Source organism: Microbacterium sp. NPDC058269, assembly GCF_042881445.1.
Taxonomy (GTDB): domain Bacteria; phylum Actinomycetota; class Actinomycetes; order Actinomycetales; family Microbacteriaceae; genus Microbacterium.
On sequence record NZ_JBHVXT010000001.1, the window covers coordinates 726,034 to 781,673 of the forward strand.

55 protein-coding genes and 1 tRNA gene (2 of these 56 only partly in view) are annotated in these 55,640 nt (G+C 68.3%); 24 read left to right on the forward strand and 32 right to left on the reverse strand.

What is annotated here, in order from left to right; genetic code table 11:
- The 5 genes from ACFVWL_RS03630 to ACFVWL_RS03650 all read left to right on the forward strand — a co-directional run.
- A protein-coding gene (locus tag ACFVWL_RS03630) for an NADPH-dependent F420 reductase (RefSeq protein WP_387178590.1) crosses the window boundary here: on the forward strand, window positions 1–82 show its final stretch. 578 nt of this gene lie to the left of the window's left edge; only the last 82 of its 660 coding nucleotides appear in the window; its start codon lies beyond the left edge, outside the window; its stop codon occupies window positions 80–82.
- A gap of 88 nt (window positions 83–170) precedes the next feature.
- A complete protein-coding gene (locus ACFVWL_RS03635) occupies window positions 171–731 on the forward strand; it encodes a hypothetical protein (RefSeq protein ID WP_387178593.1) in 561 nt (186 codons plus the stop codon).
- Between the two features lie 76 nt (window positions 732–807).
- Window positions 808–3,693: a YhgE/Pip family protein gene (locus ACFVWL_RS03640; RefSeq protein ID WP_387178596.1), complete on the forward strand. Its 2,886-nt coding sequence runs from the start codon at window positions 808–810 to the stop codon at window positions 3,691–3,693.
- A complete protein-coding gene (locus ACFVWL_RS03645) occupies window positions 3,690–5,870 on the forward strand; it encodes a YhgE/Pip family protein (RefSeq protein ID WP_387178599.1) in 2,181 nt (726 codons plus the stop codon). The genes ACFVWL_RS03640 and ACFVWL_RS03645 overlap by 4 nt, the downstream gene beginning before the upstream one ends.
- 29 nt (window positions 5,871–5,899) lie before the next feature.
- Entirely contained in the window at window positions 5,900–6,517 is a 618-nt protein-coding gene (locus tag ACFVWL_RS03650; protein ID WP_387178601.1) for a TetR/AcrR family transcriptional regulator, read from the forward strand.
- Between the two features lie 11 nt (window positions 6,518–6,528).
- On the opposite strand, the gene ACFVWL_RS03655 is transcribed toward ACFVWL_RS03650, so the two are convergent.
- From ACFVWL_RS03655 to ACFVWL_RS03665, 3 genes are all read right to left on the reverse strand, one after another.
- Complete coding sequence (locus ACFVWL_RS03655; RefSeq protein WP_387178604.1) at window positions 6,529–7,029, reverse strand: BLUF domain-containing protein; 501 nt, start codon at window positions 7,027–7,029, stop codon at window positions 6,529–6,531.
- A complete protein-coding gene (locus tag ACFVWL_RS03660; protein ID WP_387178607.1) occupies window positions 7,026–7,280 on the reverse strand; it encodes a hypothetical protein in 255 nt (84 codons plus the stop codon). The genes ACFVWL_RS03655 and ACFVWL_RS03660 overlap by 4 nt, the downstream gene beginning before the upstream one ends.
- A 63-nt stretch (window positions 7,281–7,343) precedes the next feature.
- The gene (locus ACFVWL_RS03665) at window positions 7,344–7,694 is read right to left on the reverse strand and encodes a hypothetical protein (protein ID WP_387178610.1); all 351 of its coding nucleotides are present in this window, start codon (window positions 7,692–7,694) and stop codon (window positions 7,344–7,346) included.
- 140 nt (window positions 7,695–7,834) lie between these two features.
- On the opposite strand from ACFVWL_RS03665, the gene ACFVWL_RS03670 reads away from it, so the two are divergent.
- The 3 genes from ACFVWL_RS03670 (at window position 7,835) to ACFVWL_RS03680 (ending at window position 10,050) form a co-directional block, all read left to right on the forward strand.
- Window positions 7,835–9,235 carry a threonine/serine exporter ThrE family protein gene (locus tag ACFVWL_RS03670; RefSeq protein WP_387178613.1) on the forward strand — a complete coding sequence of 467 codons (1,401 nt, stop codon included), beginning with the start codon at window positions 7,835–7,837 and terminating at the stop codon, window positions 9,233–9,235.
- Window positions 9,236–9,442: 207 nt separating this feature from the next.
- Window positions 9,443–9,718: a hypothetical protein gene (locus tag ACFVWL_RS03675; RefSeq protein WP_387178616.1), complete on the forward strand. Its 276-nt coding sequence runs from the start codon at window positions 9,443–9,445 to the stop codon at window positions 9,716–9,718.
- Window positions 9,719–9,843: 125 nt separating this feature from the next.
- Window positions 9,844–10,050, forward strand: a complete 207-nt coding sequence (locus ACFVWL_RS03680) for a hypothetical protein (protein WP_387178619.1) — start codon at window positions 9,844–9,846, stop codon at window positions 10,048–10,050.
- 61 nt (window positions 10,051–10,111) lie between these two features.
- Here ACFVWL_RS03680 and ACFVWL_RS03685 read toward each other — a convergent pair whose 3' ends face one another.
- The 4 genes from ACFVWL_RS03685 to ACFVWL_RS03700 all read right to left on the reverse strand — a co-directional run bounded on the left by ACFVWL_RS03685 (window position 10,112) and on the right by ACFVWL_RS03700 (window position 13,518).
- Window positions 10,112–10,684, reverse strand: coding sequence for a hypothetical protein (locus tag ACFVWL_RS03685; RefSeq protein ID WP_387178622.1), 573 nt, complete (start codon window positions 10,682–10,684; stop codon window positions 10,112–10,114).
- A gap of 9 nt (window positions 10,685–10,693) precedes the next feature.
- Window positions 10,694–12,358, reverse strand: coding sequence for a hypothetical protein (locus tag ACFVWL_RS03690; RefSeq protein ID WP_387178625.1), 1,665 nt, complete (start codon window positions 12,356–12,358; stop codon window positions 10,694–10,696).
- A 32-nt stretch (window positions 12,359–12,390) separates the two neighbouring features.
- Window positions 12,391–12,687, reverse strand: coding sequence for a hypothetical protein (locus tag ACFVWL_RS03695; protein WP_387178628.1), 297 nt, complete (start codon window positions 12,685–12,687; stop codon window positions 12,391–12,393).
- 69 nt (window positions 12,688–12,756) lie between these two features.
- The gene (locus ACFVWL_RS03700; RefSeq protein WP_387178630.1) at window positions 12,757–13,518 is read right to left on the reverse strand and encodes an AraC family transcriptional regulator; all 762 of its coding nucleotides are present in this window, start codon (window positions 13,516–13,518) and stop codon (window positions 12,757–12,759) included.
- A gap of 83 nt (window positions 13,519–13,601) precedes the next feature.
- Here ACFVWL_RS03700 and ACFVWL_RS03705 point away from each other — a divergent pair, with 83 nt between their 5' ends.
- Entirely contained in the window at window positions 13,602–14,402 is an 801-nt protein-coding gene (locus ACFVWL_RS03705; RefSeq protein WP_387178633.1) for a sulfite exporter TauE/SafE family protein, read from the forward strand.
- Between the two features lie 83 nt (window positions 14,403–14,485).
- The gene (locus ACFVWL_RS03710; RefSeq protein WP_387178635.1) at window positions 14,486–15,529 is read left to right on the forward strand and encodes a hypothetical protein; all 1,044 of its coding nucleotides are present in this window, start codon (window positions 14,486–14,488) and stop codon (window positions 15,527–15,529) included.
- A gap of 31 nt (window positions 15,530–15,560) precedes the next feature.
- Here ACFVWL_RS03710 and ACFVWL_RS03715 read toward each other — a convergent pair whose 3' ends face one another.
- Entirely contained in the window at window positions 15,561–16,205 is a 645-nt protein-coding gene (locus ACFVWL_RS03715; protein WP_387178638.1) for a TetR family transcriptional regulator, read from the reverse strand.
- An 89-nt stretch (window positions 16,206–16,294) separates the two neighbouring features.
- Between ACFVWL_RS03715 and ACFVWL_RS03720 the strand changes: the two genes are divergently transcribed.
- Entirely contained in the window at window positions 16,295–17,737 is a 1,443-nt protein-coding gene (locus ACFVWL_RS03720) for a purine-cytosine permease family protein (RefSeq protein WP_387178640.1), read from the forward strand.
- The gene (locus tag ACFVWL_RS03725; protein WP_387178643.1) at window positions 17,734–19,365 is read left to right on the forward strand and encodes an amidohydrolase; all 1,632 of its coding nucleotides are present in this window, start codon (window positions 17,734–17,736) and stop codon (window positions 19,363–19,365) included. Before ACFVWL_RS03720 ends, ACFVWL_RS03725 begins: the two co-directional genes overlap by 4 nt.
- A 36-nt stretch (window positions 19,366–19,401) precedes the next feature.
- Here ACFVWL_RS03725 and ACFVWL_RS03730 read toward each other — a convergent pair whose 3' ends face one another.
- From ACFVWL_RS03730 to ACFVWL_RS03745, 4 genes are read right to left on the reverse strand one after another with little or no spacing between them, the layout of a single operon-like run.
- Window positions 19,402–20,412 carry an alpha/beta fold hydrolase gene (locus tag ACFVWL_RS03730; protein ID WP_387178645.1) on the reverse strand — a complete coding sequence of 337 codons (1,011 nt, stop codon included), beginning with the start codon at window positions 20,410–20,412 and terminating at the stop codon, window positions 19,402–19,404.
- A 49-nt stretch (window positions 20,413–20,461) separates the two neighbouring features.
- Entirely contained in the window at window positions 20,462–20,794 is a 333-nt protein-coding gene (locus ACFVWL_RS03735; protein WP_387178647.1) for a hypothetical protein, read from the reverse strand.
- Window positions 20,791–21,630 (reverse strand): sulfite exporter TauE/SafE family protein, encoded by an 840-nt coding sequence (locus ACFVWL_RS03740; protein WP_387178649.1) that lies wholly within the window; start codon window positions 21,628–21,630, stop codon window positions 20,791–20,793. Before ACFVWL_RS03740 ends, ACFVWL_RS03735 begins: the two co-directional genes overlap by 4 nt.
- Window positions 21,627–22,364, reverse strand: coding sequence for a GntR family transcriptional regulator (locus ACFVWL_RS03745; protein WP_387178652.1), 738 nt, complete (start codon window positions 22,362–22,364; stop codon window positions 21,627–21,629). Before ACFVWL_RS03745 ends, ACFVWL_RS03740 begins: the two co-directional genes overlap by 4 nt.
- Window positions 22,365–22,536: 172 nt before the next feature.
- Here ACFVWL_RS03745 and ACFVWL_RS03750 point away from each other — a divergent pair, with 172 nt between their 5' ends.
- Window positions 22,537–22,707, forward strand: a complete 171-nt coding sequence (locus ACFVWL_RS03750) for a hypothetical protein (protein ID WP_387178654.1) — start codon at window positions 22,537–22,539, stop codon at window positions 22,705–22,707.
- Between the two features lie 57 nt (window positions 22,708–22,764).
- On the opposite strand, the gene ACFVWL_RS03755 is transcribed toward ACFVWL_RS03750, so the two are convergent.
- Both ACFVWL_RS03755 and ACFVWL_RS03760 read right to left on the reverse strand, forming a co-directional pair.
- Window positions 22,765–23,802, reverse strand: coding sequence for a methionine synthase (locus ACFVWL_RS03755; RefSeq protein WP_387178656.1), 1,038 nt, complete (start codon window positions 23,800–23,802; stop codon window positions 22,765–22,767).
- 20 nt (window positions 23,803–23,822) lie between these two features.
- Window positions 23,823–24,827 carry a DUF1852 domain-containing protein gene (locus ACFVWL_RS03760; protein ID WP_387178659.1) on the reverse strand — a complete coding sequence of 335 codons (1,005 nt, stop codon included), beginning with the start codon at window positions 24,825–24,827 and terminating at the stop codon, window positions 23,823–23,825.
- A gap of 125 nt (window positions 24,828–24,952) precedes the next feature.
- Here ACFVWL_RS03760 and ACFVWL_RS03765 point away from each other — a divergent pair, with 125 nt between their 5' ends.
- Window positions 24,953–25,894 (forward strand): LysR family transcriptional regulator, encoded by a 942-nt coding sequence (locus ACFVWL_RS03765; protein ID WP_387178662.1) that lies wholly within the window; start codon window positions 24,953–24,955, stop codon window positions 25,892–25,894.
- Between the two features lie 39 nt (window positions 25,895–25,933).
- Here the strand turns inward: ACFVWL_RS03765 and ACFVWL_RS03770 are convergent, their stop codons facing one another.
- From ACFVWL_RS03770 to ACFVWL_RS03795, 6 genes are all read right to left on the reverse strand, one after another.
- The gene (locus ACFVWL_RS03770) at window positions 25,934–27,028 is read right to left on the reverse strand and encodes an ABC transporter permease (RefSeq protein WP_387178665.1); all 1,095 of its coding nucleotides are present in this window, start codon (window positions 27,026–27,028) and stop codon (window positions 25,934–25,936) included.
- Window positions 27,025–27,675 carry an ABC transporter ATP-binding protein gene (locus ACFVWL_RS03775; RefSeq protein WP_141387741.1) on the reverse strand — a complete coding sequence of 217 codons (651 nt, stop codon included), beginning with the start codon at window positions 27,673–27,675 and terminating at the stop codon, window positions 27,025–27,027. Before ACFVWL_RS03775 ends, ACFVWL_RS03770 begins: the two co-directional genes overlap by 4 nt.
- A 21-nt stretch (window positions 27,676–27,696) precedes the next feature.
- Window positions 27,697–28,758: a peptidoglycan-binding protein gene (locus ACFVWL_RS03780; protein WP_387178669.1), complete on the reverse strand. Its 1,062-nt coding sequence runs from the start codon at window positions 28,756–28,758 to the stop codon at window positions 27,697–27,699.
- A gap of 131 nt (window positions 28,759–28,889) precedes the next feature.
- Complete coding sequence (locus tag ACFVWL_RS03785; protein WP_387178672.1) at window positions 28,890–29,432, reverse strand: hypothetical protein; 543 nt, start codon at window positions 29,430–29,432, stop codon at window positions 28,890–28,892.
- 786 nt (window positions 29,433–30,218) lie between these two features.
- Window positions 30,219–30,309: transfer RNA gene (locus ACFVWL_RS03790), tRNA-Ser, on the reverse strand.
- Window positions 30,310–30,360: 51 nt separating this feature from the next.
- A complete protein-coding gene (locus ACFVWL_RS03795) occupies window positions 30,361–31,407 on the reverse strand; it encodes a hypothetical protein (protein ID WP_387178676.1) in 1,047 nt (348 codons plus the stop codon).
- 132 nt (window positions 31,408–31,539) lie between these two features.
- Between ACFVWL_RS03795 and ACFVWL_RS03800 the strand changes: the two genes are divergently transcribed.
- Complete coding sequence (locus tag ACFVWL_RS03800; RefSeq protein ID WP_387178678.1) at window positions 31,540–32,316, forward strand: hypothetical protein; 777 nt, start codon at window positions 31,540–31,542, stop codon at window positions 32,314–32,316.
- A gap of 18 nt (window positions 32,317–32,334) precedes the next feature.
- Here the strand turns inward: ACFVWL_RS03800 and cydC are convergent, their stop codons facing one another.
- Genes cydC through ACFVWL_RS03825 form a run of 5 tightly spaced genes read right to left on the reverse strand, consistent with a single transcriptional unit; the run spans window position 32,335 to window position 38,848 of the window.
- Window positions 32,335–34,026 (reverse strand): thiol reductant ABC exporter subunit CydC, encoded by a 1,692-nt coding sequence (gene cydC, locus ACFVWL_RS03805; protein ID WP_387178681.1) that lies wholly within the window; start codon window positions 34,024–34,026, stop codon window positions 32,335–32,337.
- Entirely contained in the window at window positions 34,023–35,690 is a 1,668-nt protein-coding gene (gene cydD, locus ACFVWL_RS03810) for a thiol reductant ABC exporter subunit CydD (protein WP_387178684.1), read from the reverse strand. Before cydD ends, cydC begins: the two co-directional genes overlap by 4 nt.
- The gene (gene cydB, locus ACFVWL_RS03815; protein WP_387178687.1) at window positions 35,687–36,715 is read right to left on the reverse strand and encodes a cytochrome d ubiquinol oxidase subunit II; all 1,029 of its coding nucleotides are present in this window, start codon (window positions 36,713–36,715) and stop codon (window positions 35,687–35,689) included. The genes cydD and cydB overlap by 4 nt, the downstream gene beginning before the upstream one ends.
- A gap of 14 nt (window positions 36,716–36,729) precedes the next feature.
- The gene (locus tag ACFVWL_RS03820; RefSeq protein WP_021201308.1) at window positions 36,730–38,145 is read right to left on the reverse strand and encodes a cytochrome ubiquinol oxidase subunit I; all 1,416 of its coding nucleotides are present in this window, start codon (window positions 38,143–38,145) and stop codon (window positions 36,730–36,732) included.
- On the reverse strand, window positions 38,132–38,848 hold the full coding sequence (locus ACFVWL_RS03825; RefSeq protein WP_387178691.1) for a helix-turn-helix transcriptional regulator: 717 nt from the start codon (window positions 38,846–38,848) through the stop codon (window positions 38,132–38,134). Before ACFVWL_RS03825 ends, ACFVWL_RS03820 begins: the two co-directional genes overlap by 14 nt.
- 100 nt (window positions 38,849–38,948) lie before the next feature.
- Here ACFVWL_RS03825 and radA point away from each other — a divergent pair, with 100 nt between their 5' ends.
- On the forward strand, window positions 38,949–40,316 hold the full coding sequence (radA, locus tag ACFVWL_RS03830; protein ID WP_017829416.1) for a DNA repair protein RadA: 1,368 nt from the start codon (window positions 38,949–38,951) through the stop codon (window positions 40,314–40,316).
- Between the two features lie 40 nt (window positions 40,317–40,356).
- Here radA and ACFVWL_RS03835 read toward each other — a convergent pair whose 3' ends face one another.
- The 4 genes from ACFVWL_RS03835 to ACFVWL_RS03850 all read right to left on the reverse strand — a co-directional run bounded on the left by ACFVWL_RS03835 (window position 40,357) and on the right by ACFVWL_RS03850 (window position 44,969).
- Window positions 40,357–40,767, reverse strand: coding sequence for a dehydrogenase (locus tag ACFVWL_RS03835; protein ID WP_387178694.1), 411 nt, complete (start codon window positions 40,765–40,767; stop codon window positions 40,357–40,359).
- A gap of 353 nt (window positions 40,768–41,120) precedes the next feature.
- Window positions 41,121–41,771 (reverse strand): hypothetical protein, encoded by a 651-nt coding sequence (locus ACFVWL_RS03840; RefSeq protein WP_387178697.1) that lies wholly within the window; start codon window positions 41,769–41,771, stop codon window positions 41,121–41,123.
- Window positions 41,772–41,835: 64 nt separating this feature from the next.
- Window positions 41,836–42,336: an amino-acid N-acetyltransferase gene (locus tag ACFVWL_RS03845; RefSeq protein WP_387178699.1), complete on the reverse strand. Its 501-nt coding sequence runs from the start codon at window positions 42,334–42,336 to the stop codon at window positions 41,836–41,838.
- A 98-nt stretch (window positions 42,337–42,434) separates the two neighbouring features.
- Window positions 42,435–44,969: an ATP-dependent Clp protease ATP-binding subunit gene (locus tag ACFVWL_RS03850; RefSeq protein ID WP_387178702.1), complete on the reverse strand. Its 2,535-nt coding sequence runs from the start codon at window positions 44,967–44,969 to the stop codon at window positions 42,435–42,437.
- 190 nt (window positions 44,970–45,159) lie between these two features.
- On the opposite strand from ACFVWL_RS03850, the gene ACFVWL_RS03855 reads away from it, so the two are divergent.
- The 5 genes from ACFVWL_RS03855 to ACFVWL_RS03875 all read left to right on the forward strand — a co-directional run bounded on the left by ACFVWL_RS03855 (window position 45,160) and on the right by ACFVWL_RS03875 (window position 48,958).
- Window positions 45,160–45,789: a hypothetical protein gene (locus ACFVWL_RS03855; RefSeq protein ID WP_387178705.1), complete on the forward strand. Its 630-nt coding sequence runs from the start codon at window positions 45,160–45,162 to the stop codon at window positions 45,787–45,789.
- Complete coding sequence (locus tag ACFVWL_RS03860; RefSeq protein ID WP_387178708.1) at window positions 45,789–46,430, forward strand: hypothetical protein; 642 nt, start codon at window positions 45,789–45,791, stop codon at window positions 46,428–46,430. Before ACFVWL_RS03855 ends, ACFVWL_RS03860 begins: the two co-directional genes overlap by 1 nt.
- Window positions 46,430–47,182: a hypothetical protein gene (locus tag ACFVWL_RS03865; protein WP_387178710.1), complete on the forward strand. Its 753-nt coding sequence runs from the start codon at window positions 46,430–46,432 to the stop codon at window positions 47,180–47,182. The genes ACFVWL_RS03860 and ACFVWL_RS03865 overlap by 1 nt, the downstream gene beginning before the upstream one ends.
- Window positions 47,179–47,415: a helix-turn-helix domain-containing protein gene (locus tag ACFVWL_RS03870; protein ID WP_387178713.1), complete on the forward strand. Its 237-nt coding sequence runs from the start codon at window positions 47,179–47,181 to the stop codon at window positions 47,413–47,415. The genes ACFVWL_RS03865 and ACFVWL_RS03870 overlap by 4 nt, the downstream gene beginning before the upstream one ends.
- A 115-nt stretch (window positions 47,416–47,530) precedes the next feature.
- Window positions 47,531–48,958 carry a dicarboxylate/amino acid:cation symporter gene (locus ACFVWL_RS03875; RefSeq protein WP_387178716.1) on the forward strand — a complete coding sequence of 476 codons (1,428 nt, stop codon included), beginning with the start codon at window positions 47,531–47,533 and terminating at the stop codon, window positions 48,956–48,958.
- Window positions 48,959–49,042: 84 nt separating this feature from the next.
- Here the strand turns inward: ACFVWL_RS03875 and ACFVWL_RS03880 are convergent, their stop codons facing one another.
- Complete coding sequence (locus tag ACFVWL_RS03880) at window positions 49,043–50,773, reverse strand: cation:proton antiporter (RefSeq protein WP_387178719.1); 1,731 nt, start codon at window positions 50,771–50,773, stop codon at window positions 49,043–49,045.
- A gap of 54 nt (window positions 50,774–50,827) precedes the next feature.
- Here ACFVWL_RS03880 and ACFVWL_RS03885 point away from each other — a divergent pair, with 54 nt between their 5' ends.
- Together ACFVWL_RS03885 and ACFVWL_RS03890 are read left to right on the forward strand one after the other, a co-directional pair.
- Entirely contained in the window at window positions 50,828–51,874 is a 1,047-nt protein-coding gene (locus ACFVWL_RS03885; RefSeq protein WP_387178722.1) for an LLM class flavin-dependent oxidoreductase, read from the forward strand.
- A gap of 125 nt (window positions 51,875–51,999) precedes the next feature.
- Window positions 52,000–52,209, forward strand: a complete 210-nt coding sequence (locus ACFVWL_RS03890; RefSeq protein WP_387178725.1) for a methyltransferase — start codon at window positions 52,000–52,002, stop codon at window positions 52,207–52,209.
- Window positions 52,210–52,291: 82 nt separating this feature from the next.
- Here the strand turns inward: ACFVWL_RS03890 and pheA are convergent, their stop codons facing one another.
- Window positions 52,292–53,242: a prephenate dehydratase gene (gene pheA, locus ACFVWL_RS03895; protein ID WP_387178728.1), complete on the reverse strand. Its 951-nt coding sequence runs from the start codon at window positions 53,240–53,242 to the stop codon at window positions 52,292–52,294.
- A 79-nt stretch (window positions 53,243–53,321) separates the two neighbouring features.
- Here pheA and pgm point away from each other — a divergent pair, with 79 nt between their 5' ends.
- The gene (pgm, locus tag ACFVWL_RS03900) at window positions 53,322–54,965 is read left to right on the forward strand and encodes a phosphoglucomutase (alpha-D-glucose-1,6-bisphosphate-dependent) (RefSeq protein WP_387178731.1); all 1,644 of its coding nucleotides are present in this window, start codon (window positions 53,322–53,324) and stop codon (window positions 54,963–54,965) included.
- A gap of 32 nt (window positions 54,966–54,997) precedes the next feature.
- Here pgm and ACFVWL_RS03905 read toward each other — a convergent pair whose 3' ends face one another.
- A protein-coding gene (locus ACFVWL_RS03905; RefSeq protein ID WP_387178734.1) for a glycerate kinase crosses the window boundary here: on the reverse strand, window positions 54,998–55,640 show its 3' portion. It continues 494 nt past the right edge of the window; 643 of the gene's 1,137 nt are visible here — the last part of the coding sequence; its start codon lies off the right edge, out of view; the stop codon is at window positions 54,998–55,000.

The following is a 55,640-nucleotide window of genomic DNA, read 5'->3' on the forward strand; positions in this document are numbered from 1 at the left end:
GAACCCCGCGTTCGGCGCCGATGTCACCGCTCAGGAACTGCGCGGGCTGATCGGAATGGTGTCGCCGACCTCGCCGCGATGACCGACGGAGGTCCGAGCCGGGGCGACGGGGCGGGCTAGGCTCCCAGAAGTCGGCGACGACGAGGCTCATCACGACCACGGAGGCACCGATGCACCGATCCCCCGCACTGCGCACCGGCGCACTCGTGCTCGCCGGAGCCCTTGCGTGCGCCGGGTGCTCCGCGACGAGCACGATCCCGAGCCCGCCCGCGGCCGTCGGCGACGGCTTCCCCGGCACCTGCCTGCCGTCGGAGGTCCGCTGGCCCTCCGACTTCCTCGAATCCCTGCCCGGAGAGTCCGAGGCGACCGGCGGCACCATCGTGGGCCTGCGCCTCGAGTGGGTCGACTCCGACTTCGCATGGCGGCTACGCAGCGCCGACACCCGCCTCGACATGTTCGGCGAACGCGTCGACGACCCGAGCTTCGGCACGGAGTCGCTGGTCGACGTCCGCACACTGGAGGTCATCGCGACGGGCGAGACCGAGCTCACCGAGGCGGAACAGCAGATGAACGGCAGCAGTGCGTACAGCGTTGCCCAGCTCTCGGGCGAGACGTACCCGAGCCCGCTGATCGTCGAGATGGCGCGGGTCATGAAGGACGGCTCGCCCGTGTGGCAGCTCACCATGTGCGACACCGCCACCAACGAGCTCACGGTCACGACCCTGAACTGATGCGCACACGCCCGCCCGCATCCCTCCACTCAGCTAACTTGCACGTTGGTGTGCACGTACTGTGTAAACTCGTCCTGTGAAACAGAGCTGGCGGGTCTACAAGCGCGACGTCAAGAGACTCTCCCGCGTCCCCAAAGCGTGGATCATCATCATCGGGGTGCTCATCACCCCGGCCCTGTACGCGTGGTTCAACATCAACGCGTTCTGGGACCCTTACGCGAACACCGCGAACATCCGCGTGGCGGTCGTCGATCTCGACGAGGGCGCCACCTCCGACCTCACCGGCCACATCGACATCGGCGAGCAGGTGACGGAGCAGCTCGAGGACAACGACCAGCTCGGCTGGACCTTCATGGGCGAGGACGAGGCTCAGGAGGCGGTGAAGAAGGGCGACGTCTACGCCGCCATCGTCATCCCCGCGCAGTTCAGCGAAGACCTCCTCAGCATCACCACCGGCGACTTCACCCAGCCGGCGCTGGAGTACTACGTCAACGAGAAGGCCGGAGCGATCGCGCCGAAGATCACCGACGTCGGCGCGTCCGAACTCGACAAGCAGGTCACGAGCGCCTTCAAGGAGCAGGTCGCCCTCGCCGCGACGAACGCCCTCAAGGACGTCGGCGACTCCACCGAGCTGCGGCTGCTGAACGCCAGGGACAACACCCTCAACGCCTTCGACCAGGCGGCGGAGACCCTCGCGTCGGCGCGCGAGAACCTCGCCGAGACGCAAGACGGGCTCACCTCCTCCCGCGGCACGCTCTCGTCTGCACGGAACACGCTGGGCGACGTCGACAAGACGCTCGGCGATGTGCAGAAGTCGCTCGTCCAGACGCAGTCGATCATCGCCGAGACGCAGAAGGAGGTGATCGCCTTCACCGACAGCGCCACGACCGCGTTCCTCCAGGGCACGTCCCTGCTCGCCGATGCGTCTTCGAAGGCGAACGTCTCGATCACCCGTCTCACCCAGAGCCTCGAACAGGCGGGCGTGCGCATCGACGCCGGGATCGACGACGTCTCGAACGTGCTGAAGGCGAACGAGGCGGCGGTCGCCCGGCTGCAGACCCTCCTCGACAACACCGACCTCAGCGACGACACGAAGCAGCGCCTGACCGAGGTCATCTCCTCGCTGCAGCAGCGCAACGCCACCGACCAGCAGCTGCTCGCGGACCTGAAGGACCTCAAGGCCGGCGCCTCGGACACCGTGAACGCCGTGCAGGCGACAGCCGACGCGGTCGACCAGGCGATGCAGGACACCCGGGATGCCTCGTCGGCGATGCGCGACATCCTCACACGCACCGTCCCCTCCCTGAACAGCGCCATGTCGCAGCTGTCGGCGAGCGTCGGATCGCTCTCGGCGGCGCTGGATGCGCAGAAGGGCGTGCTCGCCCAGGCCGACCAGCTGCTGGCCGGGTTGGACTCGCAACTCGTGGCCACCTCGTCGGCGCTGGCGAGCTTCGACAACGACCTCGCCGGCATCGAGCAGGGCCTGCAGACATCGCGCACCGACGTCGTCGCGCTCAACGCCGCATCCGAATGGGGCCTGCTCGGCACCCTCACCGACCTGGAGCCCGACCAGATCGCCCAGTTCATCTCCTCCCCCGTCGAGGTCGACGAGCACCTGGTGTTCCCGGTCGACACCTACGGGTCGGCGATGGCCGCACTCTTCACGAACCTGTCGCTGTGGATCGGCGCCTTCGTGCTCATGGTGATCTTCCGCGTCGAGGTCGACACCGAGGGCGTCGAGGGCGTCACGGTGCGCGAGGCCTACTTCGGCCGTTTCTTCCTCTTCGCGACGCTCGCCGTCGGCCAAGCACTGATCGTGTGCATCGGAAACCTCATCATCGGCGTGCAGACCGTCAGCGCGGCGGCCTTCGTCGGCACGGGCGTGCTCATCGCCCTCGCATACGTGAGCATCATCTACGCCCTCTGCGTCGCGTTCGGGCACGTCGGTCGTGGCCTGTGCATCCTGCTCGTGATCATGCAGATCCCCGGCGCGTCCGGGCTGTACCCGATCGAGCTGATGCCGGGATTCTTCCGTGCGATCTATCCGCTCCTGCCGTTCTCCTACGGCATCGACGCGATGCGCGAGACGATCGGGGGCTTCTACGACGGCCACTACTGGCGCTTCCTGGGCGCCCTCGCCGTGTTCGTCGCTCTCGCGTTCCTCATCGGGCTCGTGCTGCGCCGCCGTCTCGCGAACTTCACCCTGCTCTTCAACCGGCAGGTCCTCGCCACCGACCTCCTCATCGGCGAAAAGGTGCAGGTCGTCGGCAGCGGATACCGGCTCACCGACGTGATCCGAGCGCTCTCGAACCGCGGGGAGTACCGCGAAGACCTCGCTCGCCGCGCCGAGCCGTTCACCCGCCGCTATCCGGCGCTGCTGAAGGCGACGGTGCTCACGGGGGTCGCGGGGCTCGTCGTGCTCGGGGTCATCACCTGGGCGCTTCCCGGATCGAAGGCGCTGCTGCTGGGACTGTGGACGCTCTGGATCCTCCTCGTCATCGGATTCCTGGTGGCCATCGAGTACATCAAGCACAGCTTCGAGAACGGCGAAGAGGTCGCTGCTCTCGACGACGCCGAGCTGCGTGAGCTCGCCCTCGCCGGGCCCGCCGGCCATGCAGCGGTCCTGCCCACCACGACGGACGAGCCGCTCGCCACGAACCCCTCCTCACCGGTCGCCGCCACCGAGGCCGACGTCGCGGATGCGCCGGCCGAGCGGGACGAGCCGGCCGCCGGCGCCGAGGCCGACGCCCTGCTCACCGAGTGGTTCGATCCGCAGTCGGACCCCGGGCCCGACCCGGATGCCGAGCTCGTGCAGGCGGAGACCACCACGGCGGCGGACACCCCTGAGTACTCCTCCGATGCACCTGACTCCCGGGAGGACGAGGAGCGGACGGACGAGGAGCGGACGGACGAAGACGAACGGGCGGACGAAGAACGAGCAGAAGGGGAGGATCGCGCGTGAAGGACATCCTGCACCTGACGCTCCGCGACGTGCGTCACGCGACCCAGAACGTGATGGCGTGCATCGTCCTCTTCGGGCTCGTCGTCATCCCGTCGCTGTTCACCTGGTTCAACGTCATCGCCAGCTGGGATCCGTTCGCGAACACGAAGGATCTGAAGATCGCGGTCGCGAGCACCGACGCCGGATACGAGAGCGACCTCGTCCCGATCCGCGTGAACGTGGGCGAGCAGGTGCTCTCCCAGCTGCGTGGGAACGACCAGCTCGACTGGGTCATCACCGATGAGCACGACGCGATCGACGGGACGAAGTCGGGCGAGTACTACGCAGCGATCGTCCTGCCGGAGACGTTCAGCGCCGACATGCTGACGTTCTACGCCGACGGCGGCGACCGCACGCACATCGCGCTCTACACGAACGAGAAGAAGAACGCCCTGGCGCCGAAGATCACCGGGCAGGGTGCGGAAGGGGTGTCGTCCGCGATCAGCGACACGTTCGCCCAGACCCTCGGCGACGTCGCTCTCGGCCTCGTCTCGTCGATGTCCGACTACCTCACCGACGAAGACACCCAGGCGGCGCTCACCCGCGTCGAGGCGCGCCTCGGAAGCGTGGGCGCTCAGCTGCGATCCGGCGCGCACACGGCCGACACGTTCACGGCTCTGCTCGAGGCGAGCCGTCCCCTGCTCGACAGCGCCTCGGCCCTGGTCGACGAGGCCGGTGACGCGTTCACGGACACCTCGGGTGCACTCGGCAGCGGGGTGGACGCGGCGAGCACTCTGAAGTCGACGCTGCAGACGGCGGCGCAGTCGCTGTCGGACGCCCTCGCGGCGACGTCGAGCAGCTACGAGGCCGTGGGGCAACGCGTCGACGAGCTGTACGCCGAGGCCGGTTCGCTCAGCGGCAGCCAGGTGCAGGCGATCACCACGCTCGCCGAGCGCGTGCAGCAGCAGATCGATCAGTACACCGCGATCAAGAACACGCTGGTGACGCAGGTCGGGCCGAACCTTCCCGAATCCGCCCAGCCCGACTTCGACGCCGTGATCAGCCGGCTCGACGAGGCGATCGCGCGACAGCAGGCCCTGCAGGAGCGCCTCCAGAAGGCGGCCACCGAGATCACGGCCGGCAACGACTCCGCACAGAGCTCCCACCAGGAGATCACGGCCGCGATCGCCGAGGCCAAGAAGGCCATCGCCGACGCACGGAGCACCTACGACAACGGGCTGAAGGCGCAGCTGAACTCCCTCTCGTCGACGCTCACGCAGATCGGCTCCGATGTGTCGGCGATCCGCTCCGACCTGTCCGGCATCACCTCCGGGCTGTCCGGGGCCTCCGACTCCGTGCTGTCGACGCTGTCGCGCGCGCAGGAGGCCACGACACAGCTGTCGGCGTCCCTGAACGCGATGGCCGACCGGTTCGACACCGTCCAGCAGTCGATGGCGAAGGCCGCGGACACGGGTGATCTCAGCGAGCTGATCGGCGCCGACCCCGGTGTGCTCGCCACATCGCTCGCCGAACCCGTGCGCCTCGACCGCACCGCCGTCTTCCCCGTGGCCGGGTTCGGCGCGGCCATGGCACCGCTGTACATGATCCTCGCCCTGTGGGTTGGCGCGCTGCTGATGACCGTGACGATCCGCGTCGATGTGAACGCCGAGACCCTCCCCGATCGCCCCGAGCTCACCCCGACGCAGAAGTACCTCGGCCGCTACGGCATCTTCGGGCTGGTCGGTCTCGCGCAGAGCACGCTGCTGACCCTCGGTCTGATCCTCTTCGTGCAGGTCGAACCCGCGCATCCGCTCCTGCTGATCCTGGCCGGCTGGGCGATCTCGACCGTGTTCACCCTCATCGTCTACACCGCGGTCGTCGCGTTCGGCAACGCGGGCAAGGCGCTCTCGGTGCTGCTCCTGGTGATCCAGATCTCGGGTTCGGGCGGCGCGTATCCGCTGCAGCTCCTCCCCGACTGGTTCCAGAGCATCAGCCCATTCCTCCCCGCGACTTATGCGGTGAACATGGTGAGATCGGCGATCGCCGGCATCTACCAGGCCGACTTCTGGTGGGCCCTGGGCGCCCTCGCGCTGTTCATCATCCCCGCGCTGCTGCTCGGGCTCGTGCTGCGGCGCCCCCTGATGACGTACAACCGCAAACTGGTCGAAGCGCTCGCGTCGACCAAGCTGATGTCCTGACTCCCGCGAGTCCGCGAAAGGACCCCGAAGTGACCGCACCGAACCCGCCGCGTCGACGAGATGCGCTGGCCAATCGCGAGGCTCTGCTGCGCGCGGCGCAGTCGGTGCTCGCCGCCAACCCCACGGCGTCGCTCGACGTGATCGCGCAGGCCGCCGGTCTCACGCGTCGGTCGGTCTACGGTCACTTCGCCGACCGTGACAGCCTGCTTCGCGAGGTGATCGCGGTCGGGGCTCAGCGCTTCAACGCGATCGCCGAAGCGACCGACGAATCCGATCCCCGGGTCACGTTGGCGCGGATGGCGACGCGGCTGTGGCGGGAGGCCTCCGCCGTGCGCGCCTCGGCCAACATCGCCCTCGACGACGTGCATCTGGCCGACACCGTGCTCGCCCTCGCGCCCCTGCGTCGCCGCATCCGCGATCTGACGAGGGTCGGAGTGGAGTCCGGGTCGTTCCGCGCAGACATGCCGGCCGAGCTGCTCGCCTTCCTCATCGAGGAGACCGCCCGGGCCACACTTCGCGAGCTGCGGCTCACCACGACCGACGCAGACTCGACCGTCGTCCGCGTGGTGCTGAGCATCGTGGGCCTGTCCTGGACGGAGCAGGCCGAGCTCATCGGCGCACACCCCGAGATCTTCGCGCAGGACTGAACCGCGGCGACCTACGCCTCTTCCGCCTCCGCTCGGGCGACGCTCGTACGCTCGCGTCGTCGCGCCGCCCCACCCCGCGCGCGCACACGGAACCACAGGGTGAGCTCCGTCAGCGCTCTGACGGTGGTGTCGATGTCTGATCCGGCGTCCAGATCGGCGAACGAGTCGCGATACCCGGGCGGACGACTTTCGCCAGGACGGAGGACCCGGTAGCCCATGGTCCAGTCGGGGAAGCGGCGCTCGGCGATCGGCTCTTGCAGGAGTACACGCAGGTCGTGATGCCGGGAGTCGCTCCGGATGATGTCGACGAGTCCCGCAACGGTCTCCGGATGCCCCTCGAGCACCTGGATGAAGCGCCCGTCCCGATGAAGGAGCATGCCCGTGATGCCGCGTGCCTCATTGAGTCGTCGGCACAGCCTCAGGAGCTGCTCGAGCGCAGTCTCCCGAAAGGGCTGAGATGCCGTGCTGGTGTAGACGAGGGACACCAGGCCGGACCCGGCGGTGGAACTCACAGCGCCACCCCCTGCTCGCTGTCATCGAGCCGCGGCGACGTCGCGTTCATCAACTGCTCCACGGCGTTCGTGGCCGCGGGCAGCGTCGCGAAATCGCCGAGATGCAGGGACCGCGCATCGAACGCGCGATACCCACCGTCCGCCTGCCGGTCGACGTATCCCAGAAAGTCGCCGCGCCGGCTGCCGACGTGGAAACCCTCCTCGACGCACGCCCAGAGGACATCGGGATCAGGTCGGGCATCATGCGGCACCTCAGCAGGATATGCGTGCAGTGTCCACAGCGCGCAGCCCTTTACATCCGACCCGGGGGTGCGCTAAGCGCGAGCGCCGTTCTCGATATCGATGTCGAGCGCGGGGATGACGATCTCCTCGCCGCCCTCGTCCTCCTGCGCACCGCGCGCGGGGAAGAGGGGGTGCTCACGGAGCGCTGCGGCCTCCTCGGAGAAGTCCGGGTCGACGCCGTCGGAGAGGTGGGGGCCGACCAGAAGGTCGTTCCCGACTCCGACGATCAGATCGGCGGAGTCCTTCTGCCCGTCGATGACGATCGGCAACCGCAGGGCCGCTGATTCGCCCTCGCTCGCGATGGCGGCGGCGAGAGCGACGAGTGCTTCGGCGACGTCGTCGGTCGTGACCACCTGTTGGCCTGCATACGACACGAGTTTCATGACCACGACGGTGCCATGACCCGACCGGGACACCCAAGGGGGTTGTGCGCACCACGCCCCGGACGCTAGTTCGTGCGCGTCCTCACTCGATCTCGCCGGTCCTCCCCTCGATCGGCAGCGGGGACGAGAGAATGGAGCATATGTCCGCGAGATCCCGTCGGCCGCTGCTCTCCTCCGTGCGTCGCCTGCTCCACACCGATCCTTCGGCTGTCGCGCACACCGAGGCCATGCCCATCATCGACGAGCGCACGGTTCCCCGGGTGCTCGACCTCGCGACACGCATCGGAGAATCGATGTTCGCGGTGGGGGCCTCCGCACACGAAGTCACGCTCGCGATCACCCGCGTGTGCGACGCGTACGGGATGCGGGGCGTGCAGGTCGACGTCACCTACAACTCGATCACGGTGTCGTTCCACCTGAGCGGCGAGGTCTGGCCCGAGACGCTGGTGCGCGTCGTGCGTGTCACCGCGCCCGATCACGCCAAACTGCAGCGTGTGCAGGCCCTGGTCGCCGACATCGACGACGGACTCGACCTCGAATCCGCGCGCACCACGTTCCGCGCCATCCGACGCGTGCCGTTCCGCTATCAGCAACCGGTCGTGATCGTCGCGCGCGCCCTGCTCGCCGTCGGCGTCAGCATCATGCTCGGCGCCTCCCCGATCATCGTCGGGCTCACGTTCGTCGCGGCCCTGTGCGCGGCGTTGACGCAGGCCGGACTCGCCCGACTCCGAGTGCCGCTGTTCTTCAGCCAGATCGCCGGAGGCTTCGTGACGACCGTCGTCGCCGTCGTGGTCTCGGCACTCGGCGCGGCGGGTATCGAGCCGTTCGTCGACATCCGCCCATCGATCATCGTCGCCTCCGGCATCGTCCTGATGCTCGCCGGTCTCACCGTGGTCGGCGCGGCGCAGGATGCGATCGACGGCTTCGCCCTCACCGCCGGCGGACGCATCCTCGACCTGACGATGCAGACCCTCGGGGTCGTGATCGGCATCCTCGTCGGCCTGGAGCTCGGAGGCGTCCTGGGTTTCACCATGGACCTCCCCGACGACCCGGCGCCGTTCGGCCCCGTCGTGAACCAGTTCGCCGGAGCGATCATCATCGCGATCGCGGTGGCGGTGTTCAACGGGGCGGGCATCCGGATCATCCTGGTCAGCGCCCTGCTCAGCGCCGTCACGCTCGCGGGCTACTCGACCTCCGTGGCGCTGAACCTGCACCCGGCGGCGGCGAGCGCGGTCGGCGCTCTGCTCGCGAGCTTCCTCGGGATGCTGATCGCCCGCAATCTGCACGTGCCCTCGGTCGCGGTGACCACTGCCGCGATCGTGCCCCTCGTTCCCGGAGTCGCGGTGTTCCAGGGGCTGCTCGAGATGGTCCACGCCGCCGGCACCTCCACCGGCATGCTCCTCGCCGGCGGATCGCTCATCGACGCGGCGGTCATCGGCATCGGTCTGGCGTCCGGCGCCTCGCTCGGCCTCTATCTCGGAACCCCCGTGCGGGCGACTCTCGCGAGCGTCGCAAAGACCCGAGCCCGCGTCCGCCGCTGACGACCGCCCTTGCGTTCCCCGCTGGTCGAGAGCACCGCGAGCACCGCGAGTTGAGCAATATATCGGTTGCGACGTACAATTCTGGTGAATTCTGGCGGGCTGAAGAGCGCCCGTTGACCGAGCGGATGGGCGACCGGCCCGCTCGGGGGTGGTGCGCTCCTCGGCAGCCGATACCGGCCAACCGATTGGAGTGTTGAGATGTTCACGATGCCCGATCCCCGATTCGAGCTGAGGAAGATCACCGATACCGAGTGGTTGATCCTCGATCACCGCTATGCCTCGAACGATTCCCGGCAGACGGTCGCGTGCGTCTATCAGGTCGATGCCGTCGAGGTGGAGGTCGTCTGGTTGCGGGACCTTCCTCTCGCGAGCGCGTACATGTCCGCGGCCGACGTGCTGGAGGATGTGCAGCGGTTCCACGCACCGCGCCGCGCCGGACGCCCCGTCCCCATCCCGCACCTGCCACCCCTCGCCACGGCGTGACGGAGGTCTCCATCAGGGAGGAACCCGGATTCTCCGCTCGAGGGCGCCCGCCTGTCAATGGGCAGGCGGGCGCGGGGCACAGGGGCGACACTGGTCGATCACCCACCGATCGATCGGAGCACCTGATGTCAGACCCGCAGAACCACACGGACGACGCCCCCGAGGTCGAAGCCGAAGGCATCGACCCCGACATGCCCTCGACCGACGACGGCCCGGATGAGACCGACAACCTCGGAGCCGAGGACGGCAAAGGCACCCCGCCGACCGTGCCGCCGACGGACGCCGGTGGCCCGGACAAGGACGTGCTCGCCGACGATCCGCGCGGCGACTGACGGCGACCGATAGCGCGGTCTCGCCGACCGGAGCGCCTCCGCGATCACGCCGCGGGGGCGCTCAGCCCTGTCCGGGCTTTCCCCACGTCTCCCCGGGAGCGAGGGACGGGCATGTCGCGGACGTGCTGAGAGCCGCGACCTCTGCCCGGATCGCCACGCCCGCATCCATCTTCGCGACGGTGTAGACGACGCCCTGCTGCGAATCGTCTGCGGGGATGTAGCCGATGAGCACGCCGTCGAGGTTAGGATCCTCCGGCCACGGCGGACCACCCGCTGTGCTGACGAGATCGGCCGTGGGGTTCTCGCGCAGCCAGTTGGCGGCGCCCGCCACGGTGGAGTCGGCCAGGGTCCAGTACCCCTCCAGCTGGGCGACCGGCTGGCACGGCCATCCCTGATACGAGGTGAACGAGGCGGGGCTGTCCGACACGCGCACGGCTCCCGGCGGTACGACGGCTGCGTCCAACCACGCCTGCGCCTGCTGCTCCGCGGCGTCGTCGACGCCCTGGGGCTCCGCGTCCGGCGCCTCGGTGGGCTCGCTCGTCGGGGCTGAGGAACCGTCGCCGGTGGCAGAGGCGCACGCCGTCAGCAGGAGAATGGCGGTGAGGCTGATGATCAGAGCGGGGCGCCGTTGCATGCCTTCACTCTAGGGAGCACGATGCCCGAGCGGGCGGCGGACGCGCTTCGCGATGAGGAGTACCGTACCGGCGAGCGCGAGCGCGATCCCCGTGGCCGCCAGCGCGAAGCCGTCCCCACCGGAACGCGCGAGTTCGCGAGGAAGCGACTGGCCACCATCGTCGACGGCTGCCGGCGGGGCGGCGACGACCTCGCGTGTGAGGGTCTGATGATCCCCCGGCACGGCGCCGCCTCGAGCATCGGGGCTCGTCGCCTCGACGCCGACGACGATCGCGGCACCGCCCGTGAGCACCAGGGCGGAGAAGGAGACGGTGACGCTGGCTCCGGGCGCGATCGCTCCCGTCCAGCGCAGCACATCGCCGTCGAGGGTGGCGACGCCCGCCGTGGCTCCGATCGGACGGTCGATGCGTGCCGCACGCAACAGCGACGCCAGATCGGCCGTGAGCGTCGCGTCCGTCAAAGGCACGTTCCCGGTGTTCGTGAGCGTGAACTCGTACCCGACCCGGTCGCCGGGGCGCAGCGAGGTGCCCTCAGCGGGTGTCGCGATCGTGTCGAGATCGAGCGCCGGCGACGCCGCCTCGGCGGTGCCGATCCCGGCACTTCGTCCGGTGTACATCAGCAGGGTGGACATCTGAGTGGACCCCGAAGGATCGTGGAGCGCGTCAGACACGGCGCCGATGGCGTTGAACAGCCCCACCGCTCGACCGGCTTCCGGCACCGCGGGGTTGTCGGCGGGGAGATAGGTGACGACACCGGTGACTTCCCGCGGGGTTGAGAGCAGATAGAAGGCGCCGTCGGCGGGGTGCGGGATCGTGGCGCTCACGACCGGGGTGCCGTCGAGGGAGTCGTCGCAGTCGAGGACGTAGTCGGTACCGGCGGCGAGAACGGTGCCGCCGCTGACGGGGATGTTCACGGGCCCGGGATCAACAGGGAACTCGCGCAGCTGCACACCGGCGCAATCCGGTGTCGATCCGGTGAACGGAGGGCCCGGGTCCGCGCCCGCGGCCACCCACTGGCCGCCCCGGGCAGCGAGCGAGGAATCGCCCTCGGCCTTCGCCTGGACGACGAACCTGCCGGTCGAGGTGCTGGTCGCGCCGTGGACCCAGTGCCCGCCGACGTACCGGAAGAGGTCGACCGCGACCCCGTACGCGACGTCGGCGGCATGACGGACGCCATCAGCGTCGAACACCGCGTGGTAGGTCCCTCCCCCGTCGGAGAGGATCCCGCTGCCGACGACCTGCAGGAAGAACGTGAAGGTTCCGCTGACCTTCCTGCTGTTCGCGGCGGTCTCGGTGAAGGTGCCGGTGATCGTGTCGCCGTCCGGTCCCTGCGCGGTCACGTCGACGTCGACGAGCGCCGCTCCCGCGCCATCCGCGATCGATGCCCCCTCACTCAGGACGGCCCTGGTTCCCGCCGGCGCGCGCACAGCGAAGGTGTCGCCCGCGTTCGGGAGGTCTCGCTCCACGGTGAGGGTGACGGCGAGATAGGGCAGGGCCGCCGACGGGACCAGAGGATTCGATGCTTCGTACGGAGCCACCGAGATGTCGGTGACCGTCGGGGCGTTCTCGGCGGCGGACGCGGGGGCATCGGCGACTCCGGCTACTCCGGAGAAGATGCCGGCGGCAAGGAGGAGCGCGAGCGCGGAGCGTTTCAGGGAACGACGAATGGGGGGCACGACGGAGACTGCTGACTGCTCGCTGATGACGCCTACCCGAGCTGATCGAGGACGAGTTCTCCGCGGGCGTTGAGGTTCTCCATCATGCGCTCGATCCGCTTCGCGTCGATCTCCGGCATCTTCGCCCCGTCGAAGGCGAGGGCCAGGGGAATCGCGGGGTGCATCCAGATGGTGAGCCTGCCGGCCGGGTTCTTCTCCTCCGGCAGCCAGGTCATCATGAAGCTCTCATGACGGCGGAGCTTCGTGCCGATCACGATCTTCAGGTGCGCCAACGTCGCATCATCGATCTCGATCGGAGGTCGTGAGCTGTTGTACTCGAGAGTTCCCATGATCTGAGGCTACTCCGAACCTTCGCGCCGGTGATGGGGCACCACCGTGGATATCGACGGCGTGCGCGCTCAGCTCTCGTGGAAGCTCGAGGGCGGCGCACCGAACGTCCGGGTGAACGCGGCGGTGAACGCGGCGGGAGACGAGTAGCCGAGACGCCCGGCGACCCGGGTCACCGGCATGCGGCGCAACAGCGCGAGGCTCGCCAGCAGGCGCGCACGCGTGCGCCACGATGACGGGCTCGTGCCGGCGGCCTGGCGGAATCGACGATCGAAGTTGCGCACGCTCATCAGCGATGCGCGGGCCCAGTCGACGGTGGTGACGGCGACATCGGGTCGGGCGAGATACTCCGTGCACAGGGAGCGGAACGGCTCGGCACGAGGGAGGGTCACGGACAGCGGAAGCGGGCTCACGCGTTGCAGCTCTTCCAGGATCAGGTGCACGACGGTGCCGTCGCGGCCGGCCGCGTCGTAGTCGGCATCGAAGTCGTTGGCCTCGCGCAGGAGCTCGCGAAGGAGCGGCTCGACCTCGACCACCGTGCAGGATGCGGGCCACCACGGCACGGCGCTCGGCTCGATGTAGAGGCTCCAGGTCGTGACGTCGAGCATCCGCACCTCGTGCGACGTCTGCGCGGGGATCAGCACGGCACGGTTCGTCGGGACCGTCCAGGATCCGTCGAGGGTCTCGACCTGCATGACGCCCGTGGCACCGTAGAGCAGCTGGGCTCGACGATGCGAGTGGTGCGCCAGCAGGTGATCGGGCGGGTAGTCGGTGCCGATCGGAAGCACCTCGACAGGGAGGGGGTCGTAGTCGGCGAGGAGGACGTTTCTCACCCTCCGAGCGTAGTGGCCGAGTCTCGATGAATTTCGGCTGTCACGAGATTGTCGGCCGCGATCGGAGCCGGTCGAATGGAGGGGTGTCCTTCGCTCTGCTCATCCTCGTCGGCCTCGGCGTCGGCGTCACGACGGTTCTCTTCGGCTTCGGCGGCGGATTCGTCACCGTGCCCGTGATCACCCTGGTCGGCACGGCACTCGGTGGGGATGCCGTGCGCGTGGCGACGGCGACATCGGCGCTCGTGATGCTGGTCAACGCCATCGTGGCGACCGCCGCGACCCCTCGGCCCGTGCTCGCCCGCCTCTCCGGACGATGGCGCCTCTTCGCCCTGCTCGCGCTGGGCGGTGCGGTCGGTGCGGTGGCGTCCCGTTTCGCGCCGGTCGCGCTCCTCACCTGGGGCTTCGTCGCCTATGTCGCACTGACGATCGTGGATCTGGTCATCCGCCCCGGTTTCATCCGGCCACTGTCCGGTCGGGCCATCGACGACGAGGGCTCGAGACCCGGCGGAGTGCCCGACGGATTCGGTCTTCCCATCGGCACGGTCGCCGCCTTCCTCGGTGTCGGCGGAAGCGTCATGACGGTGCCGATGATGCGCAGAGCAGGTGCCGACATGCACGTGGCCGCTGCGCTCGCCAACCCCCTCACACTCGTGATCGTGCTGCCCGCGCTGATCGTCTCGCTGTGCACATCAGGAGCGCTCCCCGACGCACAGGGACTCGTCGGATCAGTGGACGTCGTCTCGGCGCTGGCGCTCCTCCTCGGCTCCATCCCCGTCGTCATCCTGCTGCGGCGACGCCCGCCTCGCATCCCCGACCGAGTCCACTCCTGGACCTACGTCGCGCTTCTCGTCGCGGCAGCGGCGACTGTGGCTGTGGTCGGGTAGCCGTGGTCGGGTAGCGGTCGTCGGGTAGCGGTGATGGCGTGAGAGTCCGCGGCATCCTCCCGCTGATGTCGTAGCCTCGACCCATGGTGAGCCCCAGCGAGAGCGCAGTCGCCGAACCGTCGACTGCGCCGCGGACCACGACCGGACGCTCTCTGGCCGTCATCGGACTGACGATCCCGCTCATGCTGTTGGTCGACTACGCCGTGTCGTATGCGACGGTCGTGGCCCTCTTCGGCGCTTCCCCGCTCTTCCTGGTCGCGGCGATCCTCATCGCGTTCGCCGTGCTGGCGACCGGGATCGCTGTTCTGAGCAAGGTGTTCACCGGAAGGCCCGCGGTACTGGGGACTCTGGTCGCCGCGGGCGTGCTCGCGTGCGCGGGCGCGTTCGGCCTCGTGAACGGCATCCTCGGCCCACTGGCGCTCCAGATGAACGCGCTGCTGCACGTCGCGGTGTGCGTTCTGTGCGCTCTCACCCTGGGGCTCTTCCTCGGTCCGATGCCCCTGCGGGTCATCGGCGCATTGTCGGCCGCGGGCCTGATCGCCGTGCTCGCGCTCACCCCGACAGCGGCGGAGACCGCGGCCGTCGAGCACGCGAATGCCGAGTCCGACCGGCTGGCCGACGCGAAGGCGAGTTGGATCGACTCCGGAAAGTTCCCTCTCGTCACCGACCTTCCCGGGTGGTCGAACGTCGAGACCAGGGCCACCGGGACGGACGCGAGCACCTGGGTACGCAGCGACACCGGCGCCGTCGCACGCGTCATCATCCAGTGGAACGCGGTCGGGCCCGACCCGCTCGCGCCGTGCAACTTCATCGGCGGGCCCGGGCTGGAGTGGGATCAGGGCGTCGACCAGCTGCCGTCCTGGTGCGTGCGGTCGGGCGACCAGTGGTCGCGGTCGGACGGAAGCGCCGTCTACGTCTTCGACGCGGGCACGGGAACCACGATGTGGATCATGGCGTTCGGCGGGTACGACGCCGAGAGGGTCGGCGGTTCGGGCGCTGCCACCGCGGAAGACATCGCCGCTCTGATTCCATCGCTGCAGCCCATGAGCCGGCACGACGTCGAGCGCTACCTGCTCCCGACGTTCGACGGCATCGACAGCCCCGAGGTGCAGCTGCCCGACATGTGAGAGGGGGACGTTGCCGTGCTGCCGGACCGACTCATGCCTGAGCGTCGATCATCCGCCGCAGCCGCCCCGCCTCGAGCCCCAGTGCCCATTCCGCGACATCGGCCACGACCCGCACATGCGCCGGGTGATCGATCTGCACCGACGCGTTGACATACGATCCCCCGCCGTCGAGTGCGATGAAGATCCGGATGCAGGCGGCTGCGGCATCGACGTCGCCGAACTCACCCGAGGCGATCCCGTCGTCGATGATGGCGGCCAGCCGCTGCCGGTCGAGCTCGTCCTGCACCTGCAGTTCGGTGTCGAGGGTCGGGCTGAATCGGGCGAGGTGCCGGGCGTTCAACCAGAGCCTCGCGAGAGGGAGCGATCTGCCCCTCTCGACGTGATCGACGAAGTGCGCGAGCCGCTCGAGCGCGGTGCCGTCGGCGATGAAGAACTGCTCGCGTTCGAGCACGGCGGCCCGCGCGAAGGCGGCGACCACGAGGTCCTCGGCCACCGGGTAGTAGTGGGTGATCAGGCCTGGTCGCACGCCCAGCCGCGCAGCCACGGCGCGCAGGGTGATGCGTTCCAACCCCTCGTCGATGGCGATCGATGCCGCGCACGACAGGATCTCTTCGCGGCGCTCCTGCGGAGGCTTGCGCGTGCGGGGGGAAGAAGTGCTTGACGTCACCCCACCCATGCTATTGAATGAGTGACCAATAGTCCATTGGGCACGTGACCAATAACGCAGGTGACCGAGAGCAACGACGCTTCCCCGGAAGGAAACCCATGTCACACACCTCCCCTCCCGACCAGCTCCACGACACCGCACCCGCGGTCGAAGGCGCGCGGCCGGAGACGCGCGGCATCGAGCTGATCGCCGACGGCGAGCGCCACGGCCGAGCGCGCGACCTGTTCCTCATCTGGGCGGCACCCAGCGTCAGCATCCTGAACCTCACGATCGGCGCCTCGCTGATCCTCCTCGGGCTCGAGGTCTGGCAGGCGATCGCCATCATCGTCGCGGCGTCGCTGCTGTGGATCTTCCCCGGCATCATCGCCGGCAGCGGGCCCGCCGCAGGAACGGCCGGGTCGGTGGTGACCCGCGCGATGTACGGCATCCTCGGCAACCGGCTCTTCGTCGCCGTCGTCGGATGGTTCATCGGCGCCGTCTTCCTGTCGCTCACCTGGCTCGCCTCATCCTTCATGGGAGCCGACCTGCTGCGGCGGACCGGCCTGGAGGACCCGATCTGGGTGCCGATCGGCGTCACCATCGTCGTGGCGACGATCACGATCTTCGTCGCGATCTTCGGCCATGGTCTGATCCTGCGGGCCTATCCGTATATGGCCGGCGCGCTCTTCGTCATCTTCCTCGTCGTCGCGGGGTTCATCCTGCCGACCGTCGACTGGCGGTACACCGCTCCCGAGCCACTCACCGGTGCCGCGCTCTGGTCCGCCCTCACCATCGGCTTCACCATCCTCGCCTCCTCCCCGCTGTCCTTCATCAACAGCCCCGACATCGCCCGCTATCTGCCCCGCGACACCAAGCCCTCGCACATCACGCTGGCCACTGCCCTCGGCGGCGCCGTTCCGTTCATCGTGTTCACCAGCATCGGCGTGCTGCTCGCCACCGGCCTCAGCACGCCGGCGTTCGAGGCCGGCATCGATGTCGCGCTGCTCGACCTGTTGCCGGGTTGGCTCGGCCCGGTCCTCGTCGTCGGCGTCGTCATCAACACGATCGCGCTCAATGCCATGACGGCTTACACGTCGAGCATGGCGCTGCAGGCCATCGGCTTCCGCCTGCGCCGCATCCCCGCGGCGATCATCGTCGGGCTGGTCGGCACCGCGCTGACGATCTATCTCGTGCTGTCGTCGAACCTGGTCGAGGCGGCGAACCTGATGCTGCAGTTCCTGGTCGTCGTGTCCGGCCCCGCGATGGCCATCTTCACCGTCGACGTGGTCCTGCGCCGCTACCGCTACGACGGCGTCGACCTGTTCGACGACACCCCTGGAGGCCGCTTCTGGTACAGCGGAGGATGGAGCATCCCGGGGATCACCGCTCTGCTCGTCGGTGGCGCCGCCACAGCCGTATGCCTCGCCACGAGTGTGTGGGTCGGGCCGGTCGCCGAGCTGACCGGATACATCGATCTGTCCGTACCGGTCGGCATGCTCGTCGCCGCCGCTCTCTATGCAGGACTCCTGCGCACGCCCCTCGGAAAGGACGGCCGTCCATGATCACCCGCCACGTCAACGCCAGAGTCTTCACCGCCGACCCCGACCCCGCCGCGGCCTGGGCCGCATCCTTCACGATCGAGGACGAGACCATCGTCCACGTCGGACCCGTCGCCGACGCACCGCCCGCCGACGCGATCGTCGACCTCGACGGGAACCTCGTGCTACCCGGATTCACCGACGCCCACACGCACCTGCTCATGACGGGCGCGGCACTCGGACAGGTGCCCCTGACCGCCGCACGCACTCTCGAGGACATCCAGCGGATGCTGCGCGAAGCACGGACAGCCGATCCGGAGGCGACAGTGCTGCGGGGACGAGGGTGGCTGTTCGACTCCGTGCCCGGCGGCGCCCCCACGGCCGCGATGATCGACGAGGTCGTCGACGACCTCCCCGTCTACCTCGACGCGAACGACTACCACTCGTGCTGGGTGAACACCGCTGCCCTGATCGAGCTCGGCATCACCGGCGACACCCCGGATCCGATCGGCGGCAGCATCGTCCGCGACGCTGCCGGCGAGCCGACCGGCCTGCTCCTCGAGACCGCAGCGACGCAGTACGCCTGGGCCCATCGCGATGCCACCACGACCGACGCCGACCGGGACGCCGATGTGGAGCGGGTGTTCGAGGCCTACCTGGCCGCAGGGGTGACCGGGGCGATCGACATGGCCTTCGACGAGTTCGGGCTCGAGGCGTTCCGCCGCGCGGAGAAGAGGCACGGCGGCGCGCTTCCGATCCGCGTCGCCGCGCACTGGCTCGTCACCAACACCGGCGACGACGACGCCAACCTCGCCCAGGTCGCGCGGGCAGCCGCACTCGCCCGAGAAGCCTCGACGCCGTGGCTGCGCGTGGTCGGGATCAAGCTCATCCTCGACGGCGTGATCGATGCCTGCACCGCTGCCATGCGCCGCCCCTACGCCGATGGCACCAACGCCCAGCCCATCTGGCCGGTCGCGCAGCTGAATCCCGTGGTCGCCGCAGCGGATGCCGCCGGTCTTCAGGTGGCCCAGCACGCGATCGGCGACTACGCCAGCGAGATCGCCCTCGATGCACTCGAGAACGCGGTCGCGGTGAACGGCGACCGTCCGCGACGACACCGCATCGAGCACCTCGAGTACGCCGCCCCCGGCACCGCCGAACGCATGGCACGCCTGGGGGTGACCGCCTCGATGCAGCCCGTGCACAGCGATCCGGCCATCTTCGCGAACTGGGCCGAGATGCTCGGCGACCATCGCGTCGACCGGGCCTTCGCCTGGCCGGAGTTCGAGGAGGCCGGCACCCTCCTGGCCTTCTCGACCGACGCCCCCACCGCGCCGTACGACGCGCTCGCCAACATGTACGTCGCGTCCACGCGGGCGTCTGCCCTCGACAGATCCGTCCCGGCGACCCACCCGCAGTACGCCCTTCCGCTCGCTTCGGCGATCGGGCACGCGACCAGGGATGCGGCGGCCTCGGTCGGCGACGGCGGTTGGCGCGGGCGCATCGCCCCGGGCTTCGCCGCCGACGTCATCGTGCTCGACATGGATCCGTTCACAGCGGGCGCGGACACCCTCTTCGAGACGCGCGTGCTGCAGACGATCGTCGCCGGACGGGTGCGGTACCGGGCGGAGGGAACGCACGCCGCGGGATGAGGGCGCGTGCGAGGTCGCGCGTACATCGTGGCTGGATCAGGCGGACGTCGCGTGGGGCAGCGCCAGATTGACGAGGCTCACGACGAACTTCCCCGGCTCTTCGAACATGCACAGATGTGCGGAGTTCTCGAACCAGACGACATCCGTCGAGGGAGCAGAGACCCGATCGAACCAGCGCTCCACCGGAGCCGTCGGCGTGGTCCAATCATGGCGTCCGAGGAACTGCAGCATCGGCACCTCGAACAAGGTCTTCGCACGCGCGTCGAAGGACAGCAGGGCCGGGAGCACCTGGGCCATGGTCGCCTGTTGTCCGACGCCGATCAGCACCCGCTCGCCATCCGTGTAGTACGGCGACAGCCCTGCCGCGTCCGTGAAGTAGGCGAAGTCGGATCGATAGGCGGAGAGCCCGCCGTAGTGCTGCGCCCACCTCCGGCACGTCACGATGCGCTCCAGCGTGAGAGGCTGCGCGCCGGGATACTCGCCGAGCGACTGCAGCTCGGCGACGGCCTGCTCGTTCCCGTCGGCGATTGCGCTTCGCATCGCGAAGCCGAAGCTCTCGACCTCGTTCTCCGGCCCGGAGATCACCTGCCCGACCCCGATGTAGCCCCAGAGCAGCTCGGGCCGCTGCTCGGCAAGGGTAATGCCGATGATCGTCCCCCAGCTGTGCCCGAGCACGCCCACCTTGGTCACACCGAGTTCACGTCGGAGCCAGGCGATCAGCTCCACGAGGTCGTCGACGTACCTCTCGACGCTCAGATCCATCCCGTCGGACGCACCGGTCGCAGACTTCCCGCTGGCGCGCTGGTCGTAGTTGACCACCGTGAAGTAGTCCTCGATCGCTCGCTGCCAGATCCACGACGACGGCAGCGAAGGGAGCGCCGGCCCGCCGTGGCAGACGATGAGGATCGGGTTGCGGGTATCGCGCCCGCGGATCGAGACGAACTGCTCGACACCGCCGAGCTCGACGAACGTCGTGCGATCGATCGCCTCGGGATTCGGGAGGCGGCACAGATCCGCGATCACTGCGCGGCCGATTTCCTCAGTCATGCAGTCACATTAGCGAGCGCCGTCGCTGCCGAGCCCGTGACCCGGGCCGTCAGCGCGGTGGGACGAGGAGCCCGAGCGCACCACCGGCGACGACGAGCGCGAGCACCAGCACGCTCACCCAGAGGAAGAGCCTGTCGGTGCGCGCGAAGTGCGCGGCCATGAGAAGAAGCCGCGCGACGGGCAGGAGGACGAGCATCGTGCACCCGATCATGAGCAACACCGTGCCGAACTGCCGTGCTCCGACACCCGGAACCTCCCCGCCACTCAGAACCACTCCGCTGCTCAGCAGCAGCGCCGCCACCAGCGTGCCGACCCGCATGAGCACGGCGATGCGGCGGGCGAGAGCACGGTCGGAGTCCGCGGTCGTCGGGTGCGTGTTCATGAGATGCCGCCCCATCCGAGCCCGAAGGCGTTGGCGGCCATCGGGATCGCGAGAGCGATGAGGACGACCATGAAGACGATGCGCAGCGAGTGGCCGGCCAGTCGGATGAGCACCTGGGCGCCGATGACGGATCCCGCGAGCGAACCGAGCACCACGGGCGCCGCGAGTTGCAGGTCGAGCGTCCCGGCGAGGAGGTAGGCGGCCGCAGCGCCGCAGGCAGTGACGCCGATCATGAGGTTCGCGGTCGCACTCGAGACCTTGATCGGCAGCCGCATCGCCGCGTCCATGGCGGGGATCTTCAGCACGCCGCTGCCGATGCCCAACAGTGCAGACAGGGTGCCCGCGCCGAACATCAACGTCATCCCGAGCGGCAGGCGGGCCACGCGGTACGGAACCACCTGGCCCTCCCGGTCGGTGTGGACACAGTCGAGACGCGGGTGCCGTGAGGCCCCGGTCGCCGCGACCGGTTCACGGCGTCCGGCGATCATCTGGGCTGCGGAGGCGAGCAGCACAGCGGCGAAGATGCCGAAGAGCACTGTGCTCGGCACGAGTCCGATCATGAGGACGCCGACCAGCGCGCCGAGAGCGGTGAACACCTCGAGCACCAGTGCCAGGCGCAGGTTCGGGAGGCCGGCGGCGAGGAAGCCGGGTGCGCTGGCGCATGAGCAGGCGATCACCGAGACCAGGCTCACCGCCACGGCGGCCGGGAACGGGACCTGCGCGACCAGGGTCAGCAGGGGCACGACGAAGATCCCTCCGGCCATGCCCAGTGCGCTGCCGAGAGCGCCCGCACCGAGCGAACCGGCGAACAGCACGGCGAAGAGCTCGGCCGTCACTGCGTATCGCCCCGCACCCTCGTCCGCGGGAGCCGCATGGTGAACGTCATCGCATCACCGCGGTAATGGAGAATCTCGTAGTCGACGGGTCTCTGGCCCGTGGTGAAGCTGGTGCGCTCGATCCGGAAGATCGCACTTCCCTCGTCGACGTCGAGTCCGGCAGCGATCCTGCTGTCGGCGGTGCCGGCCTGGAGCGCGTACGCGGCCTCGACCAGCGGAGTGCCGTGGCGATCCTCCAGCAGCGCGAAGATCGGCTCGTTCTCCAGGTCGCCCTGAGTGACAAGACGACCGAGTTCGATCGGGAGGTAGGTCTCGTCGAAGGACACAGGCCGTCCGGCGGCCAGGCGCACACGGTCGATGTGGACGACTTTCGCCCCCAACGGCAGCTCCAGCGCGTGGCGCACGCGTGCCGGTGCGGTGATCTCTTCGACCACGAGCACGCGGGCGGTCGCATTCAGGCCCTGCGCGTCCATGTCCTCGACGAAGCCGGTCAGGGCGGTCAGCGGCTGGCTCAGGGCCGGGGTCGCAACGAAACTCCCGACCCCTCGCCTGGTGACGATGAGCCCTCTCGAGGCCAGGTTCTGGATCGCTCGGCGAACGGTGATGCGGCTCACGCTGTACTCATCGATCAGCGCATCTTCAGTCGGGAGCTGGTCACCGGGATGCAGATCGACCCCGAAGCGAGAGACCAGTGCCGCCTCGACCTGCGCGTAGAGAGTGCCGTCCGATGCCATCCGACGAGTCTATATTATGTTGTCATAACAACGAGGCGCGATGAGGTTCGATGTCCGTCTCGTCCCGAGCGGAGCGCAAGCCGCCTGGGTGCGATTCGCCGCCGCGGTCAACCCCCTGACGCTCCCCCTCCCGTCGGGAGTACGTTCGCGAGACCGAACGAAGGAGACATCCATGAGCGACCCGAAGAACACGCAGGGCACACCCGGCCCCGACGAAGAAGCAGACACCGCGTCAGGCGGTGCTCCCGACGCCGGACCCGACACCGAAGAGGTACTCGAGGCGGAGACGACCGACGAGAACGGGAAGCCGCTGGAAAACCCTTCCGGGGGTGAACGACGGTGAGAGCGTCTCCGCCATCAGGACGAGCGACGAGCGCGGTCGCGGTGACCATGCGGAGCGTCAGCGCCTGGCGGCGGAGAGTTCCTCGCGAAGGATGGCGGCTCCCGCGCTGAGCGCATGCAGCTTGCCGCGTGCGACGTCGCGCGACAACGGCGCCAGGCCGCAGTTCGTGCTCGGGACGAGCTTGTCCGCGTCGACGAATCGGAGCGCGTTGCGGAGGGTGTCAGCGACCTCCTCCGGGGTCTCGATCACCTCGCTGGCGACGTCGATCGCTCCGAGCATGACCTTCTTGCCTCGGATGAGCTCGATGAGGTCCAGGGGGACGTGCGAGTGGTGGCTCTCCAGGGAGATGGTGTCGATGCTCGACTGCTGCAACAGCGGGAAAGGCTTCTCGTACTGCCGCCACTCCGACCCGAGAGTCGCCTTCCAGTCGGTGTTCGCCTTGATCCCGTACCCATAACAGATGTGCACCACGGTCTCTGCGCGCAATCCCTCGGCTGCCCTCTCGAGCGCCGCCACACCCCAGTCCTGCACGTCGTCGAAGAACACGTTGAATGCCGGCTCATCGAATTGGATGATGTCGACCCCGGCCGCCTCGAGCTCCTTCGCCTCCTGGTTCAGGATCGTCGCGAACTCCCAGGCCAGCTTCTCGCGGCTCTTGTAGTGGCGGTCGTAGAGAGTGTCGATCATCGTCATCGGACCGGGCAGGGCCCACTTGATCGGCTGATCCGTCTGCTGACGGAGGAACTTCGCGTCCTCGACGAACACGGGCTTCTCGCGACTCACGGCGCCGACGACCGTCGGCACGCTGGCGTCGTACCGGTCGCGGATCCGCACCGTCTCGCGCTCGTCGAAATCGACGCCGGAGAGATGCTCGATGAACGTCGTGACGAAGTGCTGGCGGGTCTGCTCGCCGTCGCTGATGATGTCGAGGCCCGCCTGACGCTGCTCCTCGACGGTGATGCGCAGCGCATCCTGGGTGCCCTCGACCAGGGCATCACCCTCCAGTTTCCACGGAGCCCAGAGGGTCTCGGGCGAAGCCAGCCAGGACGGCTTGGGCAGGCTGCCGACGATCGACGTGGGAAGAAGGGTGTTCATGATCGGCGATCTTCCGTTCGTCATCCGACGGGGGCCAGGTCAGCGTCGGAGTAGCTGGCCGCCCACTGCTCGAGGAGGTCGCCGTGCGGCTTCACGAGGTGCTCGTGGGCATACTTGCCCTGTTCGGCCGCGAGCCGACTGCGCTCGTCGCGGTCGTAGGCGATCTTGGTCACCGAGTAGTCCTGCTGCTCCAGGGTCGGGCGGTAGATGCTCGCGGCGGCCGAGTTCGCGTTGTAGATCTCGGGCCGGTAGATCTTCTGGAACGTCTCCATCGTGCTGATCGTGCCGATGAGCTGGAGGTTCGTGTAGTCGCCGAGCAGATCGCCGCGGAAGTAGAACGCCAGCGGCGCGACGCTGCCGCGCGGCATGAAGTACCGGACGGAGAGCCCCATCTTGCCGAAGTACTCGTCGGTCAGGGAGGGATCCTTCTGCTCGTACTCGACACCGAGGATCGGGTGGTGATTCTCGGTGCGACGGTACGTCTTGCTCGTCGAGACGCTGATGCAGATCACGGGCGACACGGTGAAGCGCTCCCGATAGGTCTCCGAGTCGAGGAAGTGCTGGAAGAGCTTGCCGTGCAGGTCGCCGAAATCGGCCGGAACGGTGAACCGGCCCGCAGCTTCCGCGGCCGCCGGCAGCCGCACGCTGAAGTCGAAGTCGCGCACGTACGACGAGAAGTTGTTCCCCACGATCCCGTGGCTGCGTTTTCCGGTGAGGCGGTCGACGATCTGGATGTCCAGTACCTCGAGCAGCGGAAACTCCTGGTCCTCGCCTTCTGCGGCGAACTGCACCGCGACCGAGACGATCTCGAGCTCGACGGTGTAGCGGTCGGCGTCCGGGTTGTCCCAGTGCGCCAGATCGTTGAACCGACGGTCGATCATCGTCAGGGCGTTGCGGAGGTTCTGCTGTCGATGCTCCCCCCGCGCCAGGTTGGCGAAGTTCGTGGTGATGCGGGAGTTGTCCGACGGTGAGTAGTCCTCGTCGAAGCGGGTCGTCGTGATGCGGAAGGTGAACTCGTGTGCCATGAGGGTGCCAATCGATGAGCTGATCGGCCGGGCTCGGCCTCGCGAAAGGGGATACCTCCATGGTGCGGTGCGAGCAGCCCTATCGAGTAATGCGCCGCGACTATGCCGTGCCATAGGCTGAAGCTATGGTCAAGCGTTCGAGCGGCATCACGCTGCAGCAGCTCACCTACTACATCGAGGTCGCCGCGGAGGGCTCGATCAGCGCCGCCGCCGATCTGCTCTACGTCGCGCAGCCCACCATGTCGGCGGCGATGAAAGACCTGGAGAGCAGAGTCGGGCGCATGCTCCTCCTCCGCTCCGCCCGCGGCGTGACGCTCACCACCGACGGGGTGGAGTTCCTCGGATACGCCAGACAGGTCGTCGAGCAGGTAGCGCTGCTCGAACAGCGCTACCTCGGTCGACCGCCGTCGCGACGACTGCTCGGGGTCTCGACCCAGCACTACTCGTTCGCGGTCGATGCGCTGGTGCGGATGGTGAAGGCGACCTCAGCGGCGGAGTACGAGTTCTCGCTGCGGGAGACACGTACGTGGGACATCATCGAAGACGTCCGGACCCTCCGCAGCGAGCTCGGGATCCTCTACCGGAACGACTTCAACCGCAACGTCATCGACAAGTTGCTCCGCGACTCCGGGCTCGCGTTCCATCCGCTTTTCGTCGCCGAGCCGCACATCTTCATCTCCCGCAAGAACCCCCTCGCCTCGCGGGATCGTGTGACCCTCGCCGACCTCGCCGACGTGCCGAGGCTCACCTTCGACCAGGGCGCGAACAACTCCTTCTACTTCGCCGAGGAGATCCTCTCCACCCTCTCCAGCCCGCGGGACATCCGCGTCTCCGACCGCGCGACCATCTTCAACCTGATGATCGGGCTCGACGGATACACCATCTCGACAGGCATCATCAGCGATGACCTCGATCCCGAGATCGTCGCCATCCCGCTCGACGTCGACGAGAACATCGAGATCGGCTGGATCGGCCACGCGGCGATCCCCCTCACCGAGCAGGCGCAGCGCTACCTCGCCGAACTGCGCACGGTCGTCTCAGGTTTCGGGGTGGAGCTGCTCGGCTGAGGTCGTCGGCGTCGACAGCTGCATCGGTTCTCAATCCGGTCAGGGCACGCGGAGTTCGCGTATCGGCTCTCGGCGGCTGGCGATCGTGGCTGGAACAAGCGCGGCGATGAGCGCTGTGACCATCGTGAGGACACCGAGTGCCACGGTGAAGGTGAATCCCGGCCAGGGGTCCCCTGTGGCTGCCAGGACGAGGAACGAGACGATCGTGCCGATGACGATACCGACGGCTGCGAGGATGACCGTCTGGGTGAGGAGAAGTCCGATGATCAGAGCGCGGCTCGCGCCGAGCGCTCGTCGCCGGCCGAAGTCCTTCCGGCGCATCATGACGAGGCCGTACAGCAGTATCGCGACGAGCATCCCGGTAAGCGCGAGCAACGCGAGCACCAACCCACGCGAGAAACTCCCGAGTTGACCTTCGATGAGCCCCCGCAGTTGCGCGAGTGCTTCGCTGGTCTGCACCGTGACTTTCGTCGGATCGGCGGCGGCAAGCACTGACAGTGCTGCTTTACTGACGGGCGAGACCAACTCTGGGCTCTCGGCAATAATCACCAAGACGCCGATCGCCTCGTCGCCGCTCGCCTCAGGTTGAGGAACGAGGACGACGGGCTCGAGTGGGCGCAGAAAATCGGGCACATCGAGGCGTCCGCCGATTCCGTACGAGGCCCCGCTGGTCAGGGTGATCCCCCCGGATCGGTCCGGCATACCGAGCTGTTCGAGTGCGGGACCGGACGCCCAGGCGAGCCCGCCGGGAATCGGGGAGTCTTCGGGAACTCCGAGCCGGTCGAGCTGATCGCCATACGCGAACCGCACCGGTACGCGCAATCCATCGACGATGGCGCTATTGGTGGCATCGACTGCCGACGAGAATCCTGCCGACCATTCGATGCCCTCGATGCCCTCGATACGATCGAGAACGCTGCTCGTGACGCCCGCGCCCGCATCGGCACGCACGACTATGGAGCGCGTGCCGGCAGAATCGATGGATCCGAGCACCTGCTGCTCAGCACCGACGGTGCGTCCTGTGGTGAGCATCACAGCGAGGACCATCCCGACCACCATCATGATCGTGACGATGGACGCGACCGGTTGCGATCGTGCGGAAGCTGTCGCCTCGCGGATCACGGAGCCGATCACAGTCGGATCTCCACGTCGCTGGCCGCTGCGACCTCAGGGGAATGGGTGACGACGATCACGGTGTTCCCGGCGGAGGCGTGCATGCGCAGTGCATCGATGACGAGAGAACTCGTGGTGGGATCGAGGTTTCCCGTCGGTTCGTCTGCGAGCAATATCGCAGGCTCAGACAAAAGGGCTCTACACAGGGCGATTCGCTGGGCCTGCCCTCCAGAAACCTGCCCCGGCTTGCGATGCGCCGGCACGTCCACTCCGAACCGGTCCAAGAGCTGCGAAGCCCGCCGCTCGGCCTCTTTTCGAGGCTCCCTCCTGTAGAGCGCAGTTTCGGTGACGTTGTCGAGGACAGAGCGAGTGGCGTCCAAAGCCGCGTCCTGGAAGACGAAGCCGAACTGGTGAGAACGCAATCGAGCGCGTTCCGCGTCCGGCAGACCGACGACGTTCCGCCCGCCAAACAGCACTTCACCACTGGATGGGTCCAGCATGAGGCCGAGCAGGTAGAGGAGCGTCGACTTACCTCGTCCCGAGGGGCCGGTGAGCGCCGTTACGCATCCCACCCTGAATCGCGCCGACCACTCATCCAGCACGGCCTGTCCACGGGAATACCCGAAGGTGATATCGCGGGCCTCCAACAGGACATCATCTCTTCCCATCAGCCACGTCCTGTACTCCCGTCATTCCCCGGACTCATCCTTTGCGGGAACTCGTACGCGGGTGCCTTCATCGACGCCGGAGACCACCGACATACCCTTCGCGGAGGTCAGTACCTCGACGGGGATTCGCTTTCCATCCTCACCGATCACGGCGGTCCCGGCATCGGCCATCGTGACGAGTGCGGACGACGGCACCAACAGGCCCTCGACCTGCTCGACCGTCACCACGTTCGACAGGAGTGTCGTCTGGCCCGAGACCGGGACCTGCCCGCAAGCATCGCCGCACAGCACCGTCCCATCGGGACCAGTCACAGCAATCGAGATCGCTCCGCCGTCGGCGTCGCGCTCCTGCTCGCCGGCGACACCTCGCCAGGTCTGTCCATCTGGAGAGGTCACCTCGATCACGGTGCCGGCAGTGATCATCGCGGCCTGCCCCTCGGACACCGGCACCCAGAATCGGGGTGCAGCCGGCAGACCGAGAACCGCCTCCTCGCCGCCCGAGAGGCTGGCGCCACGGTGTATGGACTCGGAGTTCAAGGCGAGCCGGGCCGGCAACCGTGAGACGAAGATCAGATCGCCCTGCTCCACGACACCGCTTTCCGACAGCCCCGAAGACTTCTGCCAGCGTTTGATCGCCGCGATCGTCCCTGCCTCTGCTCTGCCATCGAACGCGCTGTCGTAGTACCCCAACGCGGCGAGCATCTCCTGCAACTGCCGCACGTCCGCCCCCGCGACGCCGGCGCCGATCTGCCGGAACATCGGCACCTCCCCTTGGGCGACAGCGACCGGTCGCAGATCGACCGAGTAGAGCACGGAACCGTGAGAGACTTCGGCCCCCGGCTCGATTCCTATGCTGGTGACGATCCCCGATGCGTGATTGGACCCCGCCGGCACCTGGCTCCATTCGGCGATGGTGTTCAGCGAGATCGACGCGCCCACCTTTCCCCGCGTGACCTCGACATAGGTGTGCTCGGTCGACGCCAGTGGATCGTCGGCGGGTCGCAGCACCGTCATCGTCGCCCACGCGCACGCCGCCCCCACGACCAGCAAGACGAGACCTCCCAGCACCAGCCGCCAGGACAAACCGCGCCCTCGCCCGTCAACACTCATTGGATTGCCGCACCTCTCGATCGTCCGCCCCGCATTCCCACGCCCTGCCCACCGCGACGACCGGGAACGGATCGCACGAAATCGGACGGGGAGCAGCTATGACGTTACTCAGATGCGCCCAGCGACCACGCCGGTTGCGGACATTTTTCGGATACCTCTCGAAACTCGGACTCGCCGATCGGCGTCGTCGTCAGAGTGGACGCACCGTACGCCATCCACCTCTCGTCGTGAAAGCTGTCGATGTACTGCTGCTCGCTCGGCGCGGGATCGACGTCGAAGCCGTGATCGATGAGGCACTCCCTCGTCGCCAGCTCCTGTTTGTAGACATCGGCGATGGCCTCAGAATCCATGCGTTCGATCCTGTCGTCGATGAGAGCCCAGCACTCCTTCTCATCCGACACGTAGAGATCCTGCTGGCCCGAGGGAACCTGACTGCTGTTCGCCTCGATTCCGCCGTCCCAGTTGATCGTCACGTCCCAGCCACGATCCCGGAGACACTGATACACGGTGTCTGCCGCGGGAGACAGACTGAAGGACTCGGGGTCTGCACCGGCTCCAGATGACGCGTCTGTCGCTGATGAACAAGAGACGAGTGTTGCCGCCAGCGTGATGAACAGGCTGGCGGCAACGAGGTTCGAGCCTCTCAAGTGCGGCATCCGATGAGATGCGAGGCCATGTTGACGCTGGACGAGATCTCGACCCAGACGGGGCCTTGTCCTCGCCATCCGTAGAAATTGCTGTACCCGGAGGGCTTCGTGGATCTCTTCCACTCGCCGGGAATCTCGTGATAATGCGTGACGCTCTTTGTGGAAGTCGCGGACGAGAATGAGAACTGAGAACCTGAACACGACGCTGTTCCGATCTCCCAGTTACTACTTGCATTCGCGGCCGCCGCTCCACCGAGGAGCATCGCGAAGCTCAGACCTACCCCTGCACAGAGCGCTCCGACCCTTTTCCAGGTCCTTGAATACCCTCGTCTTGGTTTAGCGAAATGTGTCACTTTTTCTCCTTTGATTCAGTGACGGTCCTTGATTCCGAGCACGGTAACACATCAGCTGCGCTCGTGTGAACCAGCCATCGGGCGGAGCATCCGCCCCCGATGCGCAACCAGCGCGCGGCTCTCATCGAGCCGCGATTGCATTTGTCCCCCAAATGGCCGACAAGATTTGAGCGCGTTTGTCCGCCATAAGGGGGACAAACGCATGCAAAGGACGTGTTTTCCTTGTGCGTTACTGAATGTCGGGGTATCGTCCCGCCCGACAGAGCCTTTGAAAGCCATCTTCTACCTTGCGAAATTCACACCACGCGGCACCGAAGAGAGTGAACAAGACCGATCGCCGGTGGGTCCCGCCGGCAGAAGCCGCCGCGGCACCCGAGCCGAGAGGTCACCCACCCAGAAACGGAAAAACCCCCTCACGAGGAGGGGGTTTCCATGGCGGTGACGGTGGGATTTGAACCCACGGTAGGGGGTTACCCTACACAACTTTTCGAGAGTTGCACCTTCGGCCGCTCGGACACGTCACCGCGGAATAGCTTACGCGACGTGGGGCCTGCACGCGAATCGAGAGCCGCGCGTCACCAGGCGGCGGCGATCTCGGCGTGCGTGCGCAGGATGCCCTCGGTCGAACCGGCGGGCGCACGGCCGATTCCACACTCGGTCGCGACGCCGAACTCGGGGGCGAACGGGATCGCGGCGGCGATGCGGCGGGCGGCACCTTCCGCGCCGTCCTCCCGATGCACGAGCCCCAGGTAGAGCTCGTCGACCGGGGCGAGGCCTGCGAGCGGTGCGAAGTAGGCCTCATCGTCGTGGTCGATCGGCACCGGCAGGTGCAGCCAGGTGAGCGGTCGGGCGGATGCGGCGACGACGGCGTTGGCGTAGCGGACGAGATTCGCGGCGTCACGCGGCTCGAAGAAGTGCTTCTCCCCCGCATCGCCGTAACAGAGGTGCACGCCCACCTCGACGTCGGCGGGCACCGCGTCGACGAGCGCGGCCAGGCGCGAGACGAGACCGTCGAACGGGTCACCGGGCCACCACGCCTCCATGACCGATCCGTAGCCGGCCGCACGCTCGATGATGCCCATCTCGCTGGCGACGTCCCACTGCACCGAGAGGTCTTCGTGTGGGATGGCGGCCGCGATCTCGTCGAGGTCACGGAGGATCGCCGCAGTGTAGACGGGCTCGATCGCGGCCCGGTCGTCGCCGTGGAAGAAGGAGGAGATCACGGCGAGCGGCGTCGGCAGCGACACCTGGAACCGCACACCGGCGGGCACCGCCCCCTCGGACCGCAGGCGAGTGAACACGGCATACGACTCGATCGCGGCGGCGGCGTAGCCGAGCGGAGGCAGCTCGATGCTCGCGGCATCCACTCCTTCAGCGATGCGCAGACCCCGGGCGTCGATGCCGGCAGGGAACGGGATGGGCTCGTCGCCGATGCGCTCGATGCCCTCGGCCTGGCCGATCACGTCGGGCTGGAACATGATCCAGTGGAACCGCGTGCCGACCTCGCCGTCCGGGATGCGGCGGAGCCGGGTGCCGAGCAGATCCGCGGCGGTGCGGATCGTGGTCTCGGCGTCGTCGTAGTTCACGCTGCCCACGAGAAGGGCGCCCTGCGGCTGAGTCATGCCCCCAGAATATCGGCGCTCCCCGGATGGGCTTTTCCCCGGTGACGGCTCCGCCCGCCGAGGGGCATTCGAGTTAGGATGGCCTAATAACCCGCCGCCTGTGGGGGCAGCGATGACGGGAAGGTATCCATCATGGGCTTCATCACGTCCGAGGCACTGGCCGAGACCGGCTACGTCGTCCTCGACGACCACACCTCCGCCACCGATCCCGCCGAGTGGCTCGCCCTCGAATACGTCGGCTGGCGCTCCTCCGGCATCACGCGCTTCGCCCCGCTCACCAGCTACGCCGGCGACGTCGACTGCAACGGCTTCTGGAACCACACCCCTCCGCGCACCGACAAGGATGGCGTCTGGGTGGACGCCCAGGTCGCGATCGCCCCCACGCTGCAGCGGCGGGCGCAGGAGCCGGGTGCCGGCATCGGTCGCTGCCGCGTGATCGAGCTGCAGCCGAACGAGTACGCCGACGCGATCTACAACCTGCACCAGGACGACAACAACCGCCTCAACGAAGAGGGCACCGGCTGGGTGGTCCGTGGGTTCTTCAACCTCTCCGACGACACCGAGTCGATGCTGATCCTGCGCGCCGACCGCTTCGACCCGGCGACCGAGATCCGTCTGCCGCTGCGCGCAGGCTCCCGCATCGTCGTCGACACCCAGCGGTTCTGGCACGCGGTCTGGCACCGCGGCGCCGCCCCGCGCTACGCGCTCATCACGTCATGGACCAGCGGCCCTGAGCTCGACGCGTACATCGCCGCCAACCACGGCGACCCGCACCCGCCGACGGTCGACCTCGACCCGCAGTTCGTCGACGCCGCACAGGTCGAGCTGCACCGCCGCATCGAAGAGCGTCGTCGCGCGTTCGAAGCGCAGGGCATCGTGATGGAACCGCCCGTCGACATGAACGTCTGACGCGCGAGGCCGAACTCCTCAGACGGTGCGACCGTCTTCGATCCGGACCGTGCGCCCGACGGTGCCCGCCGGCGGCGCCACGTGCGAGATCAGCAGCACCGATTGGTCTCCGGCGGCCTGCAGCAGGTCGCGCAGCAGGGCATCGGATGCCTCCGGATCGACCCCGGCCGTCGGCTCGTCGAGCACCAGCACGGGGAAACCGCGCAACAGGGCGCGCGCGAGCGATATCCGCTGGGCCTGACCGCCGGACACCAGTGCACCCCGGTCACCGACCCGAGCATCGAGACCGCCACGTTCGTCGGCCCAGGCACCGAGACCGACCCGGTCGAGCACATCCCGCAGCTCATCATCGGTCGCGGTGTCTCGGGCGAAGAGCAGGTTCTGTCGGATGTCCTCGTCGAACAGCTGCGGTCTCTGCTCACACAGCCCGATCACCCGTCGCAGCGCCGGGCCGGAGAGCTCCGCAGACTCGCGCCCGTCGACCAGGTACTCCCCCTCGACGCGCAGGAAGCCGACAAGGGCCGCGGCCAGCGAGCTCTTGCCCGCCCCGCTCGGTCCTGCGACCAGCACCCGCTCGCCCGGGAGGAGGTCGAGGTCGACCCCCTTCAGGGCGGGTGCACCGCCGGGCCAGTTCGCCCGGACGCCGCGCATCCGCACCGCCGGGGTGCCAACGATCTCGATGTCTTCCCCGGCGTCGTCGCGCAACTCGTCCGGCATCCGCTCCGGCAGTACGTCGACGATGCGCTTGGCGCTGGACCGCACGCTCCGCCACGACGCCGCAGCGATCGGCACCGCGCCGAAGATCTCGAAGACCACCATCGGCACGAGCACGGCGACAGCCAGCCACGGACCGTCGATCGACCCGTCGGTGAGCCCCGGAGCCGCGGCGGCGAGAGCCCACACCGAGGCGGCACCGGCCACCGCGGAGACCACGCCGGCGGCGACGGCTTGGGCGAGCGAGGCGCGGTCGACGACGCGGCGCAGCGCGGCATCCGCTGCACTGATGCGCGCGCGTGCCTGTTCTTCCGCCCCATAGGCGATAAGCACGTCGAGGCTGCCGAAGTAGTCGACGAGAGCCGCGGAGAGCTCGGCGCGACGTTCCGAGACCAGCGCCTCGGCGCGTGAGCCGAAGACCCAGCCGAGACCGATCGCCGCGGCCGCGGCGACGAGCAGGCATACGGCGAGGGTGAGCGCGGCCGGGGGCGACACGAACGCGATGAAGCCGACGGCCCCGACGGCGACCAGCGCGGCGACGCCGAGTGGCTGCACCACGCGCAACGGCAGGTTCTGCAGGTTCTCCACATCGTCCACGAGCGCGGTGAGCACCTGGCCGCGGTCCGTCGATCCGAGACCGGCCGGAGACAGCGGGATCAGCCGACGCACCATGTCGGCACGGGTCGAGGCGAGCTGACGCAGCGCCGCATCATGGCCGCTCAGCCGCTCCAGGTAGCGGGTGACCGCACGCGACACCGCGAAGAAGCGCACTCCGACGACGGCGATCGACAGGGGCACGAGCGAGTCGACGATCGAGGCGCTCACGATCAGCCAGCCGCTGACCGCGAGCAGGCTCACAGCAGCCGCAGCCGAGAGCAGGCCCCAGATGAGACCGGGCACGAACCGCCCGACCGGCGGCTGTGCGAGTCGCAGGATGTCGCGGACCCGGTGGCCGCGCGGGTGCACGGTGCCGGTTGCTGAATGGCGTGCGGTCATGCGCTCACCCCCAGCGTCACGATCTGATCGGCGATCTGCCGTGCGGTCCGACGGTGGGAGACGAGGAGGATCGTGGCCCCGGCATCCGCCCGCTCGCGCAGCGAACGCCACAGCCGATCCTCGGTCTCGGGGTCGAGGGCGCTCGACGGCTCATCGAGCGCGAGCACGCGGTCGGAAGCGGGTGCCTGGCGATACAGGGCTCGGGCGACAGCCACGCGCTGCGCCTGCCCTCCGGACAGCCCGGCCCCCTGCACGCCGAGCTCGAGGTCGGCATCGATGGTCTCGGCACAGGCGTCGTCGAGGGCGGCGCGCACTCGGACGGCATCCGGGCCCGGGTCGCCGAGGGTGACGTTCGCCGCCACGGTCCCCCGTGTGAGGCCGGGTGCCTGCCCTGCCCAGGCGAGCCACGCCGACGGCGTGAGCCCCCGCAGATCCATCCCTGCGTAGGAAGCTGTGCCCTCGAACTCGACCGCGCCTCGAAGCGCCGCGAGCAGTGATGACTTCCCCGACCCGCTCGGCCCTTCGATGACGGTGATCGTTCCCGGCGCCGCGGTGAAAGACACGGGCGGCAGATCGCGCACCCGCAGCCCTTCGACGATCAGCTCTCCGCCGTTCTCCGTCCGCAACTCAGGAAGAACGTGCCCCGCAGTACGCCGAACAGGGCCACCGGGACCGGAGGATGACGGTTGTCCTGAATTGTGAACAGCAGCAGCACGCTCCCCCGCCGCGTCGAGCACCGCGAACACATCCTCGGTCGCGGCAACGCCCTCCGAGGCCGCGTGGAACTGCACGCCCACCTGTCGGATCGGCAGGAACGCCTCGGGCGCGAGCAGCAGCACGAACAGCCCCACCTCGAGCGTCAGGTCTCCCGAGAGCAGACGGAACCCCACCGACACCGCGATCAAAGCCACGGCGATCGAGGCCAGCAGCTCCATCGCGAAGCCCGACAGGAACGAGAACCGCAGCACCTTCATCGTCTCGCGACGGTACTCGTCGGCCGTGACCTCGATGCGGTCGGCCGCGCGGCGGTCGCGTCCGAACAGTCGCAGCGTCGACAGCCCCTGCACCGTGTCGGCGAAGCGGGCGGCGAGGCGCTGGAGCGTCTGCCACTGCCGGGCCTGCACCGTCCGGGTCGCCATGCCGATCAGGATCAGGAACAGCGGGATCAGCGGCAGGGTGATCACCGCGGTGAGTCCGCTCGGCCAGTCCTGCCACCACATCACCGCGACCAGCACCGGCGTCGCGATCACCGTCAGCACGAGCTGCGGGATGTACCGGGCGAAGTAGGCGTCGAGCGCCTCGAGTCCGTGACCTGCGGTGACCGCGAGCTCGGTCTGATTCCGCTGTGCCAGCCACCCCGGGCCCAGCTTCCCGACCGCCGCGACGAGTGCCGACCGCAGCTGCATCCCGGTCTTCGCGGCAGCGCGTGTGCCTGCCGCGTCGGACGCGGCGATCAGCAGTCCGCGCAGGAGCGCCGCCAGCAGCAGCCAGAGCAGGGACGAGGTGACGTCGCGCCCCACGATGGCCCCGGTGATCGCGTCGGTCAGCAACCAGGCGAAGGCGATCGTGACCGCGGTCTGGACGACGCCGATCAATGCGGATGCCGCGAGGAACCCCCTCGCGGCACCCGCATATCGCAGCAGTCTCGGATCGACGGGTTTCACGCGTGCGCCGGAGCCCCCTCGATCGACTTCCGGGTGACCCGCTTGCGGAAGACCCAGTACGTCCAGGCCTGGTACGCGAGCACGAGCGGCATCGCGATCAGGGCCGTCCAACTCATGATCTGCAGCGTGTACGGGGTGCTCGACGCGTTCGCGATCGTGAGGCTGTACGCCGGGTCGATCGTCGAGGGCATCACATACGGGAACAGGGCGGAGAACAGCATGACCACGGCGAACAGCACCGTGAGCATCCCGGAGAAGAACGCCCACCCGTCGCGACGGACCATGGAGAGCCCGACAGCCGCGATCAGACTGACCGCCGCGAGCGCACCGGTGCCGATGACCAGCCAGAGCAGCGGAGCCTCACGGCCCATCGCGATGAAAACCGTCCAGATCACCGTTGCGGCAGCGACCAGGATCGTCGGGATCGCAGCCTTCTTCGCCAGCTTCTGCGCGTCTTCATGCACCTGACCGTCGGTCTTGAGCGCCACGAACAGCACGCCGTGCAGGAAGAACAGCAGCAGCGTGGTGACGCCGACCAGCAGCGCGTAGGGGTTCAGCAGGGCGAAGAACCCGCCGACGTAGATGTGGTTCTCATCGATCGCCACGCCCTGCACGATGTTCCCGAACGCGACGCCCCAGAGCAGAGCCGGCACGACCGAGCCGATCACGATCATCCGATCGAAACCGGCCTTCCACTTCGCGCTGTCGCGCTGGTGCCGATACTCGAACGAGACACCGCGCAGGATCAGCGCCAGCAGGATCAGCAGCAGCGGCAGGTAGAACCCGCTGAACAGCGTGGCATACCACTCGGGGAACGACGCGAACAGCACGGCGCCGGCGACGATGACCCAGGTCTCGTTGAGGTCCCAGACCGGACCGATCGTGTTGATGACCTGTCGGCGCGAGACGTCGTTCTTGCCGAGGAACGGCAGCGACATGCCGACGCCGAAGTCGAAACCGTCGAGCACGAAGTAGCCCACGAAGAAGAAGGCGACGATGAAGAACCAGAGTGTTGCGAGATCCATGATGCTCCTCCCTCTCAGTAGACGACCGACGGCAGCTGGGCCGTCTCGTCATGCGGCTTCTCTTCGGTGTCGGGCCCCTTCTGGGCAGCCCGGATGATGAGGCGGATCTCGACGACGGCGAGAGCCGCGTAGATCGCCGTGAACGCGATGAGCGATATCAGCACTTCGAGCCCGCTGACGCCTGGCGAGACACCGTCCTGCGTGGTCATCAGCCCGAACACGATCCAGGGTTGCCTTCCCATCTCGGTGAAGACCCAGCCCATGATGTTGGCGGCCAGCGCGAGCGGGAACGACCAGATCGCGACCTTCCACATCCACGGTGCGACGGGCTTCTTGGCGCCCTTGCGGGTGACCCAGAGGCCGGCGACGGCCACGAGCGCTGCGGCGATGCCGAGGCCGATCATCCAGCGGAACGCCCAGTACGTGATCCACAGGATCGGCGCGAAGTCGGTCAGACCGGTGGAGGCGTAGGTCTGGGCGTACTCGGCGTTCAGGTCGTTGATGCCGTGCACGCAGGCGTCGAGAGTGTGGGTCGACAGCAGGGAGAGCAGATACGGCACGCGGATCGAGAACAGCTCGGAGCTGCCGTCGGGTGTGCCGAGAGTGAAGATGCTGAACGAGGCGTCCGGACCGCACACCGTGTTGAAGGTCGCCTCGGCCGCAGCCATCTTCATCGGTTGCGCGGCGTACATCGCGAGTCCGAGCTGGTCGCCCGTGAGCACGACGCCCGCAGTCGAGACGATCATGGCCCACAGCCCGAACTTGAGCGAGATGCGCATGGTGTCGAAGTGCTGGCCGCGCGAGAGGTGCCACGCCGAGACCGAGATCACGACACCGGCCGCGAACATGAACGCGCCGAAGATCGTGTGGGGGAACGCGGCGAGCGCGACCGGGTTGGTCAGCAGCGCCCAGAAGTCGGTCAGCTCCGCGCGGTTCGTCGCCTCGTTGAACGTGTAGCCGACCGGGTTCTGCATGAACGCGTTGGCGGCGATGATGAAGTATGCCGACAGGATGCTGCCGATCGAGACGCACCAGATCGTGGCGAGGTGCAGCTTCTGCGGGAGCTTGTCCCAGCCGAAGATCCACAACCCGATGAACGTCGCCTCGAAGAAGAAGGCCAGCAACCCCTCGAACGCGAGCGGGGCGCCGAACACGTCGCCGACGAAGCGGGAGTAGTCCGACCAGTTCATGCCGAACTGGAACTCCTGCACGATGCCGGTGACGACGCCCATGGCGAAGTTGATCAGGAAGATCTTGCCGAAGAAACGGGTCAGGTGCAGGTACTGCACCTTGGCGGTGCGCACCCATGCGGTCTGGAAGATCGCGGCGACCAGCGCCATGCCGATCGTCAGCGGCACGAAGAGGTAGTGGTAGACGGTCGTCAGCCCGAATTGCCATCGGGCCAGAGCGAGCGGATCAAGCCATTCCATGCACGACTCCTGTTCTGTGGTGCCCCTGCGTCATGCGGTGACGCGGCGGCTCCGTTCCCTCGATCAGCGGCGCGGTGGTGTCGCGCAGCTGCACGGTGCAGTCCGATGGGAGGACAGCATCGCGCACGCACTCGGCTTCGAGCGGTCCGCCTGCCTCGTTCAGGACGCCTTGCATGAGTTCGAGATGCACGCGGCACAGCATCGGGCGGTCTTCCGAGCGTCCGGCGGCGTGCGGGCAGGGGCTGAGGTCGACCGTGAGCCGCTGGTCGTCGAGCACGGGCTCGAAGCCGCTCTCCTCGAGGTGCTCCACGAGCGCGTCGAGCTGATACGTGGCCGCACGTCCGAGTCCGGATGCCGCGTCGGGGAGCATGCTCCGCATCAGGTCACCGCGACGAGCGGCGGCCTTGGCCTTGTCGCGCGCCACCGGGCTGGAGGCGCCGGGCGCTCCGGTGGCGGCGCTGTAGAGGGTGCGCGGGCGACCCCTGGTGGTGCGGTGCTCGATCGTCGGGATCACGTAGCCGCCCTCGATCAGGCGCTGCAGGTGCTCGCGGACCGTGTTGGGGTGGAGCCCCGTGGCATCGCACAGCTCGGAGATCGAGAGCTCGCCTCGGGTCGACGAACTTCCCGCTTCGAAGAGCAAGTGCAGGATCTGCACCCGGGAGTAGCTCGAGATCGGCCCGCAGACGGGCCCGCCGTTGGCCATGAACCCAGTATCCCGCGACACTGCGAGTTTGCCGAGAGGATCGGCCGTGAATAAACACCTGGCCGATAGGGATGTCTGATGCCGGCGATAGCCTGGGGGCATGGCCACCCGGAAACCCGCTCCTCCCGCGTACGTGTGCACGGAGTGCGGGTGGACGACCGCGAAGTGGGTCGGGCGCTGCGGCGAGTGCCAGCAGTGGGGAACGGTCCAGGAGCAGGCGGCGCAGACCGGCATCCTCCGCCGGGTCGGTCCGGTCGCACCGACCGCCGACCGCGCCGCACGGCCCATCACCCAGATCACGACGCAGGATGCTCCGCGCCGTTCGAGCGGCGTCGGCGAGTTCGACCGCGTGCTCGGCGGCGGCATCGTGCCGGGCGCGGCCATCCTGCTCAGCGGTGAACCGGGCGTCGGCAAGTCGACGCTCCTGCTCGAGGTCGCCGCCCAAGCGGCACGGGGCGGGCGCCGTGTGCTCTACGCGAGCGCCGAGGAGTCCCCGGGTCAGGTGCGACTGCGTGCCGAGCGCACCGGCGCCCTGCACGACGAGCTGTACCTCGCGAGCGAGACCGACCTGGCGACGATCCTGGGCCACATCGACGAGGTGAAGCCGCAGCTCGTGATCGTCGACTCGGTGCAGACCGTCTCGTCGTCGTTGATCGACGGCGCCGCCGGGCAGCCGAGTCAGGTGCGCGAAGTCGCGGCGACGCTGATCCGCATCGCGAAGGACCGCGACCTGCCGATCATCATCGTCGGCCACGTCACGAAAGACGGCCAGGTCGCCGGCCCCCGCGTGCTCGAGCACCTCGTCGACGTCGTGTGCCATTTCGAGGGCGACAGGCAGACCTCCCTGCGCTTCATCCGTGCTCTCAAGAACCGCTTCGGGCCCACGGACGAGGTCGGCTGCTTCGAGATGACCGGAGACGGCATCGCCGAGGTTCCCGACCCGTCCGGCCTCTTCCTCTCGCAGGGAGCGACCGAGCCCGGAACCTGCGTCGCGATCTCGCTCGAGGGCCGCCGTGCTCTTCCTGTCGAGGTGCAGGCGCTCACGGTGCCCAGCAACGCTCCGAACCCTCGCCGCATCGTGCACGGCCTCGATTCCTCGCGGGTGGCGATGGTGCTGGCGATCCTGGAGCGTCGCGCGGGTGTGCCCACCGGCAGCCTCGACGTCTATGTGTCGACCGTCGGAGGTGTGCGCTTCACCGAGCCGGCCGCCGACCTCGCGATCGCGATCGCCGTGGCGGGCTCCATCCAGCAGATCTCCGTACCGCGCACGGTGGCCGCGGTGGGCGAGCTGAGCCTCGCCGGTGAGATCCGTCCGGTCACCCAGGCGGCGCAGCGTCGGTCCGAGGCCGCACGCCTGGGCTACGAGCAGGTGGTCGACGATCGCTCGAAGACTCTTCGTGCCGCGCTCGGCGACGTGCGGGCGCGCAACACCTCGCGCCGCTCCGACCGCGACATCCCGCCGTTCTGACCGGAGGCGTTTCGGGTCGCAGAACTCGGCGGATGGCTTCTCAGGCGTCGAGCGCCTTGAGCAGCTCGGCGGGATCCGCCTGCATGGGGTGCGGACCGGCGATGTCGAGGAACACGGTCGTGATCGGGTGCTCGGCGAGGAACTTCCGCAGCCAGTCCGCACTGTAGATGCCGACACCGGGCGGCAGGTTGGCCGGCTTGTTCTTGGCATCGCTGAAGAGCAGCAGCGCGAGGTCGCCAGTCTTCGGGTCGCGGTAGGTCCACACCTCGCCGCTGTCGAGCGGGTTGTCGCGCGCGCCGGGCGTGATCAGCGGCACGACCGTGGTGCCGTGGCGGAGGGCGAGAGCGACCGCGGCGACGTCCTGCTTCTCCAGGGCCTGCGCCAGCGCGTCCGAACGGAAGTCTTCGGGGGCCGGCTTGTTCTTCGCGGACTTCGACTTCTTCGCTGCCATGTGTCCAGCTTATTCACGGTGCGAGGCGCAGAGCGCCGATTCGACCGTGGATACGATTGGGGCCCTCTCGAGTCCCACATTGGGGACTGGGGTACTCGAGAGGGCCCTCGGACTCTCGTGCGGCGGTGTCGAAGCGCTGGGGACGCTGTAGTTCGACGCCACTGGGGATGGCTTTGTGCCGCTAATGCGGAGAGTCGCTTCTATGGTATCCCAAAGAGTCGCAGATGTCAGCATCGCGTACCGAAGGCGGGAGAGATCGCCTCATTTCGCGCGTGCAACGCGGATTCACGACGATTTTCGAAGACGTCTTCCGTGATCGCTTCGAACTCAGCGAGGGCGCGATCGGGCGGAGATCAGTAGAGCAGGATCTGCGCGCTCGAAGGGCTCGTGAACCCGCCGATGGAGACCTCGACGTGGTACGACGCTCCCCCGCCCGGTGCCCGCTGACGGTTCTCCTGCGCGCAGGTCTCGACGCTCGAACGCGTGCGATCCCAGGTCACGGGGTCTTTGCTCGTGACGGTCGTTCCCGCCGTGAGCGTGGCGATCATGCTGCTCGGGTTCTCCTGGCAGTCGGTCGAGCGCCACCAGACGTCGGCACCGCTGGAGATCGTGAACACCTGGGTGGTCGACCCCACATCGATCGTGCAGTCCTCGCTGCCCTTGTTCGTGAGCGAGATGGAGAGCTTCGGCATCACCCCGGCCGCGTACGTCTCCGCGTCGGTCACCGCCGCGACCTCGATGTCGGCCGCCTCGCAGGGCGCGATCGCGGGGGTCTGCGCGGTGGAAGGGTCCGGAGAGGGCGATTCGCCTTCGGCCGAGGATTCGACACTCGGCGAGGGAGAGGACGACGGCGACGGAGTCGGGGTCGATCCCGTGTCGGCAGCTGCCCAGGGGCGTGCGATCAGCAACCAGATGCCGATGCCGATGGCGGCGACAGCCAGGATGAGGCCGACGATGACGACCAGTCGCCGACGACGGTAGACGGCGGCAGAGCGACGGGGCATGACTCCAGGCTAAGCGATCACCCGGCCCCAGCCTGGGAGGCCCCACGGTCCACGCGGACGCGGCTCAGAGCACTTTGAGCATGCGGGTGTTGCCGAGGGTGTTCGGCTTCACGTGGGCGAGGTCGAGGAACTCCTCGACACCCGCGTCACCGCTGCGCAACAGCTGCGAGTAGACATCGGGATCGACCACCTGTTCGCCGATTGGCGTGTAGCCGCGCCGCCCGAAGAACTCCACCTCGAAGGTGAGGCAGAACAGGCGGGTCAGGCCGAGCATCCTGGCGTTCTCCTCCAGACGGTCGACGATCGCGCGTCCGACGCCGTGGTGCAGCCAGTCCTCGCGCACGAGCAGGGTGCGCACCTCACCGAGGTCTTCCCAGATCACGTGCAGTGCGCCGCATCCGATCAGCACCCCGTCGGCTTCCGCCACGACGAACTCCTGCACGGCGCCGTAGAGCACCGCCAGGTCTTTGCCGAGCAGGATGCGCTGCTCCACGAGCGGCTGCAGCAGGGTGCGGATGCCGACGATATCGGCGCTGCGCGCCGGTCGGACAATGTACTCGCTCACACCACAAGCCTAGAACCCGTGCGCCGCCGGGGCCTGTACCGGACACAGGAAAGGGCGGATGCCGCAGCATCCGCCCCTTCTCATGATTCAGCTGGAGCTCACTCCCCGCTGGCGACCGCCAGGTCGGGGGTGCCGGAGATCGCGCCGCCGCCGGTGTTGACGCCGACCGCGACCGGGCCGCCGTCGCGCGGGCCGTGCTCGAACAGGAACTCCCCATCCTTCGCATCGACCTTCACGTGGTCCCCGGAGTTGAGCTCACCGTGCAGGATCTTCTCCGACAGACGGTCCTCGACCTCGTGCTGCATCGCGCGGCGCAGCGGTCGGGCGCCGAGCGCCGGGTCGAAGCCGATCTCGATGAGGCGCTCCTTGGCGGCCTGCGACAGCTCGATCGTCATGTCGCGGTCCAGCAGACGCTCGCCGAGGCGCTTGGTGAACAGGTCCACGATCTGCACCAGCTCGCTCTTGGAGAGCTGCGGGAACACGATGATGTCGTCGACGCGGTTCAGGAACTCGGGCTTGAAGTGCCGCTTGAGCTCTTCGTTCACCTTGCCCTTCATCCGGTCGTAGCTGGTCGAGTCGTTGCCCTCGATCTGGAAGCCCACGGGGCCGCCAGCGATGTCACGCGCACCGAGGTTGGTGGTCATGATGATGACCGTGTTCTTGAAGTCCACGATCCGACCCTGACCGTCGGTGAGACGACCCTCTTCCAGGATCTGCAGCAGCGAGTTGAAGATATCCGGGTGGGCCTTCTCGATCTCGTCGAAGAGCACCACGCTGAACGGCTTGCGCCGCACCTTCTCGGTGAGCTGGCCACCCTCTTCGAATCCGACGAATCCGGGAGGGGCTCCGAACAGGCGCGAGACGGTGTGCTTCTCACCGAACTCACTCATGTCGAGCGAGATCAGCGCAGCCTCGTCGTCGAACAGGAACTCGGCGAGCGCCTTGGCGAGCTCGGTCTTTCCGACGCCCGTGGGGCCGGCGAAGATGAACGAGCCCGAGGGACGCTTCGGGTCCTTGAGGCCGGCACGCTGACGACGGATCGTCTTGGAGAGGGCGGCGATCGCCTCTTCCTGACCGATGACGCGCTGGTGCAGGGCCTTCTCCATGAAGACGAGTCGGCTGGACTCCTCTTCCGTGAGCTTGAAGACGGGGATGCCGGTGGCCTGTGCGAGCACCTCGGCGATCAGACCCTCGTCGACGACCGCGGAGGTCGCGACGTCGCCCGCACGCCACTGCTTCTCGAGACGCAGACGCTCGGCGAGGAGGCTCTTCTCCTCATCGCGGAGGGCGGCGGCCTTCTCGAAGTCCTGCTCCTCGGAGGCGATCTCCTTCTGCTCGCGCACGGCGGCGATCTTCTCGTCGAATTCGCGCAGCTCGGGCGGGCTCGACAGGATCGACAGACGCAGGCGTGCGCCGGCCTCGTCGATCAGGTCGATGGCCTTGTCCGGAAGGAAGCGGTCGGAGACGTAGCGGTCGGCGAGGTTCGCCGCTGCCACGATCGCGCCGTCGGTGATCTGCACCTTGTGGTGCGCCTCGTAGCGGTCGCGCAGACCCTTGAGGATGTTGATCGTGTGCGGCAGGGTCGGCTCGTTGACCTGCACCGACTGGAAGCGGCGCTCGAGTGCAGCATCCTTCTCGAAGTGCTTGCGGTACTCGTCGAGCGTGGTCGCACCGATCGTCTGCAGCTCGCCACGGGCGAGGAGCGGCTTCAGGATGCTGGCCGCGTCGATCGCGCCCTCGGCGGCACCCGCACCCACCAGGGTGTGGATCTCGTCGATGAAGACGATGATGTCGCCGCGCGTGCGGATCTCCTTGGTGACCTTCTTCAGGCGCTCCTCGAAGTCACCGCGGTAGCGGGACCCGGCGATGAGCGAGCCGAGGTCGAGCGAGTAGAGCTGCTTGTCCTTCAGCGTCTCGGGCACATCGCCCTTGACGATCGCCTGGGCCAGGCCCTCGACGACGGCGGTCTTTCCGACGCCGGGCTCGCCGATCAGGACGGGGTTGTTCTTGGAACGGCGGGAGAGGATCTGCATGACCCGCTCCGCCTCCTTCTCGCGCCCGATGACCGGGTCGAGCTTGTTGTCGCGGGCGGCCTGCGTGAGGTTGCGACCGAACTGGTCGAGCACGGCGGAGCCGCCCTGGGTGCCGGCCTGCGAGTCGTTGGTCTGTGCACCGACGGATGCCGGCTCGCGGCCGGGAGCGCCGGAGAGCAGCTGGATGACCTGCTGGCGGACCTTGTTGAGGTCGGCGCCGAGCTTGACGAGCACCTGGGCGGCGACACCCTCGCCCTCGCGGATGAGGCCGAGCAGGATGTGCTCGGTGCCGATGTAGTTGTGGCCGAGCTGCAGGGCCTCGCGGAGGCTGAGCTCGAGCACCTTCTTGGCGCGCGGGGTGAACGGGATGTGCCCGGTCGGCTGCTGCTGACCCTGGCCGATGATGTCCTGCACCTGCTCGCGCACGGCGTCGAGGGAGATGCCGAGGCTTTCGAGCGCCTTGGCGGCGACACCTTCGCCCTCGTGGATGAGACCGAGCAGGATGTGCTCGGTTCCGATGTAGTTGTGGTTGAGCATCTTCGCCTCTTCTTGGGCGAGGACGACCACTCGACGGGCTCGGTCCGTGAATCTCTCGAACATGCTGTGACTCCTTATTCGCACGGGGCGAAGACGCGTGAAGCGCTTGTACATCGAGAGTAACCACCACATCGGGCACGTATGCCCGTGTTCGCCGTGGGCATACCGGGGCTTGACCGTGTTATCGACAGTCGTTATGTTAACGAAAGTCGATAACACGGGTCCCGAGAGGACCGTCGAGAAGGGGGACGACATGACCGCTGCGCCGACCACGAACAGAGCAGCCACACTCGTGGAGAAGACCGTGCTGGGCTTCATCGCCGGAGCCGCGGCGGCCATAGCCGTCGTCGACCTCATCGGCGTCGGCATCCGCTCGGCCGTCCTCCTCGGGAGCGAGGCGATCACGATCCCGGCGATGCCGCTGCGCTCGGTGGAGGCCCCCGCGGTGCTCGCCGCCTCCTCTGCGGTCTCCGAAGCGCACTACGACACCGTCACGATCACCGCCGAGAGTCTGAGTCTCTCGCCGCGGCTGCTGCTCGCGATCGCCGATGCTCTGGCGATCCTCGGTCCGATCGCGGTCTGTGCCGCCGTGGCCTGGCTCTGCGTCCGCCTGTTCATCGGACGACCGTTCGGAACCGCTGCCACCTGGGGCATCGGCGCCGCGGCCATCGCCGTCATGCTCGGCGGTCTGCTGAGTCAGGCCGTGCGCGCCAACGGCTTCAGCGAGGTATCGCAGGAACTCGGGCTCGCGTCCGCAGGCATCCCGACGTTCGAGATGTCCATCGACCTCGCCCCGCTCGGGTGGGGCTTCGCACTGGCCGTCGTCGCCGGCGCCTTCGAGATCGGACAACGTCTGCAGCGCGAAACGGAAGGACTCGTCTGATGACCACGACCACTGCCACCCCCACCCGCTCCGAGAAGGCGGATGCCGTCACCGTCATCCTCTACGCCGCCGTGGCGCTGGTCACGGTCGCCCTCGCGACGACCCTGCGCATCGCCGGCACGTTCCGCGAGACCGGGATCGCGTGGACGGTTCCGATCGACCAGCAGCCGATCTCCGCCACGACCGACTCCGGAGCGATCTCCATCGAGGGGTTCGCGGACGAGGCGCTGATCATCGCGAACGGAGTGGACGCGGCGTCGGTCGCCGCGATCGTCGCCGCGATCACCCTGTGGGCACTCGCGGCCGCGATCGTCATCGCCGCGGTGACATCGGTCGCCTGGAACTTCCTGCGCGGACGCTTCTTCGTCCGCGCGAACGTCTGGGCGTTCAACGCCATAGGGTGGACGCTCGTCGGCGCACCCATCCTGATCGTGATGCTGGAGACCATGGGTCGCAACGGCGTCACTTCCGCTCTCGGCATCGGTGAAGGGGAACCCGTGCACCCGCTCGAGTTCTGGACGATCGCACCGATCTTCGCCACCGGGGTGACGGTGGGCCTGATCGCGGTGGCATTCCGCCGCGGCATCCGGCTGCAGAACGAGAAGCTCGCGCTCGAGAAGGAAACGGAAGGACTCGTCTGATGCTCGCTTTCAGCTCCAGCACCGATCTCGGCCCGGCGCTCGCCTTCATCGGGGTGGGTCTCCTCGTGCTCGGCGCCGTCGCGGGGGTCACGATCTGGCGCGGACGCAGGCGCGGGAGCACGACGCTCGTCATGGATGTGGCACTCACGCTGAGCGGCTGGTGGGTGTCGCTGGGGCTGCTCGGACTCGTCAACAACGTCGTGAACATCATCGCGGGCAATGGCGGCTTCGAGGTGGGTACGTCCGTCAGCATGCCGTGGCCCGCCGGAGTTCCGTGTGATCGCACCTGGGAGGGCGAAGATCCTGCGCTGTTCTGCGGATCGGGATCGCTCAGCTCTGCCTACGTCCTGCACAGCAGCGTCGGAATCCGCCTGCTGGTGGCGCTCAGTCAGGTGTGCACGACCGCACTCGCGCTGGTCCCGGCTGTCCTGATCGGCGTGGTCTGCTTCTTGACGCTTCGCGGGCGCCCCTTCGCCCAGACGATCGTGCGCGCGCTGTACGCAGGCTCGATCACCGTGTTGGTCCTGGGGATCGCCGCCGGAGTTCTTCCGGAGATCAGCGGGGTCCTCGCTCTGCGAGAAGCTGTGCCACAGGACAGCGGGCTGTACCCGATGACGTTCCAACTGGGACTTTCCCTGCCGGCGATCGGCGGTGCGCTCGGGCTGGCTGTGCTCGCCGCCGTGTTCCGCGAGGGTTCACAGCTGCAGCAGGAGAAGGCGGCGCTCGAGAAGGACACGGAGGGGCTGGTGTGACCCCGGCCGAGAGCGACGACGAGTTCACCGGCATCCACTGCCGGCTCGACGAACTGCTCGCCGAGCGGGGGATGACGCTCACCGAGCTGAGTGCCACGGTCGGGGTGAGCATCGTGAACCTGTCGGTGCTGAAGAACGACCGTGCCCGCGCCATCCGCTACTCGACGCTGCGGGCGATCTGCGAGGCGCTCGACTGCGAAGTCGGCGACCTGCTGGTGCTCGCTCCGCGCTGAGCCCCGCACGGATTGTCATCCTTCGTCATATCCACCCAGGGAATTCTCAGGCAGTCATAACGTTGGGCCTCATGGCGCGCACTCGGTGCGCCGCGATTCTGGAGTCCCCACCCTCATGAGCACCACCGCACGCGCCCAGAAGGCGCCTGATACCCGCGGACCGGTCCGGAACCTGCTGACCTCGTTCGGCTTCCAGATCCTCGCAGCCCTCGTCCTCGGCATCGCCGCCGGTCTGATCGGCCGACAGCTCGGCGCCACCGCCGAGAACCCGACCGGGCTGTCCGCGACACTCGACACCATCGGCAACTCGTACGTGACGCTGCTGCGCGCCGCCGTCGTCCCGCTGATCTTCACGGCCATCGTCGCCAGCATCTCGAACCTGCGCCGCGTGCAGAACGCCGCACGCCTGGCGGGGCAGACGATCCTGTGGTTCGCGATCACCGCGTTCATCGCCGTGATCATCGGCATCGTGCTCGGCCTCGTGATCCAGCCCGGCAACCGGGCCGGTGAGGGCCTCGAGCCCGGCGACCCGTACACCGTGGGCACCTGGTGGAACTTCCTGCTCGGGCTCATCCCGCAGAACTTCCTCGGCCTCACGGTCAGCACCTCGCCCGGCGCGGTCGAGGGCACGTTCTCGTCGAGCGTCGGCTTCAACATCCTGCAGGTCATCGTGGTCGCGGCCGTCATCGGCATCGCGGCGCTCAAGGCCGGCAAGAAGGCCGAGCCGTTCCTCATCTTCACCGAGTCGCTGCTCAAGGTCATCCAGCGCGTGCTGTGGTGGATCATCCGCATCGCCCCGCTCGGCACGTTCGGCCTCATCGGCTCGGCCGTCATCAAGTACGGCTGGGAGAAGCTCGCCTCGCTCGGCTGGTTCGCGGCCGCGGTCTACATCGGCCTCGCGCTCGTGCTGTTCGTCGTGTACCCGATCCTGGTGCGCACGCACGGCCTCTCGATCAAGCAGTACTTCTCAGGTGTGTGGCCCGCCGTGCAGCTGGCCTTCGTCAGCCGCTCCTCGATCGGAACGCTGCCGCTCACCGAGCGTGTGACCGAGCGCAACCTCGGCGTGCCCCGCTCGTACGCCTCGTTCGCCGTGCCGCTGGGTGCGACCACGAAGATGGACGGCTGCGCCGCGATCTACCCGGCCATCGCCGCGATCTTCGTCGCGCAGTTCTTCGGCATCGAGCTGAACCTCGTGCAGTACCTGCTGATCGTGATCGTCTCGGTCGTGGGTTCCGCTGCCACCGCCGGCACCACGGGCGCTGTGGTGATGCTCACGCTGACGTTGTCGACCCTGGGCCTGCCGCTCGAGGGCGTCGGACTGCTGCTCGCGATCGACCCGATCCTCGACATGGGCCGCACTGCGGTCAACGTCGCCGGTCAAGCGCTGATCCCGACGATCGTCGCCAAGCGCGAGGGCATCCTGAACGAGGAGCTCTACAACGCTCCCCGCGAGGGCCTGCCCTTCGCCGACGACTCGGGCGACGACGACGACGCTCCCGAAGCGGATGCCCCCTCCGACAAGGAGCCGGTCAGCGCTCGCTGACCTCACCCCGCCACGGCAGAGCGCCTCGCCCCTTTCTCGGGGCGAGGCGCTCTGCCGTTCAGGGGTTCGGGGGATTCAGGGGTTTCAGGCCCGACTCTGCTGGCGGGTGGCGCCGCGGGTGTCGAGCGCGAGCTCCTCGGCATCCATCGCGGCGATCAGCTCGCGCATGACCTCCTCATCGAGGTTGCCCGCATCACGCTCGGCGAGGAGGATGTCGCGGCGCACCTGCAGCCACCCCTTCGACAGGGCGACGAGGTCTTCGTAGGAGGGCCGGCTCGCGGCATCCTCGACCTTCTGCGCCTCGTCGGTGTCTCGCTCGACCCGGGTCATGCGCCGGGTGAAGGCATCGAACACGCGGAGGTCGACCTCGCCGTATTTCGCCTCCCACTCGACGCGCTTCTCGGCGAGGAACTTCTTCCCGGCCTCACGGCTCTTCGCACGCACGTCGGCGAGCGCCGCCTCGTCCTCCTCCTCGTCCACGTCGCTGGCGATGCCGAGGCTGCGGATCAGCAGCGGCAGCGTCAGACCCTGCAGCAGCAGCGTGCCGACCGTGACGATGAACGCCACCACGACGATCGCGTGCGACGCCTCGCTGTCGAGGGTCGCGAGGTCGGCGGCGGCCACCGCGATGGCCAGGGTCACGACCCCGCGCATGCCGGCCCAGGAGATGACGGCACTGTCCTTCCAGGTGAGCTTCAGCCCGGCCATCCGATCGCGCACGATCTGACTGCGCAGCTCGTCGGGGGTGTAGTCGCCCCAGCGCCGCGATTTCCGGTGCCGTTTCTCGAACTCGCCGGACTGCACGCCGCGATCCCAGCGTTCGAGCTTGCGGCGATCCTGGAAGTTCGCCCACGCACTGGTCGGATAGATGTAGAGGGGCCGCACGATGACGACCACGAGCAGAACCGCTCCGGAGAGCAGCAGGATCTGCCCGACCGATTCGCTGCCGAGGTCGCTGAGCACGCGCGGGAACTGGAGGCCGATATAGGCGAACACGAAGCTCTCCAGCAGCAGATCGGCCGAGAGCCACAGCGGCTTCTCCTGCTGGCGGGTGGTGTAGTCGGTGCGCGGCGAGTTGTAGCCGACGTAGAGCCCCATCGCCACCACGGCGAGCACGCCCGATCCGAGCAGGTGCTCGGCGATCGCGTAGGCGCCGAACGGAGCGAGGAGCCCGAACGTGCCGATCACGACCGGATCGCTGATGCGCATGCGCAGCTGGTGCAGGACGATGCCGAACACCAGGCCGACGGCCACGCCGACACCGACCGCCACGAGGAACTGCCAGATGCCACCCCAGATCGAGACGGTCGCGCCCGCGAGGATCGCGGCGAACACGCGGTACAGCGTGAGCGAGGTCGCGTCGTTGATGAGGCTCTCACCGGAGAGCACGGTCATGATGCGACGCGGCAGGCCGAGTCGCCGGCCGATCGCCGCGGCGGACACCGCGTCCGGCGGAGCCACGATCGCACCGAGGAGCAGCGCGCCGGGGAGCGTGAGGGAGGGCAGGATCCACCACGCGACGAAGCCGACGGCCAGGGCGGTGAGGAGCACGAGCCAGATCCCGAGCCGACGGATCTGCGGCAGGCTGCGCTTGAACCCGACGAACGAGACGTCGAGCGCGGCCGAGTACAGCAACGGCGGCAGCACGAGGCTCAGCAGCACGTGCCCGTCGATGTCCAGGTCGGGCACGAACGGCAGGAAGGATGCGGCGAGCGCCACGATCGTCACCAGCAGGGGTGCCGGCCACCCCCGCCAGCGTGCGAACGCGGCGATGGCGACGGACCCGACGAGAACGTAGAAGATGCCTGCTTCCATGCCCCCAACGGTAGCGGGGGAATGGAGCCGCTCAGGCTCGCGTTGTCCTTGAGGATGTCCGATACAGCTCTCTCCGTCCTCGACCTCGTTCCGGTCCGCACCGGCCAGACCAGCGCAGAGGCCATCGCCGCCTCGCTCGCCCTCGCGGAGGTCGCCGACGACCTGGGTTATCGCCGCTACTGGTTCGCCGAGCACCACAACATGCCGTCGGTGGCATCCACCACTCCCCCGGTGCTGATCGCGGCTGCGGCCACCCGCACCTCGCACCTGCGTCTGGGTTCGGGCGGGGTGATGCTGCCCAACCACGCACCTCTCATCGTGGCCGAGCAGTTCGCCGCCCTCGAGGCGATCGCGCCGGGACGCATCGACCTGGGCCTCGGCCGTGCCCCCGGAAGCGACCCCGTGATCACGCAGCTGCTTCGCGGTTCGGGCACCACGAGCGACGTGGAGCAGTTCCCGCGGCATGTGCAGGACATCGCGGCGCTGCTCTCCGGCGACGGCGCTGCACTGCGCTTCACCTCCGGTGGCGAGTACACGGTGCGCGCCACACCTGCAGCGACCGGCACCCCCGAGGTGTGGTTGCTCGGCTCGAGCGACTACTCCGCCCAGCTCGCCGCATCGCACGGGCTGCCCTATGTCTTCGCGAATCACTTCTCGGGGCAGGGCCTCGAGCGCGCGCTCGACCTGTACCGCAGCGGGTACCGCCCGAGCGAGGAGCACCCCGAGCCGCGCACCTTCCTCACCGTCAACGCGGTCGCCGCGCCCACGCAGGAGGAGGCGGAGGCCCGCGCGCTCCCCCAGCTGCGGATGATGGCGCGCCTGCGTCTCAACCAGCCCCTCGCCGCTCTCGAGACCGTCGAGCAGGCGGCGGCCGCCGAGACGGATGCCGCGACCGATGAGGTCGTGCAGGCCGCGCGCTCGCGCTGGTTCGTCGGCACGGGCGAGAGCGTCGCCGCCGAGGTGCGCGCCTTCGCCGAGCGCTACGGCGTCGAAGAGGTCATGCTGTCCCCCGTCGCCGGCGCATACGACGCCGAGCCGAAGGATGCCCCGACCGGTCGGGCGCAGACGCTGGAGCTCATCGCCGCCGCCCTCCGCAGCTGATGTCGAGCGCCTGTCAACCCCTGGCTTTCGCCGCGGCACAGGCGTAGCGTCACGAACAGTGCCGTCGACAGGGGCGCGGCCCCTTCGGCGAACGCACTGTCGGCAGCAGCAGAAGGAGTTCGACGATGAGCACGACCAAGACTCTCGCCCTCTGGGTCGCCTACGGACGCAACGGCGTCGTCGGCAGCATCCGACACGACGAGGACGGTTACACGGTCACGATGGTCGGATCGGATGCGGTGACGGGAACCTACCCGAGCCTCGCCTCGGCGAAGGGCGCCCTGCACTCCCATATGTCTCCGGGCAGCGACTGGCCGCGCTTCCAGGAGCACTGACCACACGCACGGACACAGATCCACGGAACCACGGCATCCGCCCGGCCGCGCACGGGGATGGGGCGCGGCGGGGCGGGTGACGTCAGGCCTCGGGCTCGCCGGAGAGGATGCCGCGCAGCCAGTCGCGCGCCTCGACGAACACGTCGTCGGAGTAGCGATCGGGATACTGCACGATCTGCCGGTCCGCGCGCGGATACGAGCCGAGGAAGACCACGCGCGGACTGAACCGGCGGATGCCGAGCAGCGCGTCGGCCATGCGCTCGTGCTCGATGTGGCCGTCGGCGTCGATCACGAACCGGTAGCGGCCGAGCTCGTCGCCGATCGGCCGCGACTCGATGAGCGACAGGTTGATGCCGCGGGTCGAGAACTGCTCGAGCATCTCGAGGAGCGACCCGGGGTGATCATGCGGGAGCTCGACGATCAGGGAGGTCTTGTCGGCCCCGGTCGGCTCGGGCGAACGGGTCGTGCGGGTGACCAGCACGAAGCGGGTCACGGCCTGGGCGTTGTCGCCGATGCCGTCCGCCAGCACGTCGACGTCGTAGTGGTTCACGATGCCGGGAGCCGCGATGGCCGCCTGTGCAGGAAGCGTGCCGTCGAGGACGCCGATCGCCGAGGCGACGTTGCTCGACGCAGGCACGTGCGAGTGCGAGGGCAGATGTGCCCCGAGCCAGCCGTGGCACTGGGCGTAGGCGACCGGGTGCGCCGCGATCACCTCGACCTCGTCGAGCGTCGTACCGCGAGGGGCGACCAGCACGAAGTTCACCCGCACCAGGTACTCGCCGATGATGCGCAGGCCGGGGAGCGTCGCGAGGGCGTCCTGCGTGGTGGACACCCCGCCCTCGATCGAGTTCTCGATCGCGATCATCGCGGCGTCGCTGCGGCCCTCGAGCACGTCGGCCAGAGCCTCGCCCACGTTGTGCACGGGGCGCCAGTCCTGGCCGCGGGCCTCGGCCACCTGATCGAGCGCCGCCTCCGTGAAGGTTCCGGCAGGGCCGAGATAGCTGTAGGTGCGGCGTTCAGTCACGGGTTTCACCTTAGCCCTCGGCGGGCCGACCGCTCTTCTGGGTGACTTCCCGGATGCGGTCCCGCCGAACAGGGGGCAGACTGAGGGGATGACCAGCCGTGCCGGCCTCCCCGCGGAGGAAAGTGACCTGATCGACGTCGACGAACTGATCGCCGCCTACTACGACCGCACTCCGAACCCCGAGGTCGCAGCCGAACGGGTCGTGTTCGGCACCAGCGGCCATCGCGGATCCTCGCTGTCCAACAGCTTCAACGAGAACCACATCCTCGCCACGACGCAGGCCATCGTCGACTACCGCGACGCGCAGGGCATCACCGGTCCGCTCTTCCTCGGCCGCGACACGCACGCGCTGTCACTGCCCGCGGAGCGCAGCGCGATCGAGGTGCTGCTCGCGAACGGCATCGACGTGCGCGTCGACTCGCGCGACTCGTGGGTGCCCACTCCGGCGCTCAGCCACGCGATCCTCACCTACAACCGCGGCAAGGCGGCCGACGACCCGAGTCGTGCGGACGGCATCGTCGTCACCCCCTCGCACAACCCTCCGCGCGACGGCGGCTTCAAGTACAACCCCCCGCACGGCGGACCCGCCGACACCGATGCCACGAGCTGGATCGCCGACCGTGCGAACGCCCTGATCGCGGCAGGACTCGAGGGAGTGAAGCTCGAGCGCTTCGCCGACATCGACTGGGATTCCCTCACCGGCTACGACTTCCGCGACGCCTACGTGCGCGACCTGCCGTCGATCATCGACATCGACGCCATCCGCAGCGCCGGGGTCAGCATCGGCGCCGACCCGCTGGGCGGGGCCTCCGTCGAGTACTGGGCGCTGATCGCCGAGATGCATGACCTCGACCTCACCGTCGTGAACCCCGAGGTCGATCCGACGTGGCGCTTCATGACGCTGGACTGGGACGAGAAGATCCGGATGGATCCGTCCTCGCCCTCCGCGATGGCCTCCCTCGTCGCGAAGAAGGGCTCCTACGACATCCTCACCGGAAACGACGCCGACGCCGACCGGCACGGCATCGTGACCCCGGATGCCGGACTGATGAACCCGAACCACTACCTCGCCGTCGCCATCGACTACCTGTTCTCGCATCGGGAGGACTGGCCGCGCGACGCCGCGATCGGCAAGACGCTGGTGTCGTCGATGATCATCGACCGCGTCGCCGAGTCGCTCGGGAGGCACCTGCTGGAGGTGCCGGTCGGATTCAAGTGGTTCGTTCCCGGACTCCTCGACGGTTCGGTCGCGTTCGGCGGCGAGGAATCGGCCGGAGCTTCTTTCCTCCGCAAGGACGGCTCGGTCTGGTCGACGGACAAGGACGGCATCCTGCTGTGCCTGCTGGCCGCCGAGATCATCGCCGTCACCGGCAAGACCCCGTCGGAGCGGTACCGCGAGCTGGAGACCGCCTTCGGGGCATCGGCGTACCAGCGCGTCGACGCACCGGCGACCCCGGAGCAGAAAGCCACCCTCGGCAAGCTCGCTCCCGAAGCCGTGACGGCGACCGCGCTCGCCGGTGAGGACATCACCGCGAAGCTCTCGCACGCGCCCGGCAACGGCGCGGCGATCGGCGGGCTCAAGGTGCAGACCGAGCACGCCTGGTTCGCCGCCCGCCCGTCGGGTACCGAAGACGTCTACAAGCTCTACGCCGAGAGCCTGCGCGGCCCGGAGCACCTCGCCGAGGTGCAGGCCGAGGCCCGCGCCGTGGTGTCCGCCGCGCTGGACAGCTAGCGGAGGCCTTCGATCGGTCTGTCGGCCGAAGGTCAGGACGGGGCGAGCGCAGGCGCGGCACGTTCCTGCGCAGCGCGCGCGAGTGCGGCACCGGCCGCGCGCAGCCAGCGCCCAGGCTCGGCGAGAGCGGCATCCGCTGACCCGGCGAGATCGGTGAGGGACGCGGCTGCCGCGAACAACGAGGTGTCGGCATCCGCGGTGATCCGTCCTGCCGCGAGCATCGCGTCCGCGCCGGCGTCGGCGGCGAGCCCCGCGAGGAATGACGGCGCCTTGCCATCGCCCGACTGCCCGTCGTAAGACCCCTCTCCCGTGACGACCACGTCGGCATCGGCGATCGCGTCGGCGAGGCCGATGAGGGCGGCCACCTCGGCGGCGCCGGGAGCGAGCATGCCACCCCACACCACGAGCGCGGCACCTGTGCCCCCTGCCGCCCCGTTGCCCTGCCCCGCGGGATCGATGCGCAGCAGTTCGGCGAGACGGCGAAGGCCGTCGTCGACGAGCGCGATGTCGCGCGCCGCACGCAGCCCCTTCTGCGGACCGAACACCGCGGCGGCGCCGCGCGGGCCGGTGAGCGGATTGGTGACATCGGTGAGCACGCGCACCTCGGGTGCCCGGCGCAGTGCGCTCAGATCGACGGATGCGATGGCGTCGAGCCCGCGCGCACCCCGGGGAACC

What these genes read in the sequence shown, in the direction of transcription:
- ACFVWL_RS03800 (WP_387178678.1), top strand. Translation starts at nt 31,540, where the DNA reads ATGGGCTTCATCACGTCCGAGGCACTGGCCGAGACCGGCTACGTCGTC.
- ACFVWL_RS03825 (WP_387178691.1), bottom strand. Translation starts at nt 38,848, where the DNA reads ATGGCCAACGGCGGGCCCGTCTGCGGGCCGATCTCGAGCTACTCCCGG.
- ACFVWL_RS03720 (WP_387178640.1), top strand. Translation starts at nt 16,295, where the DNA reads ATGTCACACACCTCCCCTCCCGACCAGCTCCACGACACCGCACCCGCG.
- ACFVWL_RS03745 (WP_387178652.1), bottom strand. Translation starts at nt 22,364, where the DNA reads ATGGCATCGGACGGCACTCTCTACGCGCAGGTCGAGGCGGCACTGGTC.
- ACFVWL_RS03820 (WP_021201308.1), bottom strand. Translation starts at nt 38,145, where the DNA reads ATGGAATGGCTTGATCCGCTCGCTCTGGCCCGATGGCAATTCGGGCTG.
- ACFVWL_RS03860 (WP_387178708.1), top strand. Translation starts at nt 45,789, where the DNA reads ATGACCACGACCACTGCCACCCCCACCCGCTCCGAGAAGGCGGATGCC.
- cydB (WP_387178687.1), bottom strand. Translation starts at nt 36,715, where the DNA reads ATGGATCTCGCAACACTCTGGTTCTTCATCGTCGCCTTCTTCTTCGTG.
- ACFVWL_RS03680 (WP_387178619.1), top strand. Translation starts at nt 9,844, where the DNA reads ATGTCAGACCCGCAGAACCACACGGACGACGCCCCCGAGGTCGAAGCC.
- radA (WP_017829416.1), top strand. Translation starts at nt 38,949, where the DNA reads ATGGCCACCCGGAAACCCGCTCCTCCCGCGTACGTGTGCACGGAGTGC.
- ACFVWL_RS03675 (WP_387178616.1), top strand. Translation starts at nt 9,443, where the DNA reads ATGCCCGATCCCCGATTCGAGCTGAGGAAGATCACCGATACCGAGTGG.
- ACFVWL_RS03835 (WP_387178694.1), bottom strand. Translation starts at nt 40,767, where the DNA reads ATGGCAGCGAAGAAGTCGAAGTCCGCGAAGAACAAGCCGGCCCCCGAA.
- ACFVWL_RS03635 (WP_387178593.1), top strand. Translation starts at nt 171, where the DNA reads ATGCACCGATCCCCCGCACTGCGCACCGGCGCACTCGTGCTCGCCGGA.
- ACFVWL_RS03795 (WP_387178676.1), bottom strand. Translation starts at nt 31,407, where the DNA reads ATGACTCAGCCGCAGGGCGCCCTTCTCGTGGGCAGCGTGAACTACGAC.
- ACFVWL_RS03760 (WP_387178659.1), bottom strand. Translation starts at nt 24,827, where the DNA reads ATGGCACACGAGTTCACCTTCCGCATCACGACGACCCGCTTCGACGAG.
- ACFVWL_RS03710 (WP_387178635.1), top strand. Translation starts at nt 14,486, where the DNA reads ATGGTGAGCCCCAGCGAGAGCGCAGTCGCCGAACCGTCGACTGCGCCG.
- ACFVWL_RS03665 (WP_387178610.1), bottom strand. Translation starts at nt 7,694, where the DNA reads ATGAAACTCGTGTCGTATGCAGGCCAACAGGTGGTCACGACCGACGAC.
- cydC (WP_387178681.1), bottom strand. Translation starts at nt 34,026, where the DNA reads ATGACCGCACGCCATTCAGCAACCGGCACCGTGCACCCGCGCGGCCAC.
- pgm (WP_387178731.1), top strand. Translation starts at nt 53,322, where the DNA reads ATGACCAGCCGTGCCGGCCTCCCCGCGGAGGAAAGTGACCTGATCGAC.
- ACFVWL_RS03755 (WP_387178656.1), bottom strand. Translation starts at nt 23,802, where the DNA reads ATGAACACCCTTCTTCCCACGTCGATCGTCGGCAGCCTGCCCAAGCCG.
- ACFVWL_RS03730 (WP_387178645.1), bottom strand. Translation starts at nt 20,412, where the DNA reads ATGACTGAGGAAATCGGCCGCGCAGTGATCGCGGATCTGTGCCGCCTC.
- ACFVWL_RS03865 (WP_387178710.1), top strand. Translation starts at nt 46,430, where the DNA reads ATGCTCGCTTTCAGCTCCAGCACCGATCTCGGCCCGGCGCTCGCCTTC.
- ACFVWL_RS03735 (WP_387178647.1), bottom strand. Translation starts at nt 20,794, where the DNA reads ATGAACACGCACCCGACGACCGCGGACTCCGACCGTGCTCTCGCCCGC.
- ACFVWL_RS03670 (WP_387178613.1), top strand. Translation starts at nt 7,835, where the DNA reads ATGTCCGCGAGATCCCGTCGGCCGCTGCTCTCCTCCGTGCGTCGCCTG.
- ACFVWL_RS03725 (WP_387178643.1), top strand. Translation starts at nt 17,734, where the DNA reads ATGATCACCCGCCACGTCAACGCCAGAGTCTTCACCGCCGACCCCGAC.
- ACFVWL_RS03840 (WP_387178697.1), bottom strand. Translation starts at nt 41,771, where the DNA reads ATGCCCCGTCGCTCTGCCGCCGTCTACCGTCGTCGGCGACTGGTCGTC.
- ACFVWL_RS03880 (WP_387178719.1), bottom strand. Translation starts at nt 50,773, where the DNA reads ATGGAAGCAGGCATCTTCTACGTTCTCGTCGGGTCCGTCGCCATCGCC.
- ACFVWL_RS03685 (WP_387178622.1), bottom strand. Translation starts at nt 10,684, where the DNA reads ATGCAACGGCGCCCCGCTCTGATCATCAGCCTCACCGCCATTCTCCTG.
- ACFVWL_RS03885 (WP_387178722.1), top strand. Translation starts at nt 50,828, where the DNA reads ATGTCCGATACAGCTCTCTCCGTCCTCGACCTCGTTCCGGTCCGCACC.
- ACFVWL_RS03695 (WP_387178628.1), bottom strand. Translation starts at nt 12,687, where the DNA reads ATGGGAACTCTCGAGTACAACAGCTCACGACCTCCGATCGAGATCGAT.
- ACFVWL_RS03765 (WP_387178662.1), top strand. Translation starts at nt 24,953, where the DNA reads ATGGTCAAGCGTTCGAGCGGCATCACGCTGCAGCAGCTCACCTACTAC.
- ACFVWL_RS03775 (WP_141387741.1), bottom strand. Translation starts at nt 27,675, where the DNA reads ATGGGAAGAGATGATGTCCTGTTGGAGGCCCGCGATATCACCTTCGGG.
- ACFVWL_RS03715 (WP_387178638.1), bottom strand. Translation starts at nt 16,205, where the DNA reads ATGGGTGGGGTGACGTCAAGCACTTCTTCCCCCCGCACGCGCAAGCCT.
- ACFVWL_RS03875 (WP_387178716.1), top strand. Translation starts at nt 47,531, where the DNA reads ATGAGCACCACCGCACGCGCCCAGAAGGCGCCTGATACCCGCGGACCG.
- ACFVWL_RS03850 (WP_387178702.1), bottom strand. Translation starts at nt 44,969, where the DNA reads ATGTTCGAGAGATTCACGGACCGAGCCCGTCGAGTGGTCGTCCTCGCC.
- ACFVWL_RS03890 (WP_387178725.1), top strand. Translation starts at nt 52,000, where the DNA reads ATGAGCACGACCAAGACTCTCGCCCTCTGGGTCGCCTACGGACGCAAC.
- ACFVWL_RS03750 (WP_387178654.1), top strand. Translation starts at nt 22,537, where the DNA reads ATGAGCGACCCGAAGAACACGCAGGGCACACCCGGCCCCGACGAAGAA.
- ACFVWL_RS03855 (WP_387178705.1), top strand. Translation starts at nt 45,160, where the DNA reads ATGACCGCTGCGCCGACCACGAACAGAGCAGCCACACTCGTGGAGAAG.